Source organism: Stutzerimonas sp. KH-1 (assembly GCF_054483855.1).
Window position 1 is genome coordinate 3,826,094 of the sequence record NZ_CM137011.1, and the last position, 57,671, is coordinate 3,883,764.

Annotated in this window: 44 protein-coding genes and 2 pseudogenes (1 of these 46 cut by a window edge); 23 read left to right on the top strand and 23 right to left on the bottom strand. The window is 66.6% G+C overall.

All coding sequences use genetic code 11. The features are described from left to right. From ACX1DW_RS18435 to ACX1DW_RS18445, 3 genes and pseudogenes are all read right to left on the bottom strand, one after another. Window positions 1-1,214, bottom strand: partial view of a methyl-accepting chemotaxis protein gene (locus ACX1DW_RS18435; protein ID WP_200630293.1) — the 5' portion only. The gene continues 373 nt to the left of window position 1, outside the view; only the first 1,214 of its 1,587 coding nucleotides appear in the window; it begins with the start codon at window positions 1,212-1,214; its stop codon lies beyond the left edge, outside the window. A gap of 123 nt (window positions 1,215-1,337) precedes the next feature. Then, window positions 1,338-1,502 (bottom strand): hypothetical protein, encoded by a 165-nt coding sequence (locus ACX1DW_RS18440; protein WP_172974191.1) that lies wholly within the window; start codon window positions 1,500-1,502, stop codon window positions 1,338-1,340. 303 nt (window positions 1,503-1,805) lie between these two features. Beyond that, window positions 1,806-3,391, bottom strand: a pseudogene (locus tag ACX1DW_RS18445) (methyl-accepting chemotaxis protein). Between the two features lie 556 nt (window positions 3,392-3,947). On the opposite strand from ACX1DW_RS18445, the gene ACX1DW_RS18450 reads away from it, so the two are divergent. Then, on the top strand, window positions 3,948-4,913 hold the full coding sequence (locus ACX1DW_RS18450; protein ID WP_312172555.1) for a TAXI family TRAP transporter solute-binding subunit: 966 nt from the start codon (window positions 3,948-3,950) through the stop codon (window positions 4,911-4,913). A gap of 120 nt (window positions 4,914-5,033) precedes the next feature. Then, window positions 5,034-7,595, top strand: a complete 2,562-nt coding sequence (locus ACX1DW_RS18455) for a TRAP transporter permease (RefSeq protein WP_267931471.1) — start codon at window positions 5,034-5,036, stop codon at window positions 7,593-7,595. 38 nt (window positions 7,596-7,633) lie between these two features. Here the strand turns inward: ACX1DW_RS18455 and ACX1DW_RS18460 are convergent, their stop codons facing one another. From ACX1DW_RS18460 to ACX1DW_RS18470, 3 genes are all read right to left on the bottom strand, one after another. Beyond that, the gene (locus ACX1DW_RS18460) at window positions 7,634-8,263 is read right to left on the bottom strand and encodes a hypothetical protein (protein WP_063541137.1); all 630 of its coding nucleotides are present in this window, start codon (window positions 8,261-8,263) and stop codon (window positions 7,634-7,636) included. Between the two features lie 32 nt (window positions 8,264-8,295). Then, the gene (locus ACX1DW_RS18465) at window positions 8,296-9,987 is read right to left on the bottom strand and encodes a Na/Pi cotransporter family protein (RefSeq protein WP_267931470.1); all 1,692 of its coding nucleotides are present in this window, start codon (window positions 9,985-9,987) and stop codon (window positions 8,296-8,298) included. A gap of 139 nt (window positions 9,988-10,126) precedes the next feature. Continuing rightward, on the bottom strand, window positions 10,127-11,023 hold the full coding sequence (locus ACX1DW_RS18470) for a cache domain-containing protein (protein WP_200597262.1): 897 nt from the start codon (window positions 11,021-11,023) through the stop codon (window positions 10,127-10,129). 236 nt (window positions 11,024-11,259) lie between these two features. On the opposite strand from ACX1DW_RS18470, the gene recC reads away from it, so the two are divergent. From recC to ACX1DW_RS18490, 4 genes are all read left to right on the top strand, one after another. After that, on the top strand, window positions 11,260-14,685 hold the full coding sequence (recC, locus tag ACX1DW_RS18475; RefSeq protein ID WP_267931469.1) for an exodeoxyribonuclease V subunit gamma: 3,426 nt from the start codon (window positions 11,260-11,262) through the stop codon (window positions 14,683-14,685). Beyond that, a complete protein-coding gene (gene recB, locus ACX1DW_RS18480) occupies window positions 14,682-18,230 on the top strand; it encodes an exodeoxyribonuclease V subunit beta (protein ID WP_458992097.1) in 3,549 nt (1,182 codons plus the stop codon). Before recC ends, recB begins: the two co-directional genes overlap by 4 nt. Before the next feature lie 130 nt (window positions 18,231-18,360). Continuing rightward, entirely contained in the window at window positions 18,361-20,211 is a 1,851-nt protein-coding gene (recD, locus tag ACX1DW_RS18485; RefSeq protein ID WP_458992098.1) for an exodeoxyribonuclease V subunit alpha, read from the top strand. Window positions 20,212-20,339: 128 nt separating this feature from the next. Continuing rightward, window positions 20,340-20,780 carry a hypothetical protein gene (locus tag ACX1DW_RS18490; protein ID WP_110778782.1) on the top strand — a complete coding sequence of 147 codons (441 nt, stop codon included), beginning with the start codon at window positions 20,340-20,342 and terminating at the stop codon, window positions 20,778-20,780. On the opposite strand, the gene ACX1DW_RS18495 is transcribed toward ACX1DW_RS18490, so the two are convergent. Continuing rightward, on the bottom strand, window positions 20,781-21,689 hold the full coding sequence (locus ACX1DW_RS18495) for an AEC family transporter (RefSeq protein WP_161612188.1): 909 nt from the start codon (window positions 21,687-21,689) through the stop codon (window positions 20,781-20,783). Window positions 21,690-21,855: 166 nt separating this feature from the next. Here ACX1DW_RS18495 and ACX1DW_RS18500 point away from each other — a divergent pair, with 166 nt between their 5' ends. After that, on the top strand, window positions 21,856-23,070 hold the full coding sequence (locus tag ACX1DW_RS18500) for a GGDEF domain-containing protein (protein WP_458992099.1): 1,215 nt from the start codon (window positions 21,856-21,858) through the stop codon (window positions 23,068-23,070). A 24-nt stretch (window positions 23,071-23,094) separates the two neighbouring features. Here ACX1DW_RS18500 and ACX1DW_RS18505 read toward each other — a convergent pair whose 3' ends face one another. Beyond that, entirely contained in the window at window positions 23,095-23,496 is a 402-nt protein-coding gene (locus ACX1DW_RS18505; RefSeq protein ID WP_003286782.1) for an acyl-CoA thioesterase, read from the bottom strand. 223 nt (window positions 23,497-23,719) lie between these two features. Here ACX1DW_RS18505 and ACX1DW_RS18510 point away from each other — a divergent pair, with 223 nt between their 5' ends. From ACX1DW_RS18510 to phoU, 5 genes are all read left to right on the top strand, one after another. Continuing rightward, window positions 23,720-24,685: a PstS family phosphate ABC transporter substrate-binding protein gene (locus ACX1DW_RS18510; protein ID WP_102838944.1), complete on the top strand. Its 966-nt coding sequence runs from the start codon at window positions 23,720-23,722 to the stop codon at window positions 24,683-24,685. 164 nt (window positions 24,686-24,849) lie between these two features. After that, complete coding sequence (locus ACX1DW_RS18515; RefSeq protein ID WP_156244966.1) at window positions 24,850-27,126, top strand: ABC transporter permease subunit; 2,277 nt, start codon at window positions 24,850-24,852, stop codon at window positions 27,124-27,126. 27 nt (window positions 27,127-27,153) lie between these two features. Next, the gene (gene pstA, locus ACX1DW_RS18520) at window positions 27,154-28,824 is read left to right on the top strand and encodes a phosphate ABC transporter permease PstA (protein ID WP_458992100.1); all 1,671 of its coding nucleotides are present in this window, start codon (window positions 27,154-27,156) and stop codon (window positions 28,822-28,824) included. 97 nt (window positions 28,825-28,921) lie between these two features. Then, window positions 28,922-29,749: a phosphate ABC transporter ATP-binding protein PstB gene (gene pstB / locus ACX1DW_RS18525; protein WP_102838941.1), complete on the top strand. Its 828-nt coding sequence runs from the start codon at window positions 28,922-28,924 to the stop codon at window positions 29,747-29,749. A gap of 145 nt (window positions 29,750-29,894) precedes the next feature. Beyond that, window positions 29,895-30,623 carry a phosphate signaling complex protein PhoU gene (phoU, locus tag ACX1DW_RS18530; protein WP_110779068.1) on the top strand — a complete coding sequence of 243 codons (729 nt, stop codon included), beginning with the start codon at window positions 29,895-29,897 and terminating at the stop codon, window positions 30,621-30,623. Window positions 30,624-30,678: 55 nt separating this feature from the next. Here phoU and ACX1DW_RS18535 read toward each other — a convergent pair whose 3' ends face one another. Beyond that, window positions 30,679-31,593 carry a LysR family transcriptional regulator gene (locus ACX1DW_RS18535; RefSeq protein ID WP_458992101.1) on the bottom strand — a complete coding sequence of 305 codons (915 nt, stop codon included), beginning with the start codon at window positions 31,591-31,593 and terminating at the stop codon, window positions 30,679-30,681. Window positions 31,594-31,683: 90 nt separating this feature from the next. Here ACX1DW_RS18535 and ACX1DW_RS18540 point away from each other — a divergent pair, with 90 nt between their 5' ends. Then, on the top strand, window positions 31,684-32,607 hold the full coding sequence (locus tag ACX1DW_RS18540; protein WP_458992102.1) for a DMT family transporter: 924 nt from the start codon (window positions 31,684-31,686) through the stop codon (window positions 32,605-32,607). Between the two features lie 135 nt (window positions 32,608-32,742). Here ACX1DW_RS18540 and ACX1DW_RS18545 read toward each other — a convergent pair whose 3' ends face one another. Continuing rightward, on the bottom strand, window positions 32,743-34,116 hold the full coding sequence (locus tag ACX1DW_RS18545) for a DUF3482 domain-containing protein (RefSeq protein WP_458992103.1): 1,374 nt from the start codon (window positions 34,114-34,116) through the stop codon (window positions 32,743-32,745). Continuing rightward, entirely contained in the window at window positions 34,109-35,512 is a 1,404-nt protein-coding gene (locus ACX1DW_RS18550; protein WP_458992104.1) for a DUF2868 domain-containing protein, read from the bottom strand. The genes ACX1DW_RS18545 and ACX1DW_RS18550 overlap by 8 nt, the downstream gene beginning before the upstream one ends. Window positions 35,513-35,712: 200 nt before the next feature. Here ACX1DW_RS18550 and ACX1DW_RS18555 point away from each other — a divergent pair, with 200 nt between their 5' ends. Further along, on the top strand, window positions 35,713-35,958 hold the full coding sequence (locus tag ACX1DW_RS18555; RefSeq protein ID WP_110778789.1) for a DUF4282 domain-containing protein: 246 nt from the start codon (window positions 35,713-35,715) through the stop codon (window positions 35,956-35,958). A gap of 50 nt (window positions 35,959-36,008) precedes the next feature. Here ACX1DW_RS18555 and ACX1DW_RS18560 read toward each other — a convergent pair whose 3' ends face one another. Further along, window positions 36,009-37,127, bottom strand: a complete 1,119-nt coding sequence (locus ACX1DW_RS18560) for a glycerophosphodiester phosphodiesterase (RefSeq protein WP_458992105.1) — start codon at window positions 37,125-37,127, stop codon at window positions 36,009-36,011. A 148-nt stretch (window positions 37,128-37,275) separates the two neighbouring features. Between ACX1DW_RS18560 and ACX1DW_RS18565 the strand changes: the two genes are divergently transcribed. Both ACX1DW_RS18565 and ACX1DW_RS18570 read left to right on the top strand, forming a co-directional pair. Then, a complete protein-coding gene (locus ACX1DW_RS18565) occupies window positions 37,276-37,794 on the top strand; it encodes a dihydrofolate reductase (RefSeq protein WP_448132576.1) in 519 nt (172 codons plus the stop codon). Window positions 37,795-37,881: 87 nt separating this feature from the next. Then, window positions 37,882-38,529: a YitT family protein gene (locus ACX1DW_RS18570; RefSeq protein ID WP_458992106.1), complete on the top strand. Its 648-nt coding sequence runs from the start codon at window positions 37,882-37,884 to the stop codon at window positions 38,527-38,529. On the opposite strand, the gene ACX1DW_RS18575 is transcribed toward ACX1DW_RS18570, so the two are convergent. After that, a complete protein-coding gene (locus ACX1DW_RS18575; RefSeq protein WP_458992107.1) occupies window positions 38,522-38,977 on the bottom strand; it encodes a metallophosphoesterase family protein in 456 nt (151 codons plus the stop codon). The two genes, ACX1DW_RS18570 and ACX1DW_RS18575, sit on opposite strands and share 8 nt — an antisense overlap. Before the next feature lie 97 nt (window positions 38,978-39,074). Here ACX1DW_RS18575 and ACX1DW_RS18580 point away from each other — a divergent pair, with 97 nt between their 5' ends. After that, window positions 39,075-40,187 carry an NAD(P)/FAD-dependent oxidoreductase gene (locus ACX1DW_RS18580; RefSeq protein ID WP_458992108.1) on the top strand — a complete coding sequence of 371 codons (1,113 nt, stop codon included), beginning with the start codon at window positions 39,075-39,077 and terminating at the stop codon, window positions 40,185-40,187. Between the two features lie 43 nt (window positions 40,188-40,230). Here ACX1DW_RS18580 and ilvD read toward each other — a convergent pair whose 3' ends face one another. Further along, window positions 40,231-42,069: a dihydroxy-acid dehydratase gene (gene ilvD, locus ACX1DW_RS18585; protein WP_458992109.1), complete on the bottom strand. Its 1,839-nt coding sequence runs from the start codon at window positions 42,067-42,069 to the stop codon at window positions 40,231-40,233. 508 nt (window positions 42,070-42,577) lie between these two features. On the opposite strand from ilvD, the gene ACX1DW_RS18590 reads away from it, so the two are divergent. After that, window positions 42,578-43,426, top strand: a complete 849-nt coding sequence (locus tag ACX1DW_RS18590) for a poly(ethylene terephthalate) hydrolase family protein (protein ID WP_174214582.1) — start codon at window positions 42,578-42,580, stop codon at window positions 43,424-43,426. Window positions 43,427-43,479: 53 nt separating this feature from the next. Here ACX1DW_RS18590 and ACX1DW_RS18595 read toward each other — a convergent pair whose 3' ends face one another. Together ACX1DW_RS18595 and ACX1DW_RS18600 are read right to left on the bottom strand one after the other, a co-directional pair. Continuing rightward, complete coding sequence (locus ACX1DW_RS18595; protein WP_458992110.1) at window positions 43,480-44,676, bottom strand: class I SAM-dependent rRNA methyltransferase; 1,197 nt, start codon at window positions 44,674-44,676, stop codon at window positions 43,480-43,482. A gap of 102 nt (window positions 44,677-44,778) precedes the next feature. After that, on the bottom strand, window positions 44,779-45,318 hold the full coding sequence (locus ACX1DW_RS18600) for a type 1 glutamine amidotransferase domain-containing protein (RefSeq protein ID WP_110778796.1): 540 nt from the start codon (window positions 45,316-45,318) through the stop codon (window positions 44,779-44,781). A 121-nt stretch (window positions 45,319-45,439) separates the two neighbouring features. Here ACX1DW_RS18600 and ACX1DW_RS18605 point away from each other — a divergent pair, with 121 nt between their 5' ends. The 4 genes from ACX1DW_RS18605 (at window position 45,440) to ACX1DW_RS18620 (ending at window position 49,559) form a co-directional block, all read left to right on the top strand. Continuing rightward, the gene (locus ACX1DW_RS18605) at window positions 45,440-46,303 is read left to right on the top strand and encodes an HDOD domain-containing protein (protein ID WP_110778797.1); all 864 of its coding nucleotides are present in this window, start codon (window positions 45,440-45,442) and stop codon (window positions 46,301-46,303) included. 51 nt (window positions 46,304-46,354) lie between these two features. After that, the gene (mutM, locus tag ACX1DW_RS18610; protein ID WP_110778798.1) at window positions 46,355-47,167 is read left to right on the top strand and encodes a bifunctional DNA-formamidopyrimidine glycosylase/DNA-(apurinic or apyrimidinic site) lyase; all 813 of its coding nucleotides are present in this window, start codon (window positions 46,355-46,357) and stop codon (window positions 47,165-47,167) included. 114 nt (window positions 47,168-47,281) lie between these two features. After that, entirely contained in the window at window positions 47,282-47,623 is a 342-nt protein-coding gene (locus ACX1DW_RS18615; RefSeq protein ID WP_041755835.1) for a hypothetical protein, read from the top strand. 100 nt (window positions 47,624-47,723) lie between these two features. Next, on the top strand, window positions 47,724-49,559 hold the full coding sequence (locus ACX1DW_RS18620) for a Na/Pi cotransporter family protein (RefSeq protein WP_458992111.1): 1,836 nt from the start codon (window positions 47,724-47,726) through the stop codon (window positions 49,557-49,559). Here ACX1DW_RS18620 and ggt read toward each other — a convergent pair. The 6 genes and pseudogenes from ggt to ACX1DW_RS18650 all read right to left on the bottom strand — a co-directional run bounded on the left by ggt (window position 49,543) and on the right by ACX1DW_RS18650 (window position 55,789). After that, window positions 49,543-51,276, bottom strand: a complete 1,734-nt coding sequence (ggt, locus tag ACX1DW_RS18625; protein WP_458992112.1) for a gamma-glutamyltransferase — start codon at window positions 51,274-51,276, stop codon at window positions 49,543-49,545. The genes ACX1DW_RS18620 and ggt overlap by 17 nt on opposite strands. Next, on the bottom strand, window positions 51,276-51,527 hold the full coding sequence (locus ACX1DW_RS18630; protein WP_003303200.1) for a YfhL family 4Fe-4S dicluster ferredoxin: 252 nt from the start codon (window positions 51,525-51,527) through the stop codon (window positions 51,276-51,278). The genes ggt and ACX1DW_RS18630 overlap by 1 nt, the downstream gene beginning before the upstream one ends. Window positions 51,528-51,634: 107 nt before the next feature. Beyond that, window positions 51,635-52,117, bottom strand: a complete 483-nt coding sequence (gene coaD / locus ACX1DW_RS18635) for a pantetheine-phosphate adenylyltransferase (protein WP_013984354.1) — start codon at window positions 52,115-52,117, stop codon at window positions 51,635-51,637. Window positions 52,118-52,223: 106 nt separating this feature from the next. Beyond that, window positions 52,224-53,817, bottom strand: a pseudogene (locus ACX1DW_RS18640) (GMC family oxidoreductase). A gap of 14 nt (window positions 53,818-53,831) precedes the next feature. After that, on the bottom strand, window positions 53,832-54,362 hold the full coding sequence (locus tag ACX1DW_RS18645) for a twin-arginine translocation pathway signal protein (protein ID WP_458992113.1): 531 nt from the start codon (window positions 54,360-54,362) through the stop codon (window positions 53,832-53,834). Between the two features lie 14 nt (window positions 54,363-54,376). Next, on the bottom strand, window positions 54,377-55,789 hold the full coding sequence (locus tag ACX1DW_RS18650; RefSeq protein ID WP_458992114.1) for a coniferyl aldehyde dehydrogenase: 1,413 nt from the start codon (window positions 55,787-55,789) through the stop codon (window positions 54,377-54,379). Window positions 55,790-55,920: 131 nt separating this feature from the next. Between ACX1DW_RS18650 and ACX1DW_RS18655 the strand changes: the two genes are divergently transcribed. After that, window positions 55,921-56,595 (top strand): TetR/AcrR family transcriptional regulator, encoded by a 675-nt coding sequence (locus ACX1DW_RS18655; RefSeq protein ID WP_049325534.1) that lies wholly within the window; start codon window positions 55,921-55,923, stop codon window positions 56,593-56,595. Window positions 56,596-56,601: 6 nt separating this feature from the next. Here the strand turns inward: ACX1DW_RS18655 and ACX1DW_RS18660 are convergent, their stop codons facing one another. Further along, the gene (locus ACX1DW_RS18660; protein WP_133455363.1) at window positions 56,602-57,582 is read right to left on the bottom strand and encodes a hydrolase; all 981 of its coding nucleotides are present in this window, start codon (window positions 57,580-57,582) and stop codon (window positions 56,602-56,604) included. Between the last annotated feature and the right edge of the window lie 89 nt (window positions 57,583-57,671).

Consider the following 57,671-nt stretch of genomic DNA (forward strand, 5'->3'; position numbering starts at 1 on the left):
ATCGAGGTGCGCGAGGCCAGTTGGCGCACCTCGTCGGCCACCACGGCGAACCCGCGGCCCTGATCGCCAGCGCGCGCCGCTTCGATGGCGGCATTGAGCGCGAGCAGGTTGGTCTGCTCGGCAATGCTGTGAATCACTTCGAGCACGCGACTGATTTCCTGGCCGTGGCTTTCGAGCTGGTGGATGACTTCGGCGGCCTGCTGAATATCGCTGGCCAGGCGGGTGATGCTGCTGCCGGTCAGGCCGACGATCTCCCGGCCGCTGGCGGCTTCGCTATCGGCCTGTGCGGCGGCTTCGGCGGTGCGCTGGGCGTTGAGCGCGACTTCCTGCACGCTGGCAGTCATCTGTTGGATGGCCGTGGCAATGAGGTCGGTTTCCTGCTGCTGTCGCGAAGCGCTTGCGGAGTTGCCATGCACCGCGCCAAGCAGGTTGCGGGCGTGATCGCTTAGCTGTCGGCTGCAGTCGGCGATGCGCCCGACCATGGCGCCGGCTTCGGCTTCCAGCATCTTCATGGCAAAGGCGATTTCGCCGATCTCGTCCCTGCGTCCGGTATAGATCAGTTGGCTGACGGGATTGCGGCCGATGCGCCGTGCCTGTCGGACCAGCTGTTCCAGCGGTGCCAGTGCCAGTGCCGTCAGCCCGGCGGCGGCCGCGCCAGCCAGCACGACGGCGGTTGCACCCGCGATTAGCGGCGCGCCGCCCAGCAACGCGCCGATCGCCGCACCGGCAGCGCCGCCGAGGCCTGCCAGCAGCGCCACCCGAGCGCGCAGGCCGAGCGCTGGCGGGCGCAACGAGGCCGCAGCCCGACCGTCGCGCATCTGCGCATAGAGTGCCTCGGCGGCCTGGATCTGTTCGGGCTGCGGGCGGGTCCGTACCGATTGGTACTCCACCACCTTGCCGTTGCGGCTGACCGGCGTGGCGAAGGCGCTGACCCAGTAGTGGTCGCCGTTCTTGCAGCGGTTCTTGACGATGCCCATCCACGAGCGGTTCGCCTGCAGCGTCTGCCAGAGATCGGCGAACGCGGCTTCGGGCATGTCCGGATGCCGCACGGTGTTGTGCGGCTGACCCAGCAGCTCGTCTTCGTCGAACCCGGAAATCGCCACGAAATCAGGATTGGCGTAACTGATGGTGCCTTTGAGGTCGGTGGTCGAGAGGATGTTCGCCGTGTCGCCCACGATGACTTCGCGGCCGCTGACGGGCAGGTTGAGGCGCATAAACAGATCTTCCTTGGTAATGGGTCTGAGTACGCGAGGCAGGTTCAGCGGCGCGGCTTCTGTCGGCGCGCTCGCGGGATGCGGCGGGGCATCTTGTACGGCAGTCAGCTTACGAATCGGTGATCAGTCATCCTCCTTGCCGCCCGCATCGGTCTCCAGCTGCTCCAGCAGGTCGATCAGGCGTCGGCGCAGTTGGCCGAGTTCGCGCGACTTGAAGGAGCGGCGGGTGCGCTCCAAGACCTGAATGGTCTCTTCCAGGGCCTCGCGCAGGGTCTCTTCGGTCAGCATTGCTTGTTCTTCGTAGCGTCACATGCAGGTTGGGTGCCGTTTGTTCGCCCGGCGGTTCTGCCCTGACGGGGTTGGTCGAGGGCAAAAAAAAGGCGCCAGCCGTATGCACCCCTGATGGGATGTCACGGCTGGCGCCTTAGCTATCAGGTCCGGGTGTCCTGAGCGGTAAAGCAACTTTCGCAAAATGCGAAACTGGTGGCATTTTGCCTGTAGCCAAGTGTGGTAACAAGCCCGGCAAGCGCATTATGGCGCCGTTCCGGCAGCGCCCTGCGTCGCACCATTACGGGGCATCCTCGCCCTGCTTCAGGCACGTCGGCGGGTCCAGAACTGGTCCACCAGCATTTCCATCCGGCCGGCCAGCTCGGCGACGCCCGAGGCGCTTTGCCGGCTGCGCAGGCCGCTCTCCACGTGATGGTCCGAACCGCTGCGGATGCTCACGATGTTCTGGTTGATGTCCTCGCTCACCGCGCTCTGCTGCTCGACGGCCGCGGCAATCTGGATACTCATTTCGCTGATCTCGTTGACCCGACTATTGATGCCCTGCAGCGAGCGCGCCGCCTGTTCCGCCTGCTCGACGCTGTGCATGGCCTGCTCACGGCTGCGCTGCATGACCTCCACCGCCTGGCGTGCGCCGCCCTGCAGGGCGGCGATCATGCTGTTGATCTCCTGAGTCGACTGCTGGGTCCGCGATGCCAGGTTGCGCACTTCGTCGGCGACCACGGCGAAGCCGCGGCCCTGTTCACCCGCGCGTGCCGCCTCGATGGCGGCATTGAGGGCCAGCAGGTTGGTCTGCTCGGCAATGCCGCGGATGACGTCCAGCACCTTGGTGATGTCATTGCTGTGCATCTCCAGTTCGTGGATCACCTCACCGGCCTGCTGGATGTCCAGCGCCAGCTGGCCGATGGCGGCACCGGTGCGATTGACCACCTCGGTGCCGGTCGCGGCTTCGCTATCGGCACGGCTGGCGGCTTCGGCGGTGCGCTGTGCGTTGCTGGCCACCTCCTGCACGCTGACTGCCATCTGGTTGATCGCGGTGGCGACCTGGTCCGTCTCGACCTGCTGACGGGCAGCGCTCTGTGTGCTGCTCTCCATCGCGCCGAGCAGTTCCTTGGCGTGCTGGCTGAGCTGGCGGGACGCATCGCCGATGCGCCCGACCATGGCGCCGGCCTCGGTTTCCAGCATCTTCATGGCAAAGGCGATCTGACCGAAATCGTCGCGGCGGCCGGTATAGATCAGCTGGCCCACCGGGTTGTCGCCGATCCGCCGCGCCTGTTCGACGAGCCGTTGCAGGGGCGCCAGTGCGAGGTAGGCCAGGGTGCCGGCCGTCGTTGCGGCGACAGCCGTGGTGACCGCCGCGAATGCGAGACCCACACCACCCAGCAGCGCGCCGGCGAGCACGACGGGCGCGCTGCCCAGCGCCGCCAGTAGCGCGACGCGGCTGCGTACGCCCAGCGGGGCGCGCCGCAGTGCGGCCGGTGGGCGTTTTTCACGCAGCTGCGCATATAGCCGTTCGGCCGCAGCAATTTGTGCCGGTTGTGGTTTGGTCCTTACGGACTGGTACTCGACGACCCGCCCGTTGCGACTGATCGGCGTGACAAAGGCGCTGACCCAATAATGGTCACCGTTCTTGCAACGATTCTTCACCATGCCCATCCACGATCGGCCGCCGCGCACGGATGACCAGAGATCGCCGAAGGCTTCGGCGGGCATGTCCGGATGGCGGACGATGTTGTGATGCTGTCCGAGCAGTTCGTGCTCTTCGAATCCGCTGACGCGATGAAATCGGGATTCACGTAGGTGATGTCACCGTCGAGATCCGTGGTGGAGAGGATATTGGCGGTGTCGCTGATTGAAACGTCGCGGCCAGTGACCGGCAGGTTCATGCGCATGATTGGTCTCGTCAACAAGGCAAGGTGTTGTTCGGTTCCCCGGGCGCCTCTGCCGGCGCATCGGGATGCACCGTACCTTCCGTGTCGGTCTCGCCCTCTCGGCGATTCGCTTCCTGCTTCAGACGGCCCAGCGGGTCGTTCGGAACTTGTGTAGCGGTACAGCGGACACGGAAAACGCGCCAGCACGGGTTCGCTATGTCGACGGCCCTGTTGGCTTACCACCGCCCTGACAGATCAGGACGATGGCATGGTGATATCAGTCTCTATGGGCGCTCAATACGACTGAAGTCCTACTACCGTGGTCAGGCATATCAATATGGCTGAGCGCCAGCAATATTGTACATATTCTTTGAATTGTACAATGGCTGTACACAAAAAGTTCATCCCTGAGCGGCAACCCTGGTTCAACCGGCCGGTCCTAGCTAGGGATGCAGGGTAGGAACGGCACGCAGGTCGCGAAGGCTGTTGCCGACGCCGACGCCTGCTAGACTCAAGTTCCGCGCAGACTCACAAGGGATGCCCGGGAATCCGAAAACAACCAAAAAGGAGTGCATCCATGAAAGGCAAATCCTTGGCATGGATCTTTACCGCTGCTCTGGCGGGAACAGGCCTGAGCGCAGTGGCACAGGCGCAAGAGAAGTTCGTCACCATCGGCACCGGCGGCCAGACCGGCGTTTATTACGTTGCCGGGCAATCGATCTGCCGCTTCGTCAACCGCAACGCGGAAGACATCAAGTGCAACGCGCCGGCGAGCGGCGGCGGCGTGGCCAACGTCAACGGCCTGCGCAGCGGCGAGTTCAACTTCGGCATCATGCAGTCGGACCATCAGTACAAGGCGATGGAAGGCGTGGCGCCGTTCGAGAAAGAAGGCAAGATGGACGACATCCGTGCCGTCTTTTCGCTGCAGAGCGAAGTCTTCACCGTGCTGGCGCGTCGCGACGCCAACATCAAGGGCCTCGATGATCTGAAGGGCAAGCGCGTCAACATCGGTAACCCCGGCTCCGGCCAGCGCGACACCCTCGAAGAAATCATGAAGGAAAAGGGCTGGGACAAGTCGGCCTTCGCCCTCGCCGCCGAACTGAAGCCGGCCGAGCAGGCCAGCGCGCTGGGCGACAACAACATCGACGCCATGACCTACTTCGTCGGTCATCCGAATGGCGCGATCCAGGAAGCCACCACCACCGTCGATGCGGTCCTGGTGCCGATCACCGGCCCGGAAATCGACAAGCTGCTGGCTGCCAAGAGCTACTACACCAAGGCCGAGATCCCCGGCGGCCTGTACAAGGGCAACGACCAGCCGACGCAGTCCATCGGCGGCAAGGCCGTGCTGTCCACTACCGCCAAGGTCGATGCCGAAGTGGTCTACCAGCTGGTGAAGTCGGTGTTCGAGAACATCGAGCGCTTCCAGCGTCTGCACCCGGCATTCAAGGATCTCAAGCCGGAAGAGATGATCGAAGTCGGCCTGAGCGCGCCGCTGCATGAAGGCGCCGAGCGTTACTACAAGGAACGCGGCTGGCTGTAAGGCTCAGCAGGGCCGCGTCGCGGACGCGGCCCTGCTCGTCGATGCCTTAGCCGAAAACCCGTGCGCCCCATGGCCACGGGTTTTCGCGGTTCCGTTACCTGAAAAAACAGGCCTCAATTCATGCAAGACAAACAACTGTCCACCGAGGAACTGATCGCCCAGGATGTCGGTGCGCGCCTGCCCGAAGGCCCGATGGCCGCGGTCATCGCCGGGCTGGCGCTGCTCTGGTCGTTGTTCCAGCTGTGGATCGCCTCGCCGCTGCCCTTCGTACTCGGCTTCGGCGTGCTGAACGACACCGAGACCCGCTCGATCCATCTGGCATTCGCGCTGCTGCTGGCGTTTCTGGCCTATCCGGCCTTCAAGAAATCGCCGAGAGACCGCGTCCCGCTGTTCGACATCGCCTTGGGGCTGATCGCTGCCGCGACTGCCGCCTACCTGTTCATCGCTTACGAGCAACTGGCGCAGCGACCCGGCAACCTGACCACCATGGACCTGATCACGGCCTGCCTCGGCATTCCGCTGCTGCTGGAAGCCACGCGCCGTGCCCTCGGCCCGCCATTGGCAATCATCGCCCTGATATTTCTGGTCTACAGCGTCGCCGGCCCCTGGATGCCCGGCCTGCTCGCCCACCGTGGGGTCAGCTTCACCGCGCTGGCCAACCACCAGTGGATCACCACCGAAGGCGTGTTCGGCATCGCGCTCGGTGTCTCCACCAGCTTCGTCTTTCTCTTCGTATTGTTCGGCGCGCTGCTCGAACGCGCTGGTGCGGGTCATTATTTCATTCAGCTGGCGTTCAGCATGCTCGGGCATTTTCGTGGCGGCCCGGCCAAGGCCGCGGTCGTGGCGTCGGGCATGACCGGACTGATTTCCGGCTCGTCGATCGCCAACGTGGTGACCACCGGCACCTTCACCATCCCGATGATGAAACGCACCGGCTTCTCCGCGGAAAAGTCCGGCGCGGTGGAAGTCGCCTCGTCGGTCAACGGCCAGATCATGCCGCCGGTGATGGGCGCTGCGGCGTTCCTGATGGTCGAGTACGTCGGCATTCCCTACGTCGAGGTCATCAAGCATGCGTTCCTGCCAGCGCTGATCTCCTATATCGCGCTGGTCTACATCGTGCACCTGGAGTCGCTCAAGCTGGGCCTGACTGCGCTGCCGCGAGCCAACGTGGCCAAGCCCTGGATGCAGCGGCTGATCGGCTTCGCGTTCGGTGCCGCGCTGATTTCGGGGCTGTCGCTGGGCGTCTATTACGGCCTCGGCTGGCTCAAGCCAGCGCTGGGCGACTCGGCGCTGTGGGTGATCGGGGCGCTGTTGGCGCTGGTCTACCTGGCACTGCTGAAGGTGGCAGCAAGCAACCCGCCGCTGCCCGCCGAAGACCCCGACGCGCCACTCGAGGCGCTGCCGCAGACCCGCCCGGTGCTGCTCTCCGGCCTGCACTTCCTGCTACCGGTGGTGGTGCTGGTCTGGTGCCTGATGATCGAACGGCTGTCACCCGGCCTCTCGGCATTCTGGGGCTCGGTGATGCTGGTGATCATCCTGCTCACGCAGCGCCCGCTGCTGTCGATGCTGCGCAAGGACGGCGCCCACGAGCACGGCACCTTCCTGGACGGCGTGGTCGATCTGCGCGAGGGCCTGATCGCCGGTGCGCGCAACATGATCGGCATCGGTATCGCCACCGCGGCGGCGGGCATCATCGTCGGCGCCGTCTCGCAGACCGGCGTCGGCCTGGTGCTGGCTGACCTGGTCGAGCTGCTGTCGATGGGCAACCTGCTGCTGATGCTGCTGCTCACCGCCTTCCTTAGCCTGATCCTCGGCATGGGCCTGCCGACCACCGCCAACTACATCGTGGTATCCAGCCTGCTGGCGCCAGTGATCGTGGCGCTGGGGCAGCAGAACGGCCTGATCGTGCCGTTGATCGCGGTACACCTGTTCGTCTTCTATTTCGGCATCATGGCCGACGTGACGCCGCCGGTGGGGCTGGCCTCGTTCGCTGCCGCCGCAGTGTCCAAGGGCGATCCGATCAAGACCGGTATCACTGCCTTTTACTACAGCCTGCGCACGGCGGCGCTGCCGTTCCTGTTCATCTTCAACACCGACCTGCTGCTGATCGATGTGGACTTCTGGCACGGCGTGCTGATCTTCGTCGTGGCGACCATCGCCATGCTGATCTTCGCCGCCGGCACCCAGGGCTACTTCTTGGTGCGCAGCCGCTGGTACGAAAGCCTGCTGTTGCTGCTGGTGGCATTCACCCTGTTCCGACCGGGCTTCTGGATGGACATCATCCACGACCCCTACCGCGACCTCGAGCCGACCGAACTGGTGCAGGCACTGGAGCGGGTGGAGGAGGACAGCCAGCTGCGCCTGCGCGTGCTGGGTGAGGATGATGTCGGCGATCCGCGCGAGTTCGTCGTGCTGCTGGCGATTCCCGACGGTGAGAGCGGCGAGGAAAAGCTCGAGAAGATCGGCCTGATGACCTATGTCGAGGAGGGCAAGGTGCTGGTCGACAGCGTGACCTTCGGCAGCCCGGCGGCCGAGGCGGGTCTGGAATTCGACCAGCAGATCCTCAGGGTGCGCGCGCCGACCGATCGCTGGCCGAAGGAATTCATGTGGATTCCGGGCTTCCTGCTGTTCGCGCTGATCGTCTGGCTGCAACGGCGGCGCTTGGCGCAGCAGGGCCGTTGAACGGGTGCGCCGGCGGGCACAGCGATGTGCCCGCCGGCCTAACCGATGTGCTCGACCATCCAGCCGCGCACCTGACGGCGCTCGCGTCGGGTGCACAGCTGGCGGGTGAGCGGACTGTCGGGTAGCAGCTCGGCGCCGTCCAGGGTAAAGCGGCGGGATACGCCCAGCGGATGGCGGTCCGAGCCATAGAAGGCCACCACGCGGATCTCCATGCCCAGAAACTGCCATTCGCCTTCCGGCTGGTGCCCGCGCAAGTCGATGCCATGCTGCTCGGCTGCCCGTCGCAGCAATGCCTGGAAGCTGCCGATGTGGGTGAAATCACCGCTGCGCAGCGGGCCCTGGTGGGTGGTCTGGTACAGCGCCAGATCGGGCGTCGCCTCATCTTCCTGACTTTCGCGGATATCGGTTACGTCGCCGAGCAGGCGGCCGCGGTTGGTATCCAGGCAGATCAGCACCTGATTGATGAACATCGGTTCGGCGCTCATGTTGGAGATCAGGCACAGCGAGGTTAGCCCCTTGCCGGCGCCGCGATTGATGATCAGGTTGGGTCGCCGCTGGCGCTTGAAGTTGGCCAGCAGCAGGTGCGCATAGAAGAGCCAGACCAGCAGTGTGCAGGTGGAAACCACCAGCGTGAGCAGCGGCTGATATTCGCGAACCCAGTCGAGCATAGGGGCCTCGTTGCGGATTGAAGCGGCTGCGGTCAGCCGGTGGGATGCGCGCGGCCTGGCAGCGGATGGTCCAAGGCGCGGTCGTCCGCTCGCGCCTCGGCAGACCGCCGCGTGTCGAGCGCAGCTGCCTCCAGCGCGGCATGCGCGGTGCTGCAGAACAGCGAGTTGAGCCGTTTCATGTCGGCGATGAGCTCCAGGTGCGCCGAGCTGGTCTGCAGGCTCTCGCTGACGCCGTGATGCAGACGTTCCACATGCGCGTGCGCCATGCGGCGCTCGCTGCGGCGGAATTCGCGCTTGTGCTGGAGCAGTTGGCGGGCGCCGTTGGCATCGCCGGAAAGGAACACCGAGAGCCCTAGGCGCAGGTTGGCTAGCAGCTGCTCGAGCAGCGTCTGCAACTCTTCCAGGCCCTGTTCGGAAAATGGCCGGCGGGTCGAGGTTTTCAGGTCGCGAAGCTTGCCCAGCATGTGTTCGGCGCTGTCGCCGGCCTGTTCCAGATTGATCGCCAGCTCGATGATCTCCGCCCAGCGGCGCTGCTCGTCCTCGGCGAGGTCGTCGCGAGGCATGCGTGCCAGATAAAGCTTCACGGCGTTGTAGAGCGCATCGACATCGTCATCCAGGCGACGGATTTCTTCGCCGGGCTCGGGGCGGTCCTCGCGCAGCGCTTCTAGCAGGCGCGCCAGCATCTGCTCGACCAGATCGCCGATACGCAACGTCTCCCGCGTGGCGTTGGCCAGGGCCAGACTCGGCGTTTCCAGTGCCGCCGGGTCCAGGTGCCGTGGCTGGGCCACGCCGCCGTCCGTTTGCCGCTCCGGCAGCAGGTTTTCGCACAGGTGGGCCATCGCCGGCACGGTGGGCAACAGCAGCAGGCAGCGCAGGCTGTTGTAGGCGAGATGGAAGCCGATCACCTGTGTCTGGGTGCTGAAGCCGAACCCGCCCATCCAGGTCACCAGCGGTTCGAGAAACGGCAGCACGGCCAGTCCGGCCAGTTTGTACAGCAGGTTGCCAAGGGCCACGCGGCGCGCCGGCACCGGTTGCAGGCTGGCGTTGAGCCAGGCGAGCAGGCCGCTGCCGACATTGGCCCCGATGACCACCCCCAGTGCCACCGGTAGACCGATAAGGCCGGCACCGGCCAGGGTGGCGATCAGCAGGACTGCGGCAAGGCTGGAATAGGACAGCAGCGCGAACACCGCGCCGACGACGACCGCCAGCAGCGTATCGCCGGCCAGCGAGGAGAACAGCACACGCATGCCGCGCGCTTCGGTGATTGGCGCCGCAGCCTGAACGATCAGCTGCAGGGCAAGAATGATCAGCCCCATGCCGATCAGCACGCGTCCTAGCTGGCCGCTGCGGCTCTGCTTGCGCGACAGGAATAAACACACACCCAGCAGCGTCAGCAACGGCGACAGCCAGGACAGGTCCATCGTCAGTACCCGTGCCATGAGTGCGGTGCCGACATCCGCGCCGAGCATGATCGCCAGGGCGGTGGGTAGCGCCATCAGGCCTTGGGCGACGAACGAGATGACCAGCAGTGCGGTGGCGTTACTGCTCTGTACCAGGGCCGTAACGCCGATGCCGGCGCCGAACGCCAGCGGCGTGTGGCCCATGCTCCGCCCCAGCAATCGCCGCAGATGCGAGCCGTACACGCGCATGATGCCGGTGCGCACGATGTGCGTACCCCACACCAACAGGGCGATGGACGACAACAGGTGCAGCAGGGTCAGCATCGTTCGGGGCTCCTTCCCCGGCGAGCGGCAACGACAAAGTTCTGCGTCACAAGGACGCAGAACTGCACCGGGGATATCCGATTGACCCTGACCTGCCGGGCACGTTCACCGAAACGTCACGTGCCGGGGCGCGCTCCCCTCAGGGGCGGGTGTAGTAGCCAACCCCAAGCAGCACGTCATCGACCCGCTGGATCAGCGAATGCTTCTGCTCGACGGCGTTGGTCGCCGGGTTGCGCCAGACGTAGTCGACCGTGCCGGAACCCTGCTTGCGCGCCAGCTCGATCATGTCCTTGAACAGCGGCTTGCCGGCGGCATCGGTGACGTTGCGCACGTCGACGCCCACCAGGTTCGGCGAGCTGCCGCTGGCGCGATAGCGACCATCGTCCAGGCCGATCGCGAAAACATACTCGTCGTTGTAGACAAAGCCGCCACGCGGATCGTTGAAACTGCGGAAGGCTGCCTCGGCGCCCTTGTCCTTGACCTGCTGCACGGCACGTTCGAGCAGCGCCTGGGCCTGCTCGGCGGTGGCGCGGGGGATGTAGTAGCCGACGCAGAGCACATGGTCGCCGACCTTGCGGAACTGGCTGACCTTGTTCTCCAGCTTGTTATCGGCCGGGTTGAGCCACTGATACTCGACCTCTCCGCTGTCCTGGCGCGTCGACTTGTCGAGAATCTCGCGCATGAACGGCTTGCCGGCGGCATCCTTGAGATCGCCGACGTTAAGTCCCACCAGGCTGGCCGATGGGCCGCTGCTGGCCTGCATGGTGCCGTCCTCGCCGAGCACGAAGATGTAGTACTGGCCGCGGGCGAATTCGCCGTTGCGGTCGTTGAAGGTGGCCAGGGCCTGTTCCGGGCCCTTGGCCTGGTAGGTCAGCACGGCCTGGTCGAGCAGGGCGCGGGCGTTGCTGGCGTGGCTGCGCTCCACCGAGCCGAGGGTCCGCTCGCGGGCCGCTTCCTCGGCCTGCAACGTGAACGGTACGGCGCCCAGCGTGGCGCAGATGGATAGGACGAGCAGCTTCTTGCGGTTCCGGTACATGAACGACTCCTGCGCTTGTGACGGGCGACGAAGCGGCCGCCCCTCGATCCCATGCTAGGCAGCAATCGCGGAATTGATATTGGTCGTGAGAAGCAGAAAGGCAGCGCGAAAGGATGAGAAAAGGCCCTGGGCGGCGCGACAGGAGCTGTCGCACGGCAAGTGCAAACTGGCCTCGCCGGCTCGCTCCCTCATCTGGCGGCCTGTAACCTAGCGACTTCTGTTCACGCGGTGCGCCCATGCTCAGCCTCTACCACGCCCCTGATCTCGAAACCCTCGGCGAACTGGCCACCACGCTGCTCGCCCAGCCGCTGGCCGACCCCTTCGCGCCGGCGCAGGTGGTGGTGCCGAGCCAGGGCATGGGCCGCTGGCTGACCCTGGAGCTGGCGCGCCGGCAGGGCATCGCCATGCAGCTCGAGCTGCAGCTGCCGGCGGCGTTTGTCTGGGACCTGAGCCGCACGGTGCTGGGCAGCCTGCCCGAGCAGTCGGCGTTCTCCCCGACCACCCTGACCTGGCGCCTCTACGGCTGGCTGTGCGAGCCGGCCAACCTCGAACTGGCGCCGCGCCTGGCGCAGTACCTCGATGGTGGCGACGAGCGCCGTCGGCTATCACTGGCGGCGAAGATCGCCGACGTTTTCGACCAGTACCTGCTCTATCGCGACGACTGGCTGGCGGCCTGGGAGCGTGGCGAAACCCTCGACCTCGGTCCCGACGAAGCCTGGCAGGCGCTGCTCTGGCGCGAGCTGACCAAGGACGGCCACCCGCACCGCGCGCGCCTGCTCGGCGACCTGCTGCAGCGCCTGTACCGCGACGAGCCGCTGCCGGACCTCCCCGAGCGCCTGCTGGTGTTCGGCATCAGCAGCCTGCCGCCGCACCATCTTCGTGTGCTCGACGGCCTGGCGCGGCATATCGACGTGGTGGTCTGCGCGCTCAACCCGAGCCGCGAGGCGTGGGGCGAGATTCGCGATATCCGCGAGCTGGCACGGCAGCTTCCTTCTTCCGGACGGCTGGGGAGCGTCGCGAGCGAAGAGCAGGCGAGGCAAAACCCGGCGAGGGAGCGGAGTGTACAGGCCGTACATGAGCATCCGACCGGGCTGGCGCTCCAGTTGGGTTTTAACGAAGCCTCCTCGAGCGCAGTAGCTCCCCAGCCGTCCGGCGCGGATGACTGGTATCTGGACGTCGGCCATCCGCTGCTGGCGAGTCTCGGCAAGCAGGGCCGCGACTTTTTCGACTCGCTGTTCAGCCTGACCGCCAGCGAGGGCAGTCAGGAATTCGGCCTGTATTCCGAAGACGAGGACCTGCACGACGACAGCCTGCTGCATGCCTTGCAGAACGACATCCTGCGCCTGCGCACCCGCCTGCCCGATGAGCGGATCACTCTGGCCGAGAACGACCGTTCGCTGGAGGTGCATATCGCCCACTCGCCGCTGCGCGAGGTGGAAATCCTCCATGACCAGCTGCTGGCGCGCTTCGCCGCCGACCCGGCGCTGACGCCGGATCAGGTGGTGGTGCTGACCCCCGACATCGAACGTTATGCGCCCTTCATCGAGGCGGTGTTCGCCCCGCGCGAGGGCAGCCCGCGGATTCCCTACAGCCTCGCCGACCGCAGCCTGCGCGCCGAGGTGCCGCTGATCGAGGCCTTTCTCGAACTGCTGTTGCTGGCGCAGAGCCGTTTCGCCGCCGAGGAAATCCTCGCCTGGCTGGAACAGCCGGCCATCGCCCGCCGCGCCGGCATCGAGAGCGAAGACTTGCCGCTGCTGCGTGACTGGCTGCGCGAGGCCGGCGTGCGCTGGGGCCGCGATGGCGAGCAGCGCGCACGGTTGGGGCTGCCGGCCGAATCAGCCTTTACCTGGCGCCAGGGGCTGGACCGCCTGCTGCTGGGCTTCGCTGCACCGCCGCAGCTGGCCGGCGACCGCGCGCCCTTGCTTGGCGAGCACTGGCCGCTGGACGCGCTGGAAGGCGCGCGCGGGCAGTTGCTCGGGCGATTGGTGGGCTTCGTCGAGCGGCTCGGCAGCCTGGCCGATCAACTGGCTCGGCCGCGCCCGCTGGCCGAGTGGGCGGATGACCTGCAAGTGCTGATCGATACGCTGTTCGACGAGCGCGAGGCCGGCGAGACGCTGCTGCTGCTCTCCCAGGCCTGCGCCGCCCTGCGCGATCAGGCCCAGGCCGCCGACCTCACCCGGCCCATCGAGCTGGAACTGGTGCACCAGCAGCTCAGCGCCGCGTTGCAGCAGGGCGGCGGCGCCTCCGGCTTTCTCACCGGTGCGGTGACCTTCTGCACCATGGTGCCGATGCGCAGCCTGCCGTTCCGCGTGGTCTGCCTGCTCGGCCTGGACGATGGCGCCTTCCCGCGGCGCACGCCGCCGTCGGGCTTCGACCTGATCGGCCGACATCCGCGCCGTGGCGACCGGGCGCGGCGCCTCGACGACCGCTACCTGCTGCTGGAGACGCTGCTCTCGGCGCGCCAGGCGCTGTACCTGTCCTATGTCGGCCGCGACCCGCGCGACAACGCCGTGCTGCCGCCCTCGGTACTGCTCAGCGAGGTACTGGAGGCGGTGGACATGACCGCCGTGCTGGCCGACGGGGCGCGGCCGGTCAGCCAGAAGATCCTCATCGCGCATCCGCTGCAGCCGTTCTCGCCGCGTAATTTCGGCGAAGCGCCCTGTGCCGGCTATTCGCTGCCCTGGTTCCGCGCCGCCCAGCGCCTGGCCGAGCCACCACAGGCGCAGGCGCAACCCTTCGCCAGCCTGCTCGCCGAACCCGATGAGGCCTGGCTGACCATCGAGCCGTCGCAGCTGCTGCAGTGCTTCCGCCACCCGGCGCGCTTCCTGCTCGAACAGCGCCTCGGTCTGCGCCTGGCCGATGACCAGGAAACGCTTGCCAGCGACGAACCGTTCGACCTGGAAATGCCGGCCTGGAACGGCCTGCGCCGCCTGTCGCTGCAAGCGATGGAGCAGGGCTGGAGCGACGAGGAGGAGCGGCGCATGGCCTGCGCGGCGGGCTGGCTGCCCACCGGCGAGCTGGGCCAGGCGCTGTGGGGCAAACTGCGCGGACCGGTGCGTGCCTTTGCACCGCGGCTGTTCGAACTGCGCCCGGACGCCGTGCCCGAGCCGCTGCCGGTGGATATCACCCTGGCCGGCGTGCGCGTGCATGGCTGGCTCGATGGCGTGACGCCGGGCGGGCTGTTCGGCTGGAAGCTCGGCCGCCTCGGCGAATGGGACCTGCCGCCGTTCTGGCTGCGCCACCTGCTGCTCAACCTGTGCGCCACGCCCGGCATCGAGCGCCACAGCCTGATGCTTTCGCCGGCCGGTGACTGGCAGCTGGGGCCGCTGGCCAACGCCGCCGAGCTGCTGGAGCCCTGGCTGGTGGCCTACCGCAGCGCGATCCGCGAGCCGCTGCCGCTGTTGCCGCGCAGCAGCCAGGCGTTCGCCCGCGGCTACCGCAAGCCGAGCCGCGGCAGCGAGCCGCTGGACTGCGCCCGCAAGCGCGCCCGCGAAGCCTGGCTCGGCGCCGAGTTCAGCCCCATTGCCGCCGAAGCCGAAGACCCCTGGAACGCCTTGGCCTTCCGCGATCGCGATCCGCTGGACGAGCGTTTCGAAACCCTGGCCGAACAGCTGATCGGCCCAGCCCTGGATGCCCTGGCCGATGAGGAGCAGGAAGAATGAAACTCGACCTCCTCGACTCGCCCTTCGACGGCCGCTCGCTGATCGAAGCCAGCGCCGGCACCGGCAAGACCTGGACGCTCACCGCGCTCTATGCGCGTCTGCTGCTGGAGCGCCAGCTCTCGGTGGGGCAGATTCTGGTGGTCACCTACACCACCGCCGCCACCGCCGAGCTGCGCGAGCGCATCCGCGCGCGACTGGCCGATCTGCTGGCGGTTTATGACGGCACGCCGAGCAGCGATGACTTCCTCAATCGCCTGCACGCCCGCTATCCGGACGACGCCTCGCGGCGGCGCCTGTTGCTGGCGGTGCACGGCTTCGACGAGGCGGCGATCTTCACCATCCACGGCTTCTGTCAGCGTGCCCTGCAGGACGCGGCCTTCGAGGCCGGCGGCGACTTCGACAGCGAGCTGACCGCCGATGACCGCGAGATCATCGATGCGCTGCTCGCCGACGCCTGGCGCAGCGAGCTGGCCGATGCCGACCCGGCCTGGGCACGCTTCCTGGCCAAGAGCCGGATCACTCCGCAGTGGTTGCGCCAGCGCCTGCGCAGTCATCTGGGCAAGCCCTATCTGCGGGTCGAACCGCAGGGTGCGCCGGTCGCGGCCGATCTGCGCCCGGTCGAGGCGGCCTGGCAGCGGGCTGCCGAGTTGTGGAAGCAGGCGGGTAGCGCCTGGGTCGCCGAATTGCTGGCGCATGGCGGGCTCAGCCAGAGCACGCACAAGAACGTCAAGTTTGCGCCATGGCAGGCGGAACTGGATGCCTATTTCGCCGATCCGGCGGTGATGTTCGACCTGCCCGAGGGCGCGGCGAAGTTCGGCGTGCGCGCCCTGAGCAAGGCCTGCAAGAAGGGCTTCGACGCGCCGGTGTGCGAGCTGGCCCAGGCCCTGGACGAGCTGGCCGATCAGGTGGCCGACGCACTGCCAGCGGGCAAGCAGCGGCTGATCGCCCTTCAAGTGGCGCTGCTCGAGCGGATTAACCGAGAGTTGCCTGAACGCAAGGCGGCGCAGCGGCTGCTGGCCTTCGACGACCTGCTGAATCGTCTGGATCAGGCACTGCAAGGCCCGGTCGGCGAGGACCTGGCGGCCTCGCTGCGTGCGACCTATCCGCTGGCGCTGATCGACGAGTTCCAGGACACCGACCCGATTCAGTACGCCATCTTCGACCGCATCTATGCCAAGGGCCGTGATGCCTCGCTGTGCTTCGTCGGCGACCCCAAGCAGGCGATCTACGCCTTCCGCGGCGCGGACCTGGCCACTTACATGACGGCCAAGCAACAGGCCGATCGCGAGCCCTTCAACCTGCCGACCAACTACCGCTCGACGCCCGAGCTGATCGCCGCGCTCAACCAGCTGTTCGACCATCCGCAGCCGTTCGCCCAACCCGACCTGCGTTATCCAGCAGTAGGCGCGGCCGACAAGCCGCGTGCGAGCCTGCGTCTGGCAGAGGAGGGCGAGGCGGCGCCGCTGACGCTGGTCTGGCTCGGCGACGATCCGCTGGGCAAGGCCGAGGCCACGCAGCTGGCCGCGGCCGACACGGCGCGACGCATCGCCGTGCAGCTGGCCGCCGCCGCCGAGGGCCGCGCCGGCTTCGCGCAGGGCGACCGGTTCACCCCACTCAAGGGTGGCGATATCGCCGTGCTGGTGGCCAATCACCGCCAGGCCGGGATGATCGCCGACGAGCTGGCCGCGCGTGGCGTGCCCAGCGTGCGCCGCGGGCGCGACAGCGTCTGGCGCAGCGAAGAAGCCGGCGAACTCGCCGCGGTGCTTGCCGCCTATGCCGAGCCGGGACGCGAGGGTCTGCTGCGGCATGCCCTGGCGACGCGCCTGCTGGGCCGCAGCGCCGCCGATCTCGCCCGCTGCCAGGATGACCAGCATGAATGGGACGCCGAGCGCGAAGCCGCCGAGCGCTACCACCAGCTCTGGCAGCAGCAGGGCTTCATGCGCGTGTTCCGCGCCTGGCTCGACGAGCAGGCGGTGGCCGAACGCCTGTTGACTCGGGTCGACGGTGAGCGTCGGCTGACCAACCTCTTGCACCTCGGTGAATTGCTGCAGGCCGAGAGCCTGCTGCGGCCCGGGCTCGAGCCGCTGCTCGCCTGGTTCAACGCCCAGCGCGGCAGCGAAGGCGCCGGTGAGGAAGCGCTGCTGCGCCTGGAAAGCGATGCAGAACGGGTGCAGATCGTCACCATCCACACCAGCAAGGGTCTGGAATACCCCTTGGTGTTCTGCCCGTTTCTCTGGGACGGCAAGCTGCTCGGCAAGAACCAGGACAGTGCCCGTTGTCACGATGCCGATGGCCAGCCGCTGCTGGACCTGGGCAGCGGCGAACTGGAGGACAACCTCGAACGCGCCCGTCAGGAGGTGTTCGCCGAACAGCTGCGGCTGGCCTACGTCGCTCTGACCCGCGCGCGTGACCGGCTCTGGCTGCACTGGGGGCCGGTGAGCCTGCCCAAGGCGAAGAAGGATGGCAGTCTGCCCGACGAAGGCCTGCACAGCAGCGCCCTGGCCTGGCTGCTGCACGGCCGCGAACTGCCGGGCGAGCAGCCACTGACGGAGCTGGGCAACCACCTGGCTGGCCTCAACGGCGGTAGCCTGCGTCTGGCCATCGAGCGGCTGGTCGCCACGAGCGACGGACGCATGGCCTGCCTGCCGCTCGAGTCGCGTGAGGCCAGCACCCAGGGCAGCAGCCGCGCAGCGCCGCCCGAGCAGCTGGCGCAGCTCAACCGCAGCCTCTACAGCGCCTGGCGCATCGGCAGCTTCTCCGGCCTCGCCGCTGGCATGCACATGGAGGCGCCGGACCGCGACGCCCTGGCGATGCCCGATGCCGGCGAGCCGGGCAGCGGCTTCTTCGCCTTCCCACGCGGCGCTCGGGCCGGTACCTGTCTGCATGCCATCCTCGAGGACTGGGCGCGGGGCAAGGGTGAGCTGACCCAGCTGGTCGAGCCGGCGCTCAAGGCCTACGGCTTGCCCCTGGACTGGCGGGACATCGCCACGGCTCAGCTGGAGCGGGTGCTGCAGACCGATCTGGACGGCGCCGGGTTGACCCTCGCCAGCCTGCAGGCCGCGCGCCGGCTGCCGGAGCTGGGCTTCACCTTCCCGGTGCGCGAGCTGGACGTGGTGCGCCTGCGCGCCTTGCTGACCAACCCGGCCAACGGGCTGGCCGCACCGCTGCGCGAGGCCGCAGCGCGGCTTGAATTCGACAGCCTCAAGGGCTTTCTCAAAGGCTTTATCGACCTGACCTTCGAGCACGGCGGCCGCTGGTTCATCGCCGACTACAAGTCCAACTGGCTCGGCCCGGACGCCAGCTACTACGGCGGCGAGCGGCTGCTGCAGGCGCTGGCCGGCGAGCATTACTACCTGCAGTACCTGATCTATCTGGTGGCGCTGCGCCGCTTCCTGCGTCAGCGCCTGGCAGATTTTCGCGACGAGCAGCTGGGCGGCGCCTTCTACCTGTTCCTGCGCGGCATGCCCGAGGCCGGCGTCTACTTCGCGCGACCGGACGATGCGCTGCTCGATGCGCTGGATCGACTGTTCGAGGAGGGACGGTGATGCAGGCCCGTTCCGGTGCCATCGCTGGCGGGCTGAAGCCCACCCTACGGCCTTCGTCGATGCCTGTAGGGTGGGCTTCAGCCCACCGTTGCGACCGCCACCCTATACCTCCTGTATCGAGGCTTACCCGATGACCCTGCCTGCAGAGCTACCCCTCGGCCCGTTGGAGCGCGCCTTCGTTGCCAGCCTGCAACGCCTTGAGCCGGACGCATCCGAGCCGGTGCTGCTCGCCGCCGCGCTGTGCTGCGAGGCGCTGTCGGCCGGCGATGTCTGCCTGCCTCTCCAGCGCTTCGCCGGCAGGCGCCCCTGGCCTGAGGTCGACCTCAGCCTGCCGGCGCTCGCAACCTGGCGCGCGCAACTTGAAGCCTCGCCTCTGATCGGCACATCTGATGAGTACGCGCCGCTGACCCTGGTCGGCGACCGGCTCTACCTGGCCCGTTACCAGGCCTACGAGCTGCAGCTGGCCGAGCAGCTGCTGGCCCGCGCCGGCGATGCGCCCGAGGTGGACGAAGGATGGCTCGCCGAGAGCCTGGCACGGCTGTTCGCGTTCAATCAGCAGCGCCCCGACTGGCAGCGCCTGGCCGCCGCGCAGGCGGTACGCCGGCGCCTGGCGGTGATCTCCGGTGGTCCCGGCACCGGCAAGACCACCACCGTGGTGCGCCTGCTGGCAGCGCTGCTCGAGCAGCCGGGCGGCGAGCGCCTGGCCATCGGCCTTGCGGCACCCACCGGCAAGGCGGCGGCGCGTATGGCCGAAGCGATCCGCAACGCCAAGGCCGAGCTGCCGGTCAGCGATGCGGTGAAGGAGGCCCTGCCGGACGAGGCGCGGACCCTGCACCGCCTGCTCGGCAGCCGCGGCGACAGCCCCCGTGTGCGCCACGATGCGGCCAATCCACTGGCGTTGGACGTGCTGGTGGTGGACGAGGCGTCGATGGTCGACCTGGCGCTGATGGCCAAGCTGGTCGTCGCGCTGCCACCGAAGGCGCGGCTGATCCTGCTCGGCGACAAGGATCAGCTGGCCGCCGTGGAGGCCGGTGCGGTGTTCGCCGAACTCTGCGAAGGCCGTGGCTTCAATGCCCGGGCGGCAAGCGAGCTGGAGCGCATCACCGGCCAGCCCGTGCCGGTCGAGACGCCGCGCTCGCGCCTCGGCGATGCGGTGGTGCTGCTCACCCACAGCCACCGCTTCGCCGGCGACAGCGGCATCGGCGAGTTGGCGCGGCGGATCAACGCCGGCGATGCGAAAGGCACCGTCGCGCTGCTGCAGGAAGGTCGTGCGGATCTCGCCTGGAACGCGGCGCCCAGCCCGACCGCCTTGATCGAGCGGCTGGAGCAGGGTTACGGCGGCTACCTGCAGGCTGCGCGGCAGGGCGATCCAGGCGCGGCGTTCGAGGCCTTCAACGGTTTCCGGGCGCTGACTGCGCAACGCGAGGGCCCGTTCGGCGTGACCGGTATCAACGAGGCGCTGGAATCGCGCTTCAGGCGTCGCCTCGGCGTGCAGGCCCGCGAACGCTGGTATCCCGGCCGTGCGGTGATGGTCCGGCAGAACGACTACGCGCTGGGGCTGTTCAACGGCGATATCGGCCTGTGCCTGAAAACCGAACAGGGCCTGCGGGTGTTCTTCGAGGGTGACGACGGTTACCGCGGCTTCGCGCCGGCACGGCTGCCGAGCCACGACAGCGCCTTCGCCATGACCGTGCACAAGAGCCAGGGCTCGGAATTCACCGAGGTGCTGCTGGCCTTGCCGGATCAGCCGAGCCCGCTGCTGACCCGTGCGCTGTTCTACACCGGCATCACTCGCGCCAAGCGCCAGGTGGAAATCTGGGCGCTGCCGGCACGCCTGGCCGAAGCGGTCAGCACCCGCGCAGAGCGCGCCGCCGGGCTGGCCGAGCGTCTGAATAGTGCCGCGGCTGCGGGCGAAGCCGCGGCGTTGACGCCTCGAAGCCCGGTGGAGGCGCCGCCAGGTGACCAGCTCAGCCTGTTTTGACCCGTGCGGGCGCGCACGTAGCCTGCATGATCGGCGCAAATGAGCCTGGTTTCGTGAAGTGGTTTTGCGTATGTGCGACTGAATTCTGTTCCGATGGCCGCTTGCGAAAAAATCCGTCGGAGAACGCGATGAGAACCTTCTTCCTTCTGCTCTGGGGCGTGCTGAGCCTGACGATCAGCACCGCCGCACTGCGCGAGCTGTGGCTGGCGCCGTCACTGCGCAGCGGTTTCGTTCTGTTGCTGGTCGTCTATTACATCTTCTGCTTCTTCCAGCTCATTCGAGCCGCCTATCTGCCGTGGGGGCTGTTGGGCGCCTACCGGCGCAGCGGCTACTGGCTGTGCCTGATCCTGCTGCCGCTGACGCTGATTCCGCTGCATGCCGCCTACCGGATCTGGCAGCAGGGCGGCTACGTGCCGGCGGAGGGCTCGCAGCTGGCCGCGTGGCACCAGCTGCTGGGCTGGCTGCAGGATGCCCTCGGCTATCTCGGTCCGTTGCTGGTGCTCTGCGCGCTGGGCTTCGGCCTGGCGCTGATGCTGCTGCGCCTCCTGCGCGGACAGGTGGCGCGCTGATCAGCCGTTCAGCAGGGTCAGCACCAGCGGCAGGCTGGCTGCGGCGAGCAGGGTTTGCAGGGTGATGATGCCCGCCATCAGATGACTGTCACCGCCCAGCTGGCGGGTCAGCACGTAAGCGGTCGGCGCGGTGGGCAGCGCGAAGAACAGCACCAGGATGGTCGTTTCCATATCTGGCAAGCCGAGCACCCGTGCCACGCCGAAGGCCAGTAGCGGCACGGCCAGCAGGCGTACTGCGCTGTTCCAGCCCAGTGCCGGAATCTCACCGCCCAGCTCCTGCGGCTTTAGCGCCGCGCCGACACAGAGCAGGCCCAGCGGCAGGCTGGCAGCCGCTAGCAGGCCCAGCAGCCGATCGGTACCGCCTGGCAATCCCAGCCCCGACAGGTTCACCAGCGCGCCGGTCAGGCAGGCCAGGATCAGTGGATTCTTGGCGATCGGCAGCAACAGACCGCGCACGCTCACACCGCGCTCGGCGGTCAGCGCCCAGACTGACATCACGTTTACCGTCGGCACCATCAACGCCAGCATCAGGGCCGCCAGTGCCAGGCCTTCCTTGCCGAACAGGCTGCCCACCGCGGCCAGACCGAGATAGGTGTTGAAGCGCAGCACGCCCTGGGTGATGGCACCGAAACGCCCGGCTGACCAGCCGCGCAGCCGCTTGGCGATCAGCAGCCCGACCCAGGCCAGGCCGAGGCCGAGCAGCACGGCGCCGGCCAGCCGTGGCAACGCGGGGTTGTCCAGCGGTGCGGTGGCCAGGCTGCTGAACAGCAGGGCAGGAAAGAGCAGGAAATAGTTGATGCGCTCGGCGCCGGGCCAGAACTCGGCACTCGGAAAGGCGCGCAGGCGCAGGAAATAACCGGCGACGATCAAAGCGAATAGTGGCCAGAGGGCAAGCAGAAGGGTGGTCACGCGGATACATCCAGCAATGCATGTAGCGCGATCTTCGATGCTTGAAACGTCCAGTGCAAGCGCTCTGTCCAAAGACCAGGCTGTCTGCCACGACGCCCGTCGGACGGTTCCGATCGGCTACTGGCGTAGTGATATCATTGCCGTCACCGAATTTGCGGGTTCTTCCATGCGACATACCACCGATCAAGCTGCGACCGAGGGCTTTCGCGAGACGCCTTACGGCCGCCAGCTGCACGGCGGCTTTCGATTGCTTCGCTTCAGGCCGCAACTCGAGCACGAATTCCGCGCCTATCTCGACGGCCAGGCCCGGGCATCGCAGCGGCTTGCGGCGCTGCTGCTGATCGTCGCGGTATCCGGCTACCTGTACTTCGAGCACCGCTATTTCCAGCTGGATGGTACCGACTGGCTGGGTACGCTGACCCTGCTGCGGCTGCTACAGATCGTGCCGGGCATCGTCGTGCTGGTGCTGTCGTTCTACAGCCGTACCTTTCGCGCCCAGGCCAATCGGATATTCCCCGCGTTGCTGGTGCTGATCGGTGTGATCGCAGCATTCATCGACATCCGCTTCGAGGCGCTGGATGCCCCGCTCAACTTCCAGTACGGCGCCGGGCTGCTGATCGTCAGCTCGTTCTTCTTCCTCGGTGTGACCTTCTGGGTGGCACTCCTGGGTGCGTTACTGATCGTGCTGCTGGACGTGCTCATGGCGTACCTGATCCTGACGCCCGCACAGTTGCCGCAGCATTGGATCGCGGTCAGCTATTACACGCTGCTGCTGATCATCGGTGCCGTCAGTCGCTACCTGCACGAGTACTCCCAGCGCGAGCAGTTCCTGATGCGCCAGTTACTGGGCTGGGTGGCCGAGCACGATGCCCTGAGCGGTCTGGCCAATCGACGCAGTCATGATCGGGCGCTCGACCAGCGAATCGCCCAGGCGCGCCGGGATCGCCGCCCCCTGAGTCTGCTGCTGCTCGATCTGGATGACTTCAAGGCCTACAACGACGCGTTTGGCCACCCGGCCGGCGACGCACTGATTCGCACGTTCGGTGAACTGCTGGCAGGTTTCGCACGACGTCCGCTGGATCTGGCAGCACGGGTGGGCGGAGAGGAGTTCGCGCTGCTGTTGTACAACTGCGACAGCGCAGCGGCACAACGCATTGCACGGCAGGTGATCGCGGCGTTGGCCGCGCTTGAACTCCGCCACCCGCGTGACGCGGCGTTGCGGGTTGGGGTCAGTATCGGTGTGGCGACCCTGCAGGAGGGGCAGCGGGGCGAACAGCTCTATCAGTGTGCCGACCGGGCACTGTACCGGGCCAAGACGAGCGGCAAGAACCGCTTCGTCCTGGCCAGCGGGCGGCCGGGCGCCGACGTGCCGACGGCCTAACTGTCGGAAACCAGTGTGCTGGTCTCAGCGGCGCGGGGTAACGGGGCGGGTGCGGCCGCTGCCGTCGATGGCGACGAAGACGAACACCGCTTCGGTGACCTTGCGCCACTCGCTGGACAGCGGATCGTCGCTCCACACTTCCACCAGCATGCGAATCGAGCTGCGCCCGACTTCCAGCGTCTGGGTATAGAAGGACAGCTGCGCGCCGACCGCTACCGGCACCATGAACGCCATGCGATCGATGGACACCGTGGCGACACGCCCGCCGGCCACGCGGCTGGCCATCGCGGTACCGGCCAGGTCCATCTGCGACACCAGCCAGCCACCATATATATCGCCGAAACCATTGGTTTCCCTGGGCAGCGCGGTGAGCTGCAGCGCCAGGTCGCCCTGCGGGATCGGATCTTCCTGTTCGTATTCGTTCATCAGTCGGACTCGCGGCGCGTTTGTTGTTCTGGCGCGAAATGCCCGCGCTAGCGCGGGCGATGGCGCCGAGTATAACGGCTGTGAACCGCCACAGCGACCGCACCAGGTCAATGGTGCACGTGGTCATGAGATTGTCACACTTGATTCATAGAGTGTTCACACGGCCTGCAGATACTGGCCCCCGTTCCAACACACTCGAGCACACACCTGCTAGGAGCAAGGTATGAAACTGAATCGTTTGATGGCGGCCCTGACCTTCGTTGCCGCTGGCGTTGGCGCCGCGAGCGCAGTCGCTGCTGTAGACCCGGCGCTGCCGAGCTACCAGAAGACCTCCGGTGTTTCCGGCAACCTGTCCAGCGTTGGTTCCGACTCCCTGGCCAACCTGATGACCCTGTGGGCCGAAGAGTTCAAGCGCAGCTATCCGAACGTCAATATTCAGATCCAGGCTGCCGGCTCCTCCACTGCGCCGCCCGCGCTGACCGAGGGCACTGCGAACCTGGGCCCGATGAGCCGCCCCATGAAGGACAACGAGATTCAGGCCTTCGAAGAGAAGTACGGCTACAAGCCCACTGCCGTGCCGGTGGCGATCGACGCCCTGGCCGTGTTCGTGCACAAGGACAACCCGATCAAGTCGCTGGACATCGAGCAGGTCGATGCCATCTTCTCCAGCACCCGCCTGTGCGGTGGTGAGAAGGACATCAAGACCTGGGGTGACCTGGGCATGACCGGCGAGTGGGCAGCCAAGCCGATCCAGCTGTTCGGTCGTAACTCGGTATCCGGCACCTACGGCTACTTCAAGGAAGAAGCCCTGTGCAAGGGTGACTTCAAGTCGAACGTCAACGAGCAGCCGGGTTCGGCCTCGGTGGTGCAGTCGATCTCCAGCACCCTGAACGCCATCGGTTACTCGGGCATCGGCTACAAGACCTCCAGCGTCCGTGCGGTACCGCTGTCCAAGGGTGGCGAGGCCTTCGAGGCCAACGAAGAGAACGCTCTGGCCGGCAAGTTCCCGCTGGCTCGCTTCTTCTACGTCTACGTCAACAAGGCGCCGAACAAGCCGCTGAGCCCGATCGACGCCGAGTTCCTCAAGCTGGTGCTCTCCAAGCAGGGTCAGGAAGTCGTGGTCAAGGACGGCTACATCCCGCTGCCGAAGAAGGTGGTCGACAAGACCATGCAGGAACTGGGTCTGTAAGACCCGCGTGACGGTCGGCGCCTTAGCGCGCCGGCCATGCGCAGATGCCCGCCACGCGATACGCGCTGGCGGGCTTCGTCGCGTCACCTGGCTGTAATCTTTCTGTCACACGGCTTTATTAGATTAGGCGCCCCGAAGGGCCGCTCAGGCCCAGGAGCCCTGGCATGAACGACATGGAAAACATGACCGCGAATTCCGATGTGCAACGGCTGGACTTCAACACGCCGGCGCTGCAGCGCAAGCGCCGCATGCGCGCGCTGAAAGACCACCTGGCGCGCTGGTACGTGTCCATCGGCGGTCTGGCGGTACTGGGTGCTATCACCCTCATATTCTTTTATCTGGGTCAGGTCGTCCTGCCCATGTTCCAGGGCGCCGAACTGGAGAGCCGCGACATGCAGCGGCCGGCCTGGTTGGCCGACGCTGGCGAAGCGCTGCTGCTGAACGTCGAGGAGCAGAACCAGGTCGCCCTGCGGTTGGGGGCGGACGGTCAGGCGCGCTTTTTCGCGCTGAAGGATGGCTCGCTGCTTTCCAGCAAGGCCATACCGCTGCCCGCCGGCAGCAGCATCGTTTCGGTAGGCCAGGACACGCCCGGTACGCGGCGACTGGTGTTGGGCCTGGATAACGGCCAGGCGCTGGTACTGGAGCACAACTACAAGGTCACCTACCCGAACAACAAGAAGACCATCACCCCTGAACTCGCTTATCCGTTCGGTGAAGAGCCCCTGCAGCTCGACGCCGAAGGCCGGCCGATCGAGCAGGCCGCGGTCAGCCTGAACGGCAAGACCCTGCTGGTCGCCGGTGCAACCGGCACCGCTCTGCACGCCCAGCGCATCGCCAGCAGCGAAAACCTGATGACCGGCGAAGTGACGCTGGAGCAGGAGCGCCTCGACCTGCCGCAACTGGCCGAGCCGATTCGCCAGCTGCTGATCGATCCGCGCCACATGTGGCTCTACGCGGTTAGCGGCAAGGCGAGCGTGGATGTCTTCGATCTGCGTCGCAAGCAACTCAATGGCCGTTACAAGCTGGTCGGCGATGGTAGCGAGATCACCACGATCAGCCCGCTGCTGGGCGGCATCTCGCTGATGGTGGGCGATTCCAAGGGCACCGTCGGGCAATGGTTCATGGTCCGCGCCGCCGACGGTCAGGCCGAGCTGAAGAACGTGCGCAACTTCCAGCTGGGCAGCAGCCCGATTCGGCAGATCCTGCCGGAAGAGCGGCGCAAGGGTTTCCTCGTCCTGGACGACAGCGGCAACGTGGGTGTTTACCACAGTACCGCGCACCGCACCCTGCTCAAGGAGCAGGTTGCCGACGGCGCTGCGCTGGCCGCGCTGTCGCCTCGCGCAACCCGCCTGCTGGTGGAGTCCGACAAGGGCCTGCAGCGTTTCGTGATCGACAATCCGCACCCGGAAATTTCCTGGAGCGCGCTGTGGGGCAAGGTCTGGTACGAGAGTTACCCGGAGCCGGATTACGTCTGGCAGTCCACCTCGGCCAATACCGACTTCGAACCCAAGCTGAGCCTCGCGCCGCTGGCCTTCGGTACGCTCAAGGCGGCCTTCTACGCCATGCTGCTGGCCGCGCCGCTGGCCATCTGCGCGGCTTTCTACACCGCCTACTTCATGGCGCCGTCGCTGCGCCGCAAGGTCAAGCCGGTGATTGAGCTGATGGAGGCACTGCCGACGGTGATCCTCGGCTTCTTTGCCGGCCTGTTCCTCGCGCCATTCCTGGAGAACCACCTGCCGGGCATCTTCAGTCTTCTGCTCCTGATGCCGGTGGGTATTCTCTTCGCCGCCTGGACCTGGAGTCGCCTGCCACAGCGGGTGCGTCTGGCGGTTCCGGAGGGCTGGGAAGCGGTGCTGCTGATTCCGGTGATCCTGCTGATCGGTTTCGGCTCGCTGGAAATCAGTGGCCATCTGGAAAACTGGTTCTTCGGCGGTGACATGCGCCTGTGGCTGTCCAACGACATGGGCATCCCGTTCGATCAGCGCAACGCCCTGGTAATCGGCCTGGCGATGGGCTTCGCGGTGATCCCGACCATCTATTCGATCGCCGAAGACGCCGTGTTCAGCGTGCCGAAGAGCCTCACCCTGGGCTCGCTGGCACTCGGTGCCACGCCCTGGCAGACCCTGACCCGCGTTGTGCTGTTGACCGCCAGCCCGGGCATCTTCTCGGCGCTGATGATCGGCATGGGGCGCGCCGTGGGCGAGACCATGATCGTGCTGATGGCCACCGGCAATACGCCGATCATGGAAGCCAACATCTTCGAAGGCATGCGCACCCTGGCCGCCAACGTCGCGGTGGAAATGCCCGAATCCGAAGTCGGTGGCACCCATTACCGCGTGCTGTTCCTCGCCGCGCTGGTATTGCTGATGTTCACCTTCGTCATGAACACCCTGGCCGAGCTGATCCGCCAGCGGCTGCGCGGCAAGTACGCCAGCCTGTAAACCAGACTTCGCAAAAGGTATCGATCCGTGAAAAAGGATTCGTTGAACACCTGGGTCAAGAGCGGCACGCCCTGGATCTGGATGAACGCCGGCGCGGTGTCCATCGCCGTGATCATGACCCTGGGGTTGCTGGCGATCATTGCCGTGCGCGGCCTGGCGCACTTCTGGCCGGCCGACGTGATCGTCGCCGACTACAGCGTGCCCGGCGCCGAGACGCGTGTGCTGGCCGGCGAGGTCGTGCAGGCCGAAGAAGTGCCGCGGGCGCGCCTGGCGGCCAGCGGCCTGCCGGTGAACGTCGAGGGCGGCGAGTTCATGACCCGCGAGCTGCTCAAGGTCGGCAACCGCGAGGTCTACGGCGCGGACTTCTCCTGGGTCGTGGGTGAGTGGCTGAGCAACCAGCGCACACCCGCCGAGCTGATGGTGCTGGAGCGCCGTGAGTGGGGCAATTTCTATGGTTTCCTGCTCAACGTGAAGGAAGCCGGCCAGCTGGTCGCCGAGGGCGAAGGTGCCTGGAACGAACTGCAGGCACGCATCGACCGCGTCGATGAGCTGCACACGCAGATCTCGCGCATCGAGAAGGTGGAGATCGGCCGCATCAACCACGGCCTCGAGCGTCTGCGCCTGAAGACCCGCAAGCTGGAGCTGGACGATCGTCTGGATGCCGCGGCGCAGGCCGAATTGGATGCCGAGCGCGCCCAGTGGGATGCCGAGTACCGGGTTCTGGAAGACAAGCTGGTGGCGCTGCAGCAGCAGTTCAACCGCGACAGCATCACCGTGCGCACCGCCGATGGCCGCGAACAGGAGATCAGCCTGGGCAAGGTGGTGCGAGCGTTCCAGCCCAATGCCATGTCGACGCCGCAGAAGCTGATGTTCTACTTCGCCAAGCTGTGGGAGTTCGTCAGCGACGAACCGCGCGAGGCCAATACCGAGGGCGGCGTGTTCCCGGCGATCTTCGGCACCGTGCTGATGACCCTGATCATGGCGGTGATCGTCACCCCGTTCGGCGTGATCGCCGCGGTCTACCTGCGCGAATACGCCAAGCAGGGCCTGCTCACCCGCATCATCCGCATCGCCGTGAACAACCTGGCCGGCGTGCCGTCGATCGTCTACGGCGTGTTCGGCCTGGGCTTCTTCGTCTACGTGCTGGGCGGCTCGCTGGACCGGCTGTTCTATCCGGAAGCCGCGCCGGCGCCGGTGTTCGGCACGCCGGGTCTGATGTGGGCCTCGTTGACCCTGGCCATCCTCACCCTGCCGGTGGTGATCGTCGCCACCGAGGAAGGCCTGGCGCGCATTCCGCGGATGATCCGCGAAGGCTCGCTGGCCCTCGGCGCGACCAAGTCCGAGACGCTGTGGAAGGTGGTGCTGCCGATGGCCAGCCCGGCCATGATGACCGGCCTGATCCTCGCCGTGGCCCGCGCCGCCGGCGAAGTGGCGCCGCTGATGCTGGTCGGCGTGGTCAAGCTGGCGCCGAACCTGCCGCTCAATGGCAACTACCCTTACCTGCACCTGGATCAGAAGATCATGCACCTGGGCTTCCACATCTACGACGTCGGCTTCCAGAGCCCCAACGTCGAGGCGGCGCGCCCGCTGGTCTACGCCACGGCGTTCCTGCTGGTGCTGGTCATCGCGATTCTCAACTTCAGTGCGGTCGTCATCCGCAACCACCTGCGCGAGAAATACAAGGCGCTGGATCATTGATTGGTGCTGCAAGCCCGGCGGTCTGCTTCGAGACGAAGCATCCGGCCTGGCTTGCAGCCAATAGCTTGCAGCCCGGGGCTGCAAACGGAGCGAGCACATGCAAACCAACACCCACTCCATCGACATTTCCGCGCTGGGCCGCGACAAGCGCAGCCTGAACCTGGCCAACGAGCAGGTCGCCATCGAGGTGCCTGACCTCAGCCTGTACTACGGCCAGAAGCAGGCGCTGTTCAACGTCAGCATGAACATCCCGCGCCAGCGCGTGACGGCCTTCATCGGGCCGTCCGGCTGCGGCAAGTCGACCCTGCTGCGCTGCTTCAACCGTATGAACGACCTGGTCGACGGCTGCCGCATCGAGGGCGCGATCAACCTCGACGGCACCAACATCTACCGCAAGGGCGAAGACGTGGCCGACCTGCGCCGTCGCGTCGGCATGGTGTTCCAGAAGCCCAACCCGTTTCCCAAGAGCATCTACGAGAACGTGGTCTACGGCCTGCGCATCCAGGGCATCAAGCAGAAGCGCGTGCTCGACGAGACCGTCGAGTGGGCGCTCAAGGGCGCGGCGCTGTGGGACGAGGTCAAGGATCGTCTGCACGAATCGGCACTCGGCCTCTCCGGCGGTCAGCAGCAGCGCCTGGTGATCGCCCGCACCATCGCCGTGCAGCCGGAAGTGCTGCTGCTCGATGAGCCGAGTTCGGCCCTCGACCCGATCTCCTCGCTGAAGGTCGAAGAGCTGATCTACGAGCTGAAATCCAAATACACCATCGTCATCGTTACCCACAACATGCAGCAGGCCGCGCGGGTGTCCGACTACACGGCGTTCATGTACATGGGCAAGCTGATCGAGTACGGCGATACGGATACGCTGTTCACCAACCCGGCCAAGAAGCAGACCGAAGACTACATCACCGGCCGCTACGGCTAGCCGGCCATGGCAAACCGCGCTGCGCGTTGTCGGCGGCGCTTGCCGTACTCGTTTGTACTGTCTGCGCGCCGCCTCCTAGCGCAGCACGCATTGCCAAGGGCCGGCTCGTCCGGCGAGAGAACCACAGTTTCGCAAGGGCTCGATGATGATCAGCAAAGACAGCCATACCCAACACATCTCCCAGCAGTTCAACGCCGAGCTCGAGGAGGTGCGCAGCCACCTGCTGGCCATGGGCGGGCTGGTGGAGAAGCAGGTCAACGACGCGGTCACCGCGCTGATCGAGGCCGATTCGGGGCTCGCCCAGCAGGTCCGTGAGGTGGATGACCAGATCAACCAGATGGAGCGCAATATCGACGAGGAATGCGTGCGCATCCTCGCCCGCCGCCAGCCGGCGGCCTCCGATCTGCGCCTGATCATCAGCATCTCCAAGTCGGTAATCGATCTCGAGCGCATCGGTGACGAGGCGACCAAGATCGCCCGCCGCGCCATCCAGCTGTGCGAGGAAGGCGAGTCGCCCAAGGGTTACGTCGAGGTGCGTCACATCGGCGACCAGGTGCGTCGGATGGTGCAGGAATCGCTGGATGCCTTCGCTCGTTTCGATGCCGAGCTGGCGCTGTCGGTGGCGCAGTACGACAAGACCGTCGACCGCGAATACAAGACCGCGCTGCGCGAACTGGTCACCTACATGATGGAAGACCCGCGCTCGATCTCCCGCGTGCTCAGCGTGATCTGGGCGTTGCGCTCGCTGGAGCGCATCGGCGACCACGCTCGCAACATCGCCGAACTGGTGATCTACCTGGTGCGCGGCACCGACGTGCGCCACCTCGGCCTGGCACGCATGGCCGAGGAAGTGGAAGGCACCAAGGAGCGCTGATCGGTGCGCCGGTAGCGGTGCGCGTCCGCTCACTCTCTGCGGGTGCGCGTTGCGCTCAGCTGGCTATCAGCGCCTCGCTCAGGTAGTCGATGAGCGCCCGTGTCTTCGGCGGCAGGTGGTGATTCTGTCGCCACAGCAGCCAGGCCGCGCCCTGGTAGGAGCCGGTGTAGCGCCACTGCGGCAGCACTTCGCGCAGCTGCCCGTCGGCCAGCGCCTGGGCAGCGGTGAAATGCGGCAGGCAGGTAATGCCCAGGCCTGCCAGCGCCACCAGTGACCGGGCCTCGCTGTGGTTACTGATGTAGCGACCGCGCACCGTCACCGTTTCCTGTTGCTCGCCGCGGCGCAGGTGCCAGCGATTGTCTCCCGCCGTTTCCCCCAGATACAGGCAGCTGTGGCGCAGCAGGTCCTGCGGATGTTGCGGCTCGCCGTGGCGCTGCAGGTAGTCGGGGCTGGCGCAGAGCAGTTGGCGCACCGGCCCGAGCGGCTTGCCGGCCAGGCCTTCGGGTGGATTGTCGGTGACCTGCACCAGCAGGTCGAAACCGTCCTCGATCAGGTCCGGGCTCTGGTCGCTGATCCGCAGCTGCACATCGACCTCGGGGTAGCGCTGGAGAAAGGCCGGCATCAACGGCCCGACGACGAACTTGCCATAGGCCTTCGGCACGCTCAGGCGCACCAGCCCGCGTGGGCTGCGCATCAGCCGTTCGCCGATCGCGACGGCGGCGTCGGCCGCATCGAGCATGTCCCGGCAATGCTGGTAGAACTCCGCCCCGGCCTCGTTCAGCCGCAGCTGGCGCGTCGTGCGTTCCAGCAGACGCAGCGCCAGGGCCTGCTCCAGCCGTGCCACCTGGCGGCTCACCGCCGACGGTGTGCTGCCCAGCAGGCGCGCGGCGCCGGAGAAGCTGCCGGCCTCGACCACCCGCACGAACACGGCCATGTAGGGCAGCAGGGCTGCGCTGTCATTCGTTCCCATGCGGAACAGGTCCTGTGCTGTTTCGCTGGATTATCGACCGCAGCGACAGGCCCGACAATCAGCGCCTGATCGTTGGTGCGGGGCTCGAGCATGAAAGGTACGTTGAAACAGGGGCTGTGGCTGGCCGATGGCATGCTGCTGATGGTGGCGCTGATCTGGGGCAGCAGCTACGCGGTGGCCAAGCAGGCGCTGCTGTTCTACCCGGTGCTGGGTTTTCTGGCTATCCGCTTCGGCCTGACCTTTGTCCTGCTGCTGCCGCAACTGCGCGGCGCCGGTCGCCGGGCGCTGCGCCCCGGCCTGCCGCTGGGGCTGGTGATGCTGGCGATCTTTCTCTGTGAGACCTGGGGCGTGATGCTGACCAGCGCCAGCAATGCGGCGTTTCTGATCAGCCTGTGCGTGGTGATCACGCCGTTCATGGAATGGCTGCTGCTGCGCCAGCGGCCGCACAACACGCTGTTCCTCGCCTGCGCGCTGTCGCTGGCGGGCGTCTGGCTGCTGACCGGCGGGCCGCAGCTGTCGCTCAATCTCGGCGATGCGCTGATGCTGGCCGCCGCGTTGCTGCGCGCGGTGCTGGTCTGCCTGACCCGGCGATTGACGGCCGGCCGGGAAATTTCGGCACTGGCGTTGACCGCGGTGCAGAGTGGAGTCGTTGCGGCGGGCTGCATCCTGCTCGCCGTGTCGTTGCCGGGCGGACTGCCGGCGCTGCCGGTGGAGCCGGGCTTCTGGTTCGGCACGCTGTATCTGGTGCTGTTCGCCACGCTGTTCGCCATGTTCGCGCAGAACCGCGCGCTGGGGCGCAGCAGTGCAACGCGGGTGTCGCTGCTGATGGGCTCCGAACCGCTGTTCGGCGCGATCATCGCCGGTCTCTGGCTGGGTGAGCGGCTGGGGCCGATGGGCTGGGCGGGTGGGTTGCTGATCATGCTGGCAACGCTGTGCACCTTGCGGGTCGCACGTGCGCCGGTGCCGGCCGCCAAAGCGCGATGCGCGCGGATGCATGGGGAAATGCTCGGTTAGTCCCTGCCTTTGCCGAAATCGCCACGGATCATGCGGCAGACACCACAGGGGTAGGGTGGGCTTCAGCCCACCGACAACCCCGCGCACGCCACCCGCTGGTGGGCTGAAGCCCACCCTACGCTCCACCTGATCGGCTCAGTTTTCCTGCAGTTGAGTTTCCAGCTCGTCCAGCGCCGTCTGGCGCTCGCCGTCCTGCAGGCGGGCGCCGGCGTTGAGCGAGGACCACTCGGGATGCGCACGACAGCGTTGCAGGGCTTCGGGCAGCTTGCCCTCGCGCCAGCCCTGATCCTGTGGCGTGGCCAGGCGGATCGCCTCGGTGGCGGCGTGCCCGCGAGTCGCGAGCACGGCCAGCAGTTGACGCTGGCGCAGGGCGAGCAGGCGCAGTACGGCGTCGTCGACGCTCAGCTCGCGCTGCCCCTTGAGCTTGCCGAGCAGGCGATTGCCATAGTGCCGCGCGGTCTGCGCGCCGCCGCCGGCAATGGCGCCGAGCAGCGCCGCGGCGCCGAGGGTGATGCCGCCGACCATCAGGTCGACGCCCGCACCGGCCGCGGCACCTGCGGCCATGCCACCGCCGATCTTCACGCCCAGCTGCTTGAGGGTCTCGGGGTTGAACAGGTCGTCGCCCCAACGCCCGTCGAGCAGCGGCAGATCACTGGCCGCCGCATCGTCCTGGCGAAAGGCGTACAGGCGCAGCAGCGCCTCGACGCAGCGCTGCTCGCGGCGGCGCACGGCATCGTGCAATTCACGAATGGCGCCGCGCTCCAGTTCCGGCTGTGCGGCCACACTGCGTCGGCAGGCGGCGACATCCACCAGCAGTTCGGCGATCAGTCGCTGGCCGCTGGCCAGGCGTGCAGCAGCCTGGGCCTCGTGGTCCTCGATCAGTCGCTGCAGCTTGGGTCGCGCCTGTTCCAGCAGCAGCGCCAGGCTTTCGTACAGCCGGCGCTCACCGTCCACGGGTGGCGCCACGCTGTCGAAGCGCACCAGTGCATGCAGGCCGAGGCGGGCCAGGGCCTGACGCCATTCCTCGTCGCGGTGCCCCGGCTGGGCGACGAAGTTGAGCACCGGCAACAGCGGCTTGCCGCAGCTGGCGAGCACCGCCAGCTCGTCCTTGTACTTGGCCAGCACCGGCTCACGGGCGTCGATCACGTAGAGCCCGGCGTCGCTGGCCAGCAGCTGACGCAGCACCTTGGCTTCCTGCTCGAAGCGCTGGCGTGCCTCGCTGCCGTCGAGAAAGCGCGCGGTGCGTGCCGGGCCGTCGAGGCGCTCACCGGGGCGCTCCAGCCGTTCGAGGTAGTCGAGCAGGGCGATGGCATCTTCCAGGCCGGGGGTGTCGTAAAGCTCCAGCAGCGGCTCGCCGTCCACCGACAGCCGCGCACCCTCGACGTGGCGGGTGGTGCTCGGCCGGTGCGAGACCTCACCGAAGCCGATGTCGCGGGTCAGGGTGCGCAGCAGCGAGGTCTTGCCGACATTGGTATGGCCGACCACGGCCAGTTTCAGCGCTTCAGTCATGGCCTGTCTCCAGCCAGCGCAGCGGGGCGCAGCTCGAATGCGTCAGCCCCAGGGTATCCAGCGCCTGATGCCAGTCTTCCAGGCGCGCGCTGTCCAGGGCCTCGCCCGGTGGTGCTTGCAACAGCCAGACGCGAGTCGCCGCCGCGCAGCGCGACAGCTCGCCGATCAGCGCCAGGGTGCCGCGGTCGGGTGAGCGTCGCGGATCACAGGCGACGGCCAGGCGTGCCGGCGGAAAGCGGGTGAGTTGATCGAGCAGCCGTCGGCGCCCCTCGCGGTCGTCGAGGATGCCGGCATCGGCGATACCCTTGGACAGAGCCGGCGGCCAGCGGCGGCTGCCGTCCAGCTCGATGGCCACCAGTACGGCGCCAGCGCTGCCATCGAGCTGAGCGCCGGCAGTCGGTGCGTGCAGTTGGGCGGGCGCCGCATCACGGATGCCGAGGCGCTCGCTGGGTGGCTGCAGGCGTTCGCGCAGCAGGCGGTAGGCCGGCAGGTTCAGATCGAGGGTCAGCGCAGCCCGCCCACGCCGCCAGCGCCACAGGCAGAGGCCCGCCAGCAGCAGTCGCGGCAGCAGGCCGTAGACGAACAGCACGCCGACCAGCCAGCCGGCCCAGCGTTGCCGGGCGCCGTCCAGATCGCCGGTGAGTGCGCCGCTGGCGCGGATCTGCTCGACATCCGGCACGCTGAAGCCGAGCAGGGCCGGTAGCGCGCCGAGGGCCTGGGTCAGGCCGACGAAGGCGTTCTCACCGAGGATGGTGGTTTCCCAGACGAAGCCGTAGCGGCGGGTCGCCAGCAGGGCGAGGAGGGTGAGCAGGGCGCTGGTCATCGCCAGCAGCCATAGGGCGTGCACGCCTGTTCCCAGCAACCAGCGGCCGAGTCGGCGCTGATGCAGCACGCTCAGCAGGGCTGGGGCCAGCTGCGCGGCGCGGGCATCGCGGGCGAGCTTTTCGCTCAGCCAGAGCCACAGCCGCCCCAGCGCGCCGCTGCTGTCGCCGGTCAGCAGCAGGCCGAGCAGCCAGCCGAGCAGGGTCAGCAGGTTCAGCCCGAGCAGGCTACCGAGCGCCCAGAATACGTTGACCGGTCGCTGCCCGTCGCCGAGCGCGGCGAAGGCCAGCCCGGCACCGGTGAAGAGCGCCAGCAGGATCAGCGCGAGCGCGCCCAGGCGGGCGCCCTGACGCCAGTGCCGGAGCGCCTCGATGAGCCCGTCACGGTGCGCCAGCCAGAGCGCGCGGCGCTCGATCAGCGCCGGCAGATCGCCGCCCTGGGTACGGGCCCGGCGGTTGGCCTCGTCGTCGTCCAGCGGCCCGGCATGCTCTTCGCGCAGGCGCACGGCTTCGGTCAGCCAGATTCGGTCGAGTGGAGGGATTAGCTCAGCGGCGGGTGATGAGGGAGCGGGCACGCGGCTTCTCGTGGAGGGGCTTGGTTCTGAGAATAACGTTGCTCGCCGGAAGAGTGAAATCGGTCAAGTCGCCAGGGCGGAGCGTGCTGTACGATCCGCCGCCGATCAACGATCGCTGCGCGGCTTGCCGCATCACCTGCCACGGATAGGCCGGTTCGCCACGCTTTGCTGGCCCGCCTCCGCACTAAAAGGACTTTGCCATGAAAGACATTTTCTTCTTCGACGCCATGTTGACGCCCAAGATCATCACCCTGCTGTACTGGGCGGGGCTCCTGGCCGTCATCATCTGCAGTGTTGCCGCCATGTTCGGCGTATTCGGCGGAGGCCTCTGGTCCGGCCTGGCGATCCTGGTTGGCGGACTGGTCGGCACCCGACTCTGGTGTGAGCTGCTGATCGTGATGTTCAAGATCAACGACAACCTGAAGAAAATCGCCATCCGTCAGTGATTGGCCGGGGCGGCTTCCCTGCCGCCTTTCTTTCTGTGTTCTCCTGACCGTCATTCGGCCTGAGCGCGAACCTGTACTGCGATATCCGGCTGGTCGATGAACAGGCCATCGATGCGGGCATCGAGGAAGGCGCGGATCTCCGCTTCGCTGTCACCGCGCTCGTGGCGCTTGTCGCTGCTGCGCAGGTTGGCCGGGAGGAAGGCGTTTTCTGCGCGGAAGGTGTACGGGTGGACCTTGAGCCCGACCGCATGGGCGGCGGCGACGAAGCCGGTCGGCGTGCCCAGATTGCCGTTGCCGTCACGCGGGATGATGTAGCTCTTCTCCGGGCCGACGCCGGCGGCGTAGCGGGAGATGGCCTGGAGCCCGGCGGGGGTGGCCATCTGCGCGTAGGTCAGCTTGGTCCCGCGCACCTGCTGGTCATACGGCTGGCCGGAGCTGAACAGCTGCACCAGGCGCAGCTGGGTCAGGCGGCTGAGGGTCTTGAGGTTGTCCACCTCGAACGACTGGATATACACCGGCGCGTGACGCCCGACGTAGCCGTTGCGGGTGAGGATGCGCACCAGCGGTTTCTCCATGGCCAGGCCGAGCTGCTGGAAGTGCGTCGGGTGCTTGGTTTCCGGGTACAGGCCGATGCGCCGGCCCTGGCTGAGCTGCAGGGTTTTCACCAAGTCGATGATCTCCTGCAGGGTCGGGATTTCCAGGCTGCCGTCCAGGCGCGCGTTGCCCGGGCGGATATCCGGGATGCGCTCGATAGCGCGCAGGGTCTTCAGTTCGGCGAGGGTGAAGTCTTCGCTGAACCAGCCGGTGAGGGTGACGCCGTCGACCTGCTGGGTGCGCTTGCGATCGGCAAACTCGGGGCGCTGCGAGACGTCGGTGGTCAGGCCCAGCTCGTTGTCGTGGCGGGCTACGATATGGCCGTCACGGGTCATCACCAGGTCCGGCTCGATGTAGTCGGCGCCCTGGAAAACGGCCAGGGCATAGGCGGCCAGGGTGTGCTCCGGTACATAGCCGCTGGCGCCGCGATGGGCGATCACCAGCGGGGCCGGCTCGCCCCGCGCAGCCTGGTGTTTCGCGGCGTGTTCATCCGGCGCAGCTAAGCCGGTGAGCGGTAGCAACAGGCTGCAGGCGGTGAGCCAGCGGCGAAGGGAAGCGGTGGTCTTGCGGGCCATTTCGGCATCTCCTCGGTTTGGATGTCACAGCCTGAGCCACTTGCATGACCGGACGTTGACGCTGCGTTGCCCTTTGTATTGCAAAGCGATGAAGCCGACGAACGGCTGGCGCTTCGGCAAGCTGCATCGCTCTGCTATTCTCGCCGCCATGAATCAGACCCGCCTTCCCCTCGCCATGATCGCCGCCCTCGCGCAGAACCGCGTGATCGGCCTCGACAACCGCATGCCCTGGCACCTGCCCGCCGATCTCAAGCATTTCAAGGCCATGACCCTCGGCAAACCGATCATCATGGGCCGCAAGACCTGGGATTCGCTCGGCCGTCCGCTGCCGGGGCGACTCAACCTGGTGGTCAGTCGCCAGGCGGATCTGCAGCTCGACGGCGCGGAAACCTTCACCGACCTTGATGCCGCGCTGGTGCGTGCCGAGCAGTGGGCGCGTGAGCAGGGTGTCGACGAACTGATGCTGATCGGCGGTGCGCAGCTGTACGCCCAGGCGCTGGGGCAGGCGCAGCGGCTGTACCTCACGCGTATCGATGCGGCTCCTGAAGGCGATGCGTTCTTTCCGGCCTTCGACGAGGCTGAGTGGCAGTGCGTCGAAAGCCAGCCACATCCGGCTGAGGGCGAGGCACCAGCCTACCGTTTCGAAACCTGGCAAAAACAGAGCTGACCAGCACCTTCCTCGCTTGATCGGCGCCAAATCTTTCGCGGGCCTCAGCCTCTATGCTGGCCCGTCGCTGTCGTAACGAGAAATCTCATGCAACCTGACAAATCCGACGCCCCGGAAGCCGAGCGCGTTGCCGCGATCTTCGTCCGCCACCCGTTGTGGGAGGACGGCTTGGCCCTGCTCACCGGCACCGCGCTGGTCGCCCTTGGCATTGCCTTCTACAGCCATGCCGGGCTGCTCACCGGCGGCACCGTTGGGCTGGCGTTCCTGCTCAAGTACCTGGCCGGCTGGTCGTTCGGCCCAGTGTTTTTCCTGCTCAACCTGCCGTTCTACGCGCTGGCGATCTGGCGCATGGGCTGGCAGTTCACCCTGCGCACTGTCTGCGCGGTGGGGCTTGTCTCGCTGTTCGCCGAACTGACCCCGCAGTGGGTACGCTTCGCCGAGCTGAACGTGGTTTACGCCGCAGTGTTCGGTGGTTTCGCCATCGGCATCGGCCTGCTGATCCTGTTCCGCCATCGCGCCAGTCTTGGCGGGGTGAACATCCTCGCGTTGTTTCTGCAGGAGCGTTTCGGCCTGCGCGCCGGTACCTTCCAGATGGGCATCGACGCGCTGATCGTCATGGCCGCGGTGTTCGTCGTACCGGTGGACAAGGTGCTGCTGTCGGTGCTCGGCGCCGTGGCGCTGAATCTGGTGCTGGCGATCAATCACCGCGCCGATCGCTACATGGGCGTCAGCTGAGGCTGATCAGCTCCACCTGCGCCTGGCCGTCGTTCAGCTCCAGCAGCACCAGGCTGATCGGCAGGCTGAAGCGTCGCGGACCGGCGCTGCCCGGGTTCACGTAGAGCACGCCGTCGCGCCGCTCGACCTTCGGTTTGTGCGAGTGGCCGGCGATCACCACGTCGACGCCGGCGGCAAGCGGGTCGATATCCAGCTGTTTGAGGTCGTGCAGCACGTGCAGGGTTAGACCCTCGATGCGCAGGTCGAGGCGTTCGGGCAGCACCTGCGCCCAGTCGGCCGTATCGATATTGCCGCGGATCGCCTCCAGCGGCGCGATTACGCGCAGCCCGTCGAGCACCTGCGGTTTGCCGATGTCGCCGGCGTGAATGATCTGTGCGCAGCCCTGCAGTGCCGCCACCGCCTCGGGGCGGAGCAGACCGTGGGTGTCGGAGATCAGGCCGATGCGCATGCCGGTGTTCCCTTTAACTGCTTCGTCAGGTCATCCGACCCTTGGCCGACCGCTGTGGTTGCGGCAGGCTTGGGCTGTTCGGGTCGAGGAGTCTGGCATGGATCGGGTGGATTGCGTGGTGGTGGGTGCGGGAGTGGTCGGGCTGGCGGTGGCGCGTGCGCTGGCGCTGGCCGGCCGCGAGGTGCTGGTTTTGGAAGCCGAGGCAGCCTTTGGCACCGCCACCAGCGCGCGCAACAGCGAAGTCATCCACGCCGGCATCTACTACCCGCAGGGCTCGCTCAAGGGCCGGCTGTGCGTGGCCGGGCGTCGCCAGCTCTACGATTTCTGCAACAGCCACGGCGTGGCCCATCGACGTTGCGGCAAGCTGATCGTCGCCACCGACGAGGCCCAGATCGCTGCGCTGGAACAACTGCGGCGGCACGCGCTGGCCAATGGGGTCGACGACCTGCAGTACCTCGATGGGCACGAGGTGCTGGCGCTGGAGCCGGAAGTACAGGCGGTGGCTGGGCTGCTTTCGCCAAGCACCGGCATCATCGACAGCCACGCGCTGATGCTGGCGCTGCTAGGCGATGCCGAGCGCCACGGTGCGGTGCTGGCACTGAACGCGCCGGTAACGGCGATCACGGTTGGCAGCGCAGGCTTGCAGGTCGAGGTGGGCGGCGCCGACCCGCTGCAGTTGCTGGCCCGCACCGTGGTGAATTGCGCCGGGCATGGTGCGCCCATCCTCGCCGCGCACACCGCCGGGTTGGACCCGGCCGCGCGGCCGCGGCAGTTCTTCGCCAAGGGCAGCTACTTCAGCCTGAGCGGGCGCACGCCGTTTCGCCATCTGGTCTATCCGCTGCCCGAGCCCGGCGGCCTCGGCGTGCACCTGACCTTGGACCTGGCCGGCCAGGCGCGTTTCGGCCCGGATGTGCAGTGGGTCGAGGACCTGGACTACTGCATCGAGCCGGAACGGGCCAATGGCTTCTACGCGGCGATCCGCCGCTATTGGCCGGCGCTGCCGGACGCTTCGCTGCAACCGGCCTACACCGGCATCCGCCCGAAGATCAGCGGCCCCGGCGAGGCGGCCGCGGACTTTCGCATCGATGGCTCGGCGCAGCACGGCATCGCCGGGCTGGTGAACCTGTTCGGCATCGAATCGCCGGGGCTGACTGCCTGTCTGGCGATCGCGGATTACGTGACGGCCCGGCTGCACGAGCCGCGCGCATAAAAAAAACCCGGCACAGGGCCGGGTTTTTTTCTTGTCGCAGCGATCAGCCGTCCAGCATCGCCTTGTTGCGCACCGCACCCTTGTCGGCGCTGGTAGCGAGCAGGGCGTAGGCCTTGAGCGCGGTCGAGACCTTGCGCGCGCGCGGCTGGGCCGGCTTCCAGCCCTTCTTGTCCTGCTCGATGCGGCGGTGGGCCAGCTCTTCATCCGACACCTGCAGCTGGATGCTGCGGTTGGGGATATCGATCAGCACCTTGTCGCCGTCCTGCACCAGGCCGATGGCGCCGCCCGCGGCCGCTTCCGGCGAGGCGTGGCCGATGGACAGGCCCGAGGTGCCGCCGGAGAAGCGACCGTCGGTGAGCAGCGCGCATTCCTTGCCGAGGCCCTTGGACTTCAGATACGAGGTCGGGTAGAGCATTTCCTGCATGCCCGGGCCGCCCTTCGGACCTTCGTAGCGGATGATGACGATGTCGCCTGGCTTCACCTCGTCGGCGAGGATGCCTTTCACGGCGCTGTCCTGGCTTTCGTAGATCTTCGCCGTGCCTTCGAACACGTGAATGGACTCGTCCACGCCGGCGGTCTTCACCACGCAGCCGTCCAGGGCGATATTGCCGTAGAGCACGGCGAGGCCGCCTTCCTGGGAATAGGCGTGCTCGACGCTGCGGATGCAGCCTTCGGCACGGTCCAGATCGAGGGTGTCCCAGCGGGTCGCCTGGCTGAAGGCGGTCTGGGTCGGGATGCCCGCCGGGCCTGCCTTGAAGAAGTGGTGAACCGCTTCGTCCTGGGTCTGGGTGATGTCCCACTCGGCGATGGCATCGGCCATGCTCGGGCTGTGCACGGTGGAGACATCGGTGTGCAGCAGGCCGCCACGGGCCAGCTCGCCGAGGATGGAGAAGATGCCGCCGGCGCGGTGCACGTCTTCCATGTGGTACTTCTGGATGTTCGGTGCCACCTTGCACAGCTGCGGCACCTTGCGCGACAGCGCGTCGATGTCGCGCAGATCGAAGTCGACCTCGGCTTCCTGGGCGGCGGCCAGGAGGTGCAGGATGGTGTTGGTCGAACCGCCCATGGCGATGTCCAGGGTCATGGCGTTCTCGAAGGCCTTGCGGCTGGCCACGTTGCGCGGCAGTACGGACTCGTCGCCGTCCTGGTAGTAACGCTTGCACAGCTCGACGGCGATACGCCCGGCGCGCAGGAACAGCTGCTCGCGGTCGGCGTGGGTGGCCAGCGTGGTGCCGTTGCCCGGCAGGGACAGGCCAAGGGCTTCGGTCAGGCAGTTCATCGAGTTGGCGGTGAACATGCCCGAGCAGCTGCCGCAGGTGGGGCAGGCGCTGCGCTCGTATTCGGCGACCTTCTCGTCGGAGCAGGAATCGTCGGCGGCCACCACCATGGCGTCGACCAGGTCCAGGCCGTGGTTGGCTAGCTTGGTCTTGCCGGCTTCCATCGGGCCGCCGGAGACGAACACCACCGGGATGTTCAGGCGCAGGGCGGCCATCAGCATGCCGGGGGTGATCTTGTCGCAGTTGCTGATGCAGACGATGGCGTCGGCGCAATGCGCATTGACCATGTACTCCACGGAGTCGGCGATGATCTCGCGCGACGGCAGCGAATAGAGCATGCCGTCGTGGCCCATGGCGATGCCGTCGTCGACCGCGATGGTGTTGAATTCCTTGGCCACGCCGCCGTGCTTCTCGATCTCGCGGGCGACCAGCTGGCCCATGTCTTTGAGATGCACGTGGCCGGGGACGAACTGGGTGAAGGAGTTGGCGATGGCGATGATCGGCTTCTTGAAGTCTTCGTCCTTCATGCCGGTGGCGCGCCACAGCGCCCGGGCACCGGCCATGTTGCGGCCGTGCGTGGAGGTTTTCGAACGGTAATCAGGCATGACGGTTCCTGCGGCTAATCAGGTAATCGGAGGTATGCGTATGGTGAGCAACGCCTGTGCCGGATGCAACGGAGGATGACCGTGCGTTCGGAAGGGGCCGGGTCGAGGCGGGGTAATCGCTCGTGGGGCCTGGGCTCAGGGTCCGCCGTGTGGTGAATGGCGAGATATCACCGATTCTACGCACGTTCCGGCAGCCGGGCCAGGCGGGACGATTGCCGGTACGCCGGCATGCCGCGCGCTAGCCGCATGGCGACGCTGGAGGAGGCGTCCGAGACGCACATCCGCTGAATAATGCCGCATTGACCGCTGGTCCGCTTCTGCCTGCGTGCGACTGGCGGGTCGATTATCGCTCGCTAGAGTCCATTCCCGACCGTTTCGCTGGCTGCCGCGCCACTGGAGTTGCGTGCTGCCCGCTGGCGGTCCGCCGGTATGTGTCCGTTTCGCGGCGGTAGGGCAGCGTTCGACCGGCGATGAATCCTTATACCAATGACAAGAACGAGGAATGCAGATGCGCAAGTTCACACTTGGATGCCTGAGTGCCACGGCGCTGGTCGCCCTGTCCGTTTCCGCCACCGCCGCTCCGCTGCCCGATACGCCCGGCGCGCCCTTTCCGGCGGTTTCGAGCTTCGACAACGACGGGCCGTACGCGGTGACCAGCCAGAGCGAGGGGCCCAATTGCCGGGTCTACCGGCCACGCACGCTCGGCCAGGGCGGAGTCCGCCACCCGATCATCCTCTGGGGCAACGGCACCGGTACCGGACCGACCACCTATTCCGGACTGCTGAGCCATTGGGCCAGCCATGGCTTCGTGGTCGCCGCGGCGGAAACCTCCAACGCCGGCACCGGGCGGGACATGCTGGCCTGCCTGGATTACCTGGTGCAGGAGAGCAACCGCACCTATGGCACTTACGTCGGCGTGCTGAACACCGGACGAGTCGGGACCTCGGGGCATTCCCAGGGCGGTGGCGGCTCGATCATGGCCGGGCAGGACGATCGCGTTAAGGCCACCGCGCCGATCCAGCCGTACACCATTGGTCTAGGCCATGACTCGTCGTCGCAGCGCAACCAGCGCGGGCCGATGTTCCTGATGTCCGGCGGTGCCGACACCATTGCCATTCCTTACCTGAACGCGCAGCCGGTCTTCACCCGTGCCAACGTGCCGATCTTCTGGGGCGAGCGGCGCTATGTCAGTCACTTCGAGCCGGTGGGTGATGGCGGGGCCTATCGCGGCCCGACGACGGCCTGGTTCCGTTATCACCTGATGGACGACGAAAGTGCGCGTAGCACTTTCTACGGACGCTTCTGCGGGTTGTGCACCAGCCTGTTGTGGAGCGATCAGCGCAAGGGCATCGAGTAAGGGATGGGCGCAGGGCGGCGGTTCGCCGCCGCCTTGCGCGCCTGATGCGGGGGTCAGCTGTTGGGCAGGATGCGGCAGGTTAGGCTTTTGATGTAGCGGGTCTCCGGGATCGCCGGATGCACCGGATGGTCCGGACCCTGGGCGCCGCGCTCGAGCAGCTGGATGTTGCGATCCAGATGGCGCGCGCTGCCGAGCAGGATGTTCTGCAGGTGGTCTTCTTCCAGGTGCATGGAGCAACTGGCGCTGACCAGGATGCCGTCCTTGTTCAGCAGCCGCATGGCGGTTTCGTTGAGGCGTCGGTAGGCGGCCTCGCCGTTCTTGATGTCCTTCTTGCGCTTGATGAAAGCCGGTGGGTCGGTGATCACCACGTCGAAGCGCTCCTCGGCGTTCTTCAGTTCCTTCATCGCCTCGAAGGCATCGCCCTCAACGCAGGTCATCTTCTCGCCCACGCCATTGAGTGCGGCATTGCGCTCGACGCCATCCAGGGCAAAGGCCGAGGCGTCGACACAGAACACCTCGCTAGCGCCGAAGGCGGCGGCCTGCACGCCCCAGCCGCCGATGTAGCTGAACAGGTCGAGCACGCGCTTGCCCTTCACATAGGGCGCCAGGCGCGCGCGATTCATGCGGTGATCGTAGAACCAGCCGGTCTTCTGGCCCTGCAGCACCGGCGCCTCGAACTTCACGCCGTTCTCTTCCAGCGCGACCCATTCCGACACCACGCCGAAGGCGGTATCGACGTAGCGCTCCAGGCCCTCGGCGTCGCGGGCGCTGGAGTCGTTCTTCCACAATACGCCGCGAGGCTTGAGCACCTGCACCAGCGCCTCCAGCACGGCGTCCTTGTTGCGCTCCATGGTCGCCGAAGCCAGCTGCACCACCAGGTGGTCGTGGAAGCGATCGACCACCAGTCCCGGCAGCAGATCGGAATCGCCGTAGATCAGCCGATAGCATGGCTGCTCGAACAGGCGATCACGCAGCGACAGGGCGACCTTGATGCGGTGCACCAGTAGCGACTTGTCCAGGCTGTGCTTGAGGTCGCGCGACAGCAGCCGCGCGCAGATCAGGTTGTTCGGCGACAGGCCGACGATACCCAGCGGTTTGCCACCGGCGGCTTCGAGGATGGCCTGGTCGCCGGCGGCGAAGCCGGCCAGCGGCGTGGCGGCCGTGTCGACTTCGTTACTGTAGACCCACAGATGGCCCGCGCGCAGGCGGCGGTCGGCATTGGCTTTGAGACGCAGGCTGGGCAGGGTCATCGGCAGGGCTCCGGAAAAAAGACGGGCATTCTAAACGAGCGGCCCGCCGCATGCGCTGAGGTCGTAGGAAAAACGCCCGCCGCGTGCCTGTCGATGCCTCGCTCAGGCGGACAGCGCGTCGATCAGCGCCTGGCTGAATGCCGGGATGTCATCGGGCTTGCGGCTGCTTATGAGGTGGCCATCGACCACCACTTGCTCGTCAACCCACTCGGCGCCGGCATTCTTCAGGTCGTCGGTGAGCGATGGCCAACTGGTCATGCGCTTGCCGTTGACCAGATCGGCCGAGATCAACAGCCAGCCGCCATGGCAGATCACGGCGATGGTCTTGTTCGCACGGGCGGCATCGCGAACCAGTTCCTGGGCCATCTCATCGCTGCGAATGGTGTCGGAATTGACCACGCCGCCAGGCAGTAGCACGGCGTCGTAGTCCTCCATGCGGATGCTGTCGAAGGTGTTGTCGACATGGAACTTGGAGGCCGGGGTGGTGTGGTTCCAGCCGGTCACCTCACCATTCTTGGCAGAGATGATCTCGGCGGTTGCGCCGGCCTTTTCCAGCGCCTCCTTGGGCCCGGTCAGTTCGACCTGCTCGAAGCCATCGGTCACCAGGATTGCCACACGCTTGCCTTTGAGTGAATCGGCCATTGCTCTGTCCTCCTCGTCGGTTCGACTTTCATGCACTTGAAATCCGACCATCAACTCGGCCAAAGTTCGCACTCTTTTCGCACAGTAGTGGCCTTCGGCTAGTCCCGGGCCGAGCCTCACCATGACCATCGAACTTACCGACGAGCAGATCCGTAGCGTGCTGCAGGGAATCAACGTGCCTGCGCAGCCGCAGATCATGGTTGACCTGCAGATGGAACAGATGGCACCGGAGCCCGATCTGCGCGCCATTGCGCGGCTGATCAGCCAGGACCCGGGACTGTCTGGGGCGTTGCTCAAGACGGTCAATTCGCCGTTCTACGGTCTGGCCAACCGTGTCGCCTCGATCCAGCAGGCGGTCAATCTGCTGGGCTGCAACACCGTGATCAACCTGATCAACGCCCAATCCATTCGCGGCGAGCTCACGGATGCCGCGATCGTCACGCTCAATCGTTTCTGGGATACCGCACAGGACGTGGCCATGGCCTGCCTGACGCTGGCCAAGCGCATCGGCTACGCGTCGCCGGACGAGGCCTACACCCTCGGGCTGTTCCACAATTGCGGCATCCCACTGATGCTCCAGCGCTTTCCCGGCTACATGGCGGTGCTGGAGGAGGCGTACGCCAGCACCAACGCCGAGACACGGGTGATCGATATCGAGAATCGCGTCCTGAATACCAACCATGCGGTGGTGGGGTTCTTCGTGGCGCGCTCATGGAAGCTGCCGCAGCATCTATGCGATGTGATCGCCAACCATCACAACGCCCTCACCCTGTTCCGGGACGGGCTCGGCGACGGACGGGTCGAGACGCTGCTGGCCATTCTGAAGATGGCCGAGCATATCTGTGCCTGCCACCAGTTGCTGGGCGACCAGCCAGACGATCATGAGTGGGCGGTCGTGGCCGAGCAGGTGCTCGAGCACGTCGGACTGTCGGAATATGATTTCGAATGCATGCGTGACAGCATCCGCGAACTGGGTATCGGCTGACCGATCCCCAGCAACGTGAAGGGCCGTCCGAGGCCGACGTAGGAAGCGCCCATGCCTGAGTTACCTGAAGTCGAAACTACCCGTCGTGGCATCGAGCCGCATCTGCTCGGCCAGCGCGTCAGCCGCGTGCTGGTGCGCGACCGGCGCCTGCGCTGGCCGATTCCTGAGGATCTCGACGTGCGCCTGTCCGGGCAGCGGATCGAGGCCGTCGAACGCCGCGCCAAGTACCTGCTGATCAGGGCCGAGAGTGGCACGCTGATCGTCCATCTGGGCATGTCCGGTAGCCTGCGCCTGGTTGACGCCGCGCTGCCGGCGGGCAGGCACGAGCATGTCGATCTGCTGCTGGAGTCCGGCCAGGCGCTGCGCTACACCGACCCACGTCGCTTCGGCGCGATGCTCTGGAGCGAGGAACCGCTGGCCCATGTGCTGCTCGCCAGCCTCGGGCCCGAGCCGCTGGGAGAGGATTTCGACGGCGACCGACTGTATCGGCTGTCGCGCGGGCGCAGCATGGCGGTCAAGCCGTTCATCATGGACAACGCGGTGGTGGTGGGCGTCGGCAACATCTACGCGAGCGAGGCGTTGTTTGCCGCCGGGATCGACCCGCGACGGCCGGCCGGGAGTATCTCGCGGGCGCGTTATCTCAAGCTCGGCGAGGAGATCCGGCGCATCCTGGCCATGGCCATCGAGCGCGGCGGCACCACCTTGCGCGACTTTGTCGGCGGCGATGGCAAGCCCGGCTATTTCCAGCAGGAACTGTTCGTCTATGGTCGTGGTGGTGAATTCTGCAAGAGCTGCGGCTCGACCCTGCGCGAGATCCGCCTGGGCCAGCGGGCCAGCGTCTACTGCAGTCGCTGCCAACGCTGAGGTGGCGTAACTGCGCGCGCGTTGACGGCGTTCACGCCCCGCGGGGCGCGGCCACTGCTATAGTGGCCGTCACAACTAAAATTGCCGCGTTTCGCACAGCTGAAGGACCACACCATGAATCTGTTCCGCTCCACCGCTGCTGTCTTGGCTCTGACCACTGGCCTGCTGGCAATGCCGGCGCACGCGGAATCGGTCCCGCAGAACGCCAGCGGCGATCCGATGTACACCGTCGAGGCGCCCAAGGCCTATTCCATGGTGGGCGACCTGATCATCGCCCGTCCGCTGCTCATCGCCGCGACGGCCATCGGCGCCGGCGTTTTCGTTGTCAGCCTGCCGTTCACCGCGCTGGGCGGCAACGTCGGCGAGGCCGGCAAGGCATTGGTGGTCGAGCCTGGCAAAGCGGCTTTCGTACGCTGCCTGGGCTGCACCACCAGCGGCTACAACGCCCAGCGTTGATCGACGTCATCCGCACCGCGACTGGCGAGGCCTGAACCTTCCGGTCGCGGTGTTGCTGCAGTAGGCTTCGCCTCCCATCCCGCGCCGCGAAGCTCCCTCCTTGAACAGCCGCTTCTTCAAGACTTTCTTGCCCATCGTGGGCCTGCTGATGTTGTCTTGGTCGTTCTGGGCCAGCGACGGTTGGCTCGAGCTGTGCGCGGGACTCGCGCTGTTCCTGTTCGGCATGCAATGCCTCGAAGAGGGCCTGCGCCAGCTGGCCGGCAGCAAGCTCGAACAGCTTCTGGCGCGCAGTACCGCGACGCCGCTCAAGGGGCTGATGTTCGGCATCAGCGGCACCATGCTGCTGCAGTCCAGCACGCTGGTCTCGTTGCTCACCATCGCCTTCATCAGTACCGGCTTGATCAAGCTCGCCGGCGGCATCGCCATCCTGTTCGGCGCCAACCTCGGTTCCACTACCGGCATCTGGCTGCTGGCACTGGCCGGGCAGAATGTCAGCCTCAGCCCGCTGGCCTTGCCGCTGCTGGTCTTCGGCGTGCTGGCGAGCTTCAGCGGCGACAAGGGCAAGGCCGCCGGGCGCATCGTGCTCGGCATCGCCTTCATCTTTCTCGGTATCGATCAGATCAAGAGCGGGTTCTCCAGCTTCGGCGGCATGAACCTGTCGCAGTATCACTCCGGTGGCCTGACCGGCCAGTTGCTGTTCGTCGGTATCGGCCTGCTCGCCACCGTGGTACTGCAATCGAGCCATGCCACGCTGATGCTGACCCTGACCGCGCTGGCTGCCGGTCAGCTGGATCTGATCCAGGCCCTGGCCACCGCCATCGGCGCGAACGTCGGCACCAGCGTCACCACCGCCTTTGTCGGCTCGCTGGGCGGCAATCGCAATGGCCAGCGCCTGGCCCTGGCGCATGTGCTGTTCAACGTCACGACCGCCATCCTGGCAATCGCACTGCTGGTGCCCCTGGCCTGGCTGGTGCAGTGGCTGGTCGCGCCGCTGGGGTTGGGCGAGAACCGGCTGATTCAGCTGGCGCTGTTCCACAGCCTGTTCAACGGCATGGGCGTGCTGCTCTTCTGGCCCTGGCAGACGCAGCTGGCAAACGTCCTGCTGCGCGTGCTGCCGGAGCGGGCCGAGCCGACGGTGCTGATCACCGAGCTGACGCCAACGCCGGCGGATGGCGTGACCCATGCGCGCTATCTCAACGAGCGGGCGCTGGATTCGGCCGACGCCGCGGCCAGCGCAGTGGCTCAGGAGCTGCAGCACCTGGCACGCCTGAGCCTGGAGGTGATTTGTCATGCCCTCTACCTGCCGGTCGAGCAGCTGCGTCAGCAGGGCCGGGTCGACGAAGCGCTGCTGCATGCCCGTCCCGAAGCCCAGGCGCTGGACGCCGAACATCTGTACCAGCGCCATATCAAGGGCGTGTATTCCGATCTGCTGACGTTCATGGGCCGCCTGGAGCTGCCGCTGGACGAGAGCCATCAGGCGTTCTGGGTGAACTGCCAGGTCGCCGCGCTGCAGCTGGTGGATGCGGTCAAGGATGCCAAGCACCTGCAGAAGAACCTTGGCCTGTACCTGCGCCAGGACGATTCCGCCGCGCGCCAGGCCTATGTCGAACTGCGCCGGCAGCTGCTGGAATCGCTACGGGAAATTCGCGCGCTGAATCACTCCGAGCTGCCCGATGAGCTCTGGCGCGAGCGGCTGAACTGGCTGGACGAACGTGCCGCACACTTCGACGCCGAGTTTCGCCGGCGGCTGTTCGAGTCGATCCGCAATCACAAGCTGGACGGCCTGCAGACCAGCTCGCTGATGAACGACCTGGGCTATGCCAGCCGCATCATCCAGAGCCTGCGCAACGCCCTGCTGCTGGGCGAGGGCCACGAGCTGACGCGTCAGCTGCGGCAGCTGGCGGCGGACGACGGCCCGGTCATTGTGCAGCCGTGATCGGCTGGCGCCGTGCGGGCACCTTCAGCGCGCGGCCGATGCCGCGCGGGTCGCTGGCCGCTTCGACCTTGCCGCTCGGCTTGTGCCAGTAGAGCACCTGCTGGTTGCCGTAGTCCCGCTCGATCAGCCTGGGCTGGTGGCCGCGGGCACGTAGCGCGTCCAGCTGGGCTGCGCTGAAGGCATTGGCCTCGTACTGCAGCACGTCCGGCAGGTACTGATGGTGATAGCGCGGCACTGCCGGCCAGGCCTGCACCGGCTCGCCATCCAGATAAGACAATGCCGAGAGCAGCACCATGCTGGGAATGCGACTGCCGCCGGGGGTGCCGAAAGCGGTGAATTCCTCGCGGCTCTCGATAAAGGTCGGGCTCATGCTCGACAACGGCCGCTTGCCGCCGGCGATGGCGTTGGCGCTGCTGCCTTCCAGACCGTAGGCGTTGCTGCCGTCGATGTCGGCGGCGAAATCGTCCATCTCGTCGTTGAGCAGTACCCCGGTGCCGGGCACGGTGAAGGCGGCGCCAAACATCATGTTCAGCGACAGCGTCGCCGCCACCGCATTGCCTTCGGCATCGATCACGGCGAAATGCGTGGTGTGCTCGCCCTCGCGCCAGCGTGGTGCCGGTGGCAGGTCGCTGCTCGGAGTGGCGCGCTCGCGGTCGATGGCGGCCGCCAGCTGGTCCAGGTAACGCGTGGACAACAGCCGCTCGATCGGTGCGGCGACGAAATCGGGATCGCCCAGCAGCCCGCGGTCACGGTAGGCGCGACGCAATGCCTCGACCACCAGGTGGCTGCGCTGCAGCGGTTCGGCTTCGCGCCAGGCGAGGCGTTCGAGGATGCCCAGGCTCTGCGCGAGGATCATCCCGCCGGCCGATGGCGGTGGCGCGCCGATCAGCTCACGGCCATCGGCCAGGGCGAAACGCAGGGGTTCGCGCTCCATCGTGCGGTAGCCGGCCAGATCCTCCAGCGACCAGATGCCACCAGCGGCGCGCACGCCTTGCACCAATTTTTTCGCGAACTCGCCGCGGTAGAAGCCGTCGTGACCGCGCCTGGCCAGGCGCTCCAGGGTTTGCGCCAGTTCCGGCTGGCGCAACAGATGGCCTTCGGGCGGAAGCTCGCCGCCAGTTAGAAACAGCCGCGCGCTCTCGGGATCGTCACGCAGTGCGGCCAGGCGCCAGCCGGCACGCTGGCGGTACACCGCATCCACCGCGAAGCCGTCGCGGGCCAGGGCGATAGCGGGTGCCAGGGTCGTCTTGAGCGGCAGGCGACCGCGTTTTTCGGCGAGCTCGACCAGTGCCGCTGGCGTGCCGGGAATCGCCGCGGCCAGCGGGCCGTTCAGCGAGAGTTCGCGCTGGATCTTGCCTTCGCGCAGATACATGTCCGGCGTGGCGGCGCTGGGCGCTCGCTCGCGGGCGTCGAGAAATACATGACGGGCCGGCTCGGCGGCCTCGCGCAGCAGAAAGAAGCCACCGCCGCCGAGCCCGGAGCCGTAGGGTTCGACCACGGCCAACGCGGCGCTCACCGCGACGGTGGCGTCGAAGGCGTTGCCGCCTGCTTCGAGGATCTGTCGGCCGACTTCGCTGGCCAGGGGGTGGGCGGTGGCAACGGCACCGTTGTCGAGCGGGCTGGCCTGGACGCTGCAGGCCAGCAACAGCAGGGCGGCGAACCAGCCGTGGAGCACCTTGAACAGGAGCGTCCGCCGGGTCGGTTGCCGCCAGCGCATCACGCCTTGCCGGTGATGATCAGGTACTTCTGCATCAGTTCGTCCTTGCTCTCGACGTTGTTCTCGTCGAGCGGAATGCAGTCTACCGGGCAAACCTGCTGGCACTGCGGTTCGTCGTAGTGGCCGACGCACTCGGTGCAGAGGTTGGGGTCGATGACGTAGATCTCCTCGCCCTGGGAGATGGCGCTGTTCGGGCACTCCGGCTCGCAGACATCGCAGTTGATGCAGTCATCGGTGATTTTCAGGGACATCCAGCGAACTCCTGCCGTGGCTCGAACCACGGCACAGCTAAATTACGACGGCCAATTGTGCCGCATCGGCGCGCGGCGTGCATCCGACGCAGCGCCGTCGGTGGCCCTCAGTTCTGGCCGAAGCGCGTCTTGAGCGCCTGCATCACGGCCGGATGGACGAATTTCGAGACGTCGCCCTGGAGCGAGGCGATCTCGCGCACCAGGGTCGAGGAAATGTAGGAGTACTTTTCCGACGGCGTGAGGAACAGGCTTTCGACGTCCGGCGCCAGCTGCCGGTTCATGTTGGCCAGCTGGAATTCGTATTCGAAGTCGGATACCGCGCGCAGACCGCGCAGCAGGATGTTGGCCTGCTGCTCCTTGACGAAGTGCGCCAGCAGGGTGGAGAAGCCGATGACCTTGACGTTCGGCAGGTGCTTGGTCACCTCACGGGCCAGCTCCACACGTTGCTCCAGCGGGAACAGCGGATTCTTCTTCGGGTTGGCCGCCACGGCGATGATGACCTCGTCGAACAGCCGCGAGGCACGTTCCACCAGATCGGCGTGGCCCATAGTGATGGGATCGAAGGTTCCCGGATACAACACTCGATTCATCGCGGCGTCCTGACGCATGCGTGGGGGTGTGGATGGTAGCGGCTCGGTATCGGCAGCGTAAAGCCTGAATGGCCGTGCGGCGATCTGCCGCGAATGCGGGGCAATCTCAGGCGTTCTGCAAACGATCGATCAGCTCTGCCGTCAATTTCGCACAGTGCGTAGATCGACAGCTGCGGGTTGGCGCCGACACTGGTGGGAAACAGCGAGCCGTCGTGTATCGACAGGTTGCCCAGCCGATGGTGTCGGCCGAGGCTGTCGGTTACCGCCTGGCTTGGGTCCTCGCCCATGGCGCAACCGCCCATGACGTGGGCGCTGCCGAGGCGGGTGCGGTACGGCGCGAGGTCGAGACGCTCGATCAGTTCGCGGGCCGCGCGGGGCGTCTTCACGTAGCGGGCGTCGGCATGCAGCGGCAGCACCGCGCGCGCACCCGCGGCGAACTGGATCTCGGCCATGCTCAGAAAAGCGCGGCGGATACCGTTCCAGGCATAGTCGGTCACGCGGTAGTCGAGCACTGGGCTGCCGTCGCTGCGCAGCTCGACCGTGCCCTCGGCGCTGTCCGGATGAAAGCCGTCGCGCTGCAGGGCGATCATCGCGTGGGTGTGCGGCAGCGCGGCCATGCGCTGCGCGTTCTCCGAGCCGAAATCGCCGAGCAGTGTGGCGGCAAGGGCCGGGTGAACGGGCGGCACTTCGAGTTTGTAGCCCGCCGGCCCGGCAGTCCCGTCGCGCCACTGGAAGTGATCCGAATAGATCGATTGCGGTGCGCCGCTGAAGGCGTCGATGCGCTCGTCGAAGCGTGCCGCGGAGAAGTTCGTCAGGTGCAGGAAGGTGCGCTTGCCGACGCGCTTATGCGGGTCCGGCGCATCGGAGCGCAGCAGCAGCGCCGGGGTATTGATACCGCCGCCGGCGAGGATGTAATGCTTGGCGATCACGCGGATGCGTCGACCGTTCGGCGCCACGCAACGTTCGTCCATGCCCAGGCAGTCCAGTCCGACGACCCGCTCGCCCTGCATCAGCAGGCGTTCGGCGCGGACGAGATAGAGCAGCTCGCCGCCCTTGTCCAGTAGCGCTGGAATGCTGGTGACCAACATCGACTGCTTGGCATTGGTCGGGCAGCCCATGCCGCAGTAGCCCAGGTTCCAGCAGCCGCGCACGTTGCGCGGGATCACCGCCCAGTGATAGTCGAGCCGTTCGCAGCCGCGCTTGAGCACCTGGTTGTTGGCGTTCGGCGGGACTGCCCAGGGCGTGACGCCCAGGCGCTGCTCCATGCGTTCGAACCAGGGCTGTAAGGCCTCGGCCGAGAGGCCGCGCACACCGTGTTCGCGCGCCCAGTGCGCCAGCGTCTGCGGCGGGGTGCGGAAGCTCGAGGTCCAGTTCACCAGGGTGGTGCCGCCTACCGCACGGCCCTGCAGGATGGTGATGGCGCCGTCCTTGCTGGTGCGACCGATGGCCTCCTGATAGAGCGAGCGGTAGGCACGGGCTTCCTGCATGTCGAAGTCGCGGCTGGTGCGCAGTGGGCCTTCCTCGATCAGCAGCACTTTGAAGCCGGCGGCACTGAGGATTTCCGCGCTGGTGGCGCCGCCTGCGCCGCTGCCGACGATGGCGATGTCGGCTTCCAGCGTCAGGTCGTGCGGCAGGCGCGAGCCGTCATGGGTGGTCCAGCCACGGGCGAGGCCTTCGGCGAAGAGATCGGGAACGGGCACGGCGGCCTCCTTGGTCAGACGGCCGGTGGCCCGGGATAGCCGCAGTGCGCCCAGGAAGCCGGGCAGGCGTACCAGGCCATGAGGATCATCTGCAGCAGCGAGGCATGCCCCTGGCGCAGCAGGGCCAACGAGCTGTTCTGCCAACGGTTCAGGAACGCCCGCAGTTCGTCATCCGAGGCCTGGCGCCAGTCGCCCCAGATGCCTGTGAGCGGACCGCGGATCAGGGGTTGGGTAAGCACATCGAACAACTGGCGTACCTGTGCCGCCAGCGCCGGCGAAAGATGGTGCAGGCCCTGATCCAGGCTGATCAGAGTGACGGCTGCCGCTTGCGGCATTTCGGCCAGTGGCACCGACCCCTCCAGCAACAACGGAATCAGGCGATGTAGCATCGGCAGGTCGCTCTTGCGCAGTACGGCGAAGCCGCTGGCGGGAACGGCGGCTGTCGCCCCGGCGCAGCGGCCTAGCAGTCCGCCAGCGGCCAGAATGGTGCTGCCGAGCAGCCCGACCTTGAGCAGGGTGCGGCGGTTCATGGCGAGATCGTGCATCGTGGCGTCGCGTTTCAGCGGATGAACAGAGCGTAGATCAGCTTCTGCCACCACTTGCCGTAGGGTGGATAGACCAGCCGAGCGGCGTTGAAGCGCTGCTTGGCGAAAACGCTCTTGGCCTTGCTGAAGGTCAGGAATCCCTCGCGGCCGTGGTAGTGGCCCATGCCAGAGGGGCCGATGCCGCCAAAGGGCAGATCGTCCTGGGCGACGTGCAGCAGGGTGTCGTTCAGGCAGACCCCGCCCGAATGCGTCGAGTCCAGAACCCGCTGCTGTTCGGGCCGGTCGTAGCCGAAGTAGTAAAGCGCCAGCGGCCGCGGCCGGGCATTGACGTAGGCCAGCGCCTCGTCCAGCTCGTCGTAGGGAATGATCGGTAGCAGCGGGCCGAAGATCTCCTCGTGCATCACCCGCATGTGCTCGTTGACCTCGAGCAGCAGGCAGTGCGGCATGCGCCGCTGCTGCGCCTCGGTGAACAGCGGCACGACCTGGGCGCCCTTGGCGCGGGCATCGTCGAGGTAGTCCTGCAATCGTGCCAGCTGACGCGCATTGATGATTGCGGTGTAGTCGGGGTTGTCCGCAAGGCTCGGATACAGACGCTGTACCGCTTCACGATAGGCGTCGACGAAGCCCTTGAGGCGGGCTCGCGGTACCAGCACATAGTCCGGCGCGACGCAGGTCTGCCCGGCATTGATGCATTTGCCGAAGGCGATGCGCTCGGCGGCATCGGCCAGCGGCACCGTGGCCGAGACGATGGCCGGCGACTTGCCGCCCAGCTCGAGGGTCACCGGGGTGAGGTTGTCGGCGGCGGCACGCATCACGTCACGGCCTATATGCGTTGCGCCGGTGAACAGCAGATGGTCGAACGGCAGGCGGGCGAAGGCGCGCCCGAACTCGACATCGCCGAGCACCACCGCCACCTGATTCTCCGGAAAAACCTGCGCCAGCAGCGCCTTCAGCAGCTGGCCGGTGGCCGGCGTCGACTCGCTCATCTTCAGCATCACCCGATTGCCTGCCGCCAGCGCACCGACCAGCGGGCCGATGGCCAGGTAGAGCGGGTAGTTCCACGGCACGATGATGCCCACTACCCCCAGCGGCTGATAGACGACCCGCGCACTGGCCGGCTGGAAAGCCAGACCGACCCGGCGCCGCGATGGCTTCATCCAGCGCCGCAGATGGCGGCAGGCGTAGCGGATGCCATGCAGGCTCGGCATCAGTTCGGCGAGCAGGGTCTCGTCGGCCGAGCGATGACCGAAATCCGTGCTGATCGCCTCGATCAGAGCCGGCTGGTGAGCCGCCAGCACATCGCGCAGCGCGTCCAGCCAGCGCAGACGGTCTTCCTCGGATGGCATCGGTGCGGCGGCGAATGCTGCACGCTGGCAAGCGAACACCGCTTCAAGGGCGGCGAGTGCTTGTGGAGTGTCGGCTGACATTGGGGCTCCGGGTGGCGAGGCGGGTTGATAGATTTCTAGAGTAATTGCTCTAAACTGTCAACGAGACGTGCTTGCCCGACCGCTGGCGTGTACCGTTGCCCCTTCGCTCCATCGCCGAGATCCCGCCGCCCATGGCACCCCGAGCAAAGACCCGCGATCGCATCATCGAAGCCAGCCTGGCGCTGTTCAACGCCCAGGGCGAACGCAACGTCACCACCAACCACATCGCCGCGCACCTGGGCATCTCGCCGGGAAACCTCTACTACCACTTCCCCAACAAGCAGGCGATCGTCGCCGAGCTGTTCGGCCAGTACGAGGCGCGGGTCGATGCCTTTCTGCGCCTGCCGCTGGCGCGCGCGATGCAGGTAGAGGACAAGGCGATCTACCTGGAAGCACTGCTCGGCGCGATGTGGGATTACCGTTTTCTGCACCGCGATCTGGAGGGGTTGCTCGACGCCGATGGCGAGCTGGCGCGGCGCTACGAAGGCTTTGCCACGCGTTGCCTGCAGCATGCTCGGGCGATCTACCAGGGTTTCGTCGAAGTCGGCATTCTGGAGATGGACGATGAACAAACCGAGGCGCTGGCGCTCAACGCCTGGATCATCGTTACGTCCTGGATTCGCTTCCTCGGCACGGTTGGCGCCGGGGCGGGCCAGCTCGATCCTGTGCAGATGCGGCGTGGCATCTATCAGGTGCTGGCGCTGGAGAGCGGCTTTGTCGCGACCGAAGCGCGCGAGGCGGTGGCTGCATTGCGGGGTCAGTACTTCGTTGCGCTGGAGTCGCTGTTGCCGACGGCGGATGCCTGACGCCTCTCAGGGCTCGCCCAACCACTGCGGAATCCGTCGCTCCAGATAGTAGCGAGGGCGGCGCGGCGTGCCTTCTACAAAGCCGACGTGGCCGCCGCGGCGGTGCAGCTCCAGGGTTGTGGTCGCCGACAGTTCGGTCGGTTCCGGCACGCTGTGGCGGAACACGAAAGGGTCGTCCGCGGCCTGGATCAGCAGGGTTGGTGTCGTGATCGCTGGCAGGTAGTAGCGGCTGGAGGCGCGGCGGTAATAGTCCTGGGCGTCGCTGTAGCCGTGCAGCGGCGCGGTGAAGCGACCGTCGAAATCCCAGAAGGTGCGCATGCCCTGCAGCGGGCCGAGGCTCTGCAAGGCACCGAGGTGGTTCAGCAGCCCCTCGCGCTGGAAACGCTGCTGTTTGTCCCTCACGTAGGCCACCATCGCCTTCATGAAATGCGCCTGGTAGACGCGGGAGAAGCCGAGGCCGATGCGATCGGCGCATTGGTCCAGGCGAAACGGCACCGACACCGCCACCGCCTTGCGCAGCGGGCTACTGGCACCCGTTTCGCCGAGGTACTTGAGCAGCACGTTGCCGCCCAGCGAGTAGCCCACCGCATGCAGCGGCGCCATGGGTCGGCTGGCCTGCAGGTGCCCAATCACTTCGGCGAGATCGTCGCTGGCGCCGGAATGATAGGCGCGCGGCAGTAGATTCGGTTCGCCCGAGCAGCCGCGCCAGTTGATCGCGACGCTGGCCCAGCTCTGTGCGGCCAGTTGTTGCTGCAGGCCGAGCACGTAAAGCGAATTCGACGAGCCGGTCAGCCCATGCAGCACCAGCACCAGCGGCGCCGTAGCCTCATGCGGGCCGTGCCAGTCCAGGTCGATGAAATCGCCATCGGCCAGCCACAGTCGCTCACGCCGGCGTTCGAGACGCGGCGCCTTGCGAAAGAAGGGGTTCCACAAGGTCTGCAAGTGCGGCCCGGGAAGCCACCAGGCGGGTTGGAAGGTTTCGGACACGGTCGCTCGGTTTCCTCGTTTGCTTCGACGTTAGAGCCTTGGCGGAGGGAAGAAAAGCATGATGCAGGCGTTGAATGATGCCTGCCGCC

Coding starts and splice junctions, on each gene's coding strand:
- ACX1DW_RS18440 (WP_172974191.1), bottom strand. CDS start 1,502: ATGCTGACCGAAGAGACCCTGCGCGAGGCCCTGGAAGAGACCATTCAG.
- ACX1DW_RS18450 (WP_312172555.1), top strand. CDS start 3,948: ATGAAAGGCAAATCCTTGGCATGGATCTTTACCGCTGCTCTGGCGGGA.
- ACX1DW_RS18455 (WP_267931471.1), top strand. CDS start 5,034: ATGCAAGACAAACAACTGTCCACCGAGGAACTGATCGCCCAGGATGTC.
- ACX1DW_RS18460 (WP_063541137.1), bottom strand. CDS start 8,263: ATGCTCGACTGGGTTCGCGAATATCAGCCGCTGCTCACGCTGGTGGTT.
- ACX1DW_RS18465 (WP_267931470.1), bottom strand. CDS start 9,987: ATGCTGACCCTGCTGCACCTGTTGTCGTCCATCGCCCTGTTGGTGTGG.
- ACX1DW_RS18470 (WP_200597262.1), bottom strand. CDS start 11,023: ATGTACCGGAACCGCAAGAAGCTGCTCGTCCTATCCATCTGCGCCACG.
- recC (WP_267931469.1), top strand. CDS start 11,260: ATGCTCAGCCTCTACCACGCCCCTGATCTCGAAACCCTCGGCGAACTG.
- recB (WP_458992097.1), top strand. CDS start 14,682: ATGAAACTCGACCTCCTCGACTCGCCCTTCGACGGCCGCTCGCTGATC.
- recD (WP_458992098.1), top strand. CDS start 18,361: ATGACCCTGCCTGCAGAGCTACCCCTCGGCCCGTTGGAGCGCGCCTTC.
- ACX1DW_RS18490 (WP_110778782.1), top strand. CDS start 20,340: ATGAGAACCTTCTTCCTTCTGCTCTGGGGCGTGCTGAGCCTGACGATC.
- ACX1DW_RS18500 (WP_458992099.1), top strand. CDS start 21,856: ATGCGACATACCACCGATCAAGCTGCGACCGAGGGCTTTCGCGAGACG.
- ACX1DW_RS18505 (WP_003286782.1), bottom strand. CDS start 23,496: ATGAACGAATACGAACAGGAAGATCCGATCCCGCAGGGCGACCTGGCG.
- ACX1DW_RS18510 (WP_102838944.1), top strand. CDS start 23,720: ATGAAACTGAATCGTTTGATGGCGGCCCTGACCTTCGTTGCCGCTGGC.
- ACX1DW_RS18515 (WP_156244966.1), top strand. CDS start 24,850: ATGAACGACATGGAAAACATGACCGCGAATTCCGATGTGCAACGGCTG.
- pstB (WP_102838941.1), top strand. CDS start 28,922: ATGCAAACCAACACCCACTCCATCGACATTTCCGCGCTGGGCCGCGAC.
- phoU (WP_110779068.1), top strand. CDS start 29,895: ATGATCAGCAAAGACAGCCATACCCAACACATCTCCCAGCAGTTCAAC.
- ACX1DW_RS18535 (WP_458992101.1), bottom strand. CDS start 31,593: ATGGGAACGAATGACAGCGCAGCCCTGCTGCCCTACATGGCCGTGTTC.
- ACX1DW_RS18540 (WP_458992102.1), top strand. CDS start 31,684: ATGAAAGGTACGTTGAAACAGGGGCTGTGGCTGGCCGATGGCATGCTG.
- ACX1DW_RS18545 (WP_458992103.1), bottom strand. CDS start 34,116: ATGACTGAAGCGCTGAAACTGGCCGTGGTCGGCCATACCAATGTCGGC.
- ACX1DW_RS18555 (WP_110778789.1), top strand. CDS start 35,713: ATGAAAGACATTTTCTTCTTCGACGCCATGTTGACGCCCAAGATCATC.
- ACX1DW_RS18560 (WP_458992105.1), bottom strand. CDS start 37,127: ATGGCCCGCAAGACCACCGCTTCCCTTCGCCGCTGGCTCACCGCCTGC.
- ACX1DW_RS18565 (WP_448132576.1), top strand. CDS start 37,276: ATGAATCAGACCCGCCTTCCCCTCGCCATGATCGCCGCCCTCGCGCAG.
- ACX1DW_RS18570 (WP_458992106.1), top strand. CDS start 37,882: ATGCAACCTGACAAATCCGACGCCCCGGAAGCCGAGCGCGTTGCCGCG.
- ACX1DW_RS18575 (WP_458992107.1), bottom strand. CDS start 38,977: ATGCGCATCGGCCTGATCTCCGACACCCACGGTCTGCTCCGCCCCGAG.
- ACX1DW_RS18580 (WP_458992108.1), top strand. CDS start 39,075: ATGGATCGGGTGGATTGCGTGGTGGTGGGTGCGGGAGTGGTCGGGCTG.
- ilvD (WP_458992109.1), bottom strand. CDS start 42,069: ATGCCTGATTACCGTTCGAAAACCTCCACGCACGGCCGCAACATGGCC.
- ACX1DW_RS18590 (WP_174214582.1), top strand. CDS start 42,578: ATGCGCAAGTTCACACTTGGATGCCTGAGTGCCACGGCGCTGGTCGCC.
- ACX1DW_RS18595 (WP_458992110.1), bottom strand. CDS start 44,676: ATGACCCTGCCCAGCCTGCGTCTCAAAGCCAATGCCGACCGCCGCCTG.
- ACX1DW_RS18600 (WP_110778796.1), bottom strand. CDS start 45,318: ATGGCCGATTCACTCAAAGGCAAGCGTGTGGCAATCCTGGTGACCGAT.
- ACX1DW_RS18605 (WP_110778797.1), top strand. CDS start 45,440: ATGACCATCGAACTTACCGACGAGCAGATCCGTAGCGTGCTGCAGGGA.
- mutM (WP_110778798.1), top strand. CDS start 46,355: ATGCCTGAGTTACCTGAAGTCGAAACTACCCGTCGTGGCATCGAGCCG.
- ACX1DW_RS18615 (WP_041755835.1), top strand. CDS start 47,282: ATGAATCTGTTCCGCTCCACCGCTGCTGTCTTGGCTCTGACCACTGGC.
- ggt (WP_458992112.1), bottom strand. CDS start 51,276: ATGCGCTGGCGGCAACCGACCCGGCGGACGCTCCTGTTCAAGGTGCTC.
- ACX1DW_RS18630 (WP_003303200.1), bottom strand. CDS start 51,527: ATGTCCCTGAAAATCACCGATGACTGCATCAACTGCGATGTCTGCGAG.
- coaD (WP_013984354.1), bottom strand. CDS start 52,117: ATGAATCGAGTGTTGTATCCGGGAACCTTCGATCCCATCACTATGGGC.
- ACX1DW_RS18645 (WP_458992113.1), bottom strand. CDS start 54,362: ATGCACGATCTCGCCATGAACCGCCGCACCCTGCTCAAGGTCGGGCTG.
- ACX1DW_RS18650 (WP_458992114.1), bottom strand. CDS start 55,789: ATGTCAGCCGACACTCCACAAGCACTCGCCGCCCTTGAAGCGGTGTTC.
- ACX1DW_RS18655 (WP_049325534.1), top strand. CDS start 55,921: ATGGCACCCCGAGCAAAGACCCGCGATCGCATCATCGAAGCCAGCCTG.